45 protein-coding genes (1 of these 45 running past the window's edge) are annotated in these 57,671 nt (G+C 48.2%); 32 read left to right on the top strand and 13 right to left on the bottom strand.

Annotation, left to right across the window (positions count from 1 at the left end; genetic code table 11):
* Positions 1-1,827: the 3' portion of a putative porin gene (locus EV202_RS11980; RefSeq protein WP_131927219.1), read on the top strand. 303 nt of this gene lie to the left of the window's left edge; 1,827 of the gene's 2,130 nt are visible here — the last part of the coding sequence; its start codon lies beyond the left edge, outside the window; it ends in the stop codon at positions 1,825-1,827.
* 12 nt (positions 1,828-1,839) lie between these two features.
* Positions 1,840-2,688 (top strand): transporter substrate-binding domain-containing protein, encoded by an 849-nt coding sequence (locus EV202_RS11975; protein WP_131927218.1) that lies wholly within the window; start codon positions 1,840-1,842, stop codon positions 2,686-2,688.
* Here the strand turns inward: EV202_RS11975 and EV202_RS11970 are convergent.
* Complete coding sequence (locus EV202_RS11970; protein ID WP_131927217.1) at positions 2,624-4,537, bottom strand: NAD(+) synthase; 1,914 nt, start codon at positions 4,535-4,537, stop codon at positions 2,624-2,626. The two genes, EV202_RS11975 and EV202_RS11970, sit on opposite strands and share 65 nt — an antisense overlap.
* 616 nt (positions 4,538-5,153) lie before the next feature.
* Between EV202_RS11970 and EV202_RS11965 the strand changes: the two genes are divergently transcribed.
* The 6 genes from EV202_RS11965 (at position 5,154) to EV202_RS11940 (ending at position 8,653) form a co-directional block, all read left to right on the top strand.
* Entirely contained in the window at positions 5,154-5,588 is a 435-nt protein-coding gene (locus EV202_RS11965; RefSeq protein WP_106068850.1) for a Fur family transcriptional regulator, read from the top strand.
* Between the two features lie 25 nt (positions 5,589-5,613).
* Positions 5,614-6,171, top strand: a complete 558-nt coding sequence (locus EV202_RS11960) for an NADH peroxidase (protein ID WP_106042042.1) — start codon at positions 5,614-5,616, stop codon at positions 6,169-6,171.
* Positions 6,172-6,283: 112 nt separating this feature from the next.
* Positions 6,284-6,805, top strand: coding sequence for an RNA polymerase sigma factor (locus tag EV202_RS11955; RefSeq protein ID WP_106068851.1), 522 nt, complete (start codon positions 6,284-6,286; stop codon positions 6,803-6,805).
* The gene (locus EV202_RS11950; protein WP_131927216.1) at positions 6,802-7,239 is read left to right on the top strand and encodes a hypothetical protein; all 438 of its coding nucleotides are present in this window, start codon (positions 6,802-6,804) and stop codon (positions 7,237-7,239) included. Before EV202_RS11955 ends, EV202_RS11950 begins: the two co-directional genes overlap by 4 nt.
* Positions 7,240-7,254: 15 nt before the next feature.
* Positions 7,255-7,725, top strand: a complete 471-nt coding sequence (locus tag EV202_RS11945) for a hypothetical protein (RefSeq protein WP_131927215.1) — start codon at positions 7,255-7,257, stop codon at positions 7,723-7,725.
* Between the two features lie 22 nt (positions 7,726-7,747).
* On the top strand, positions 7,748-8,653 hold the full coding sequence (locus EV202_RS11940) for an outer membrane beta-barrel protein (RefSeq protein ID WP_131927214.1): 906 nt from the start codon (positions 7,748-7,750) through the stop codon (positions 8,651-8,653).
* A 127-nt stretch (positions 8,654-8,780) separates the two neighbouring features.
* Here the strand turns inward: EV202_RS11940 and EV202_RS11935 are convergent, their stop codons facing one another.
* The gene (locus EV202_RS11935; protein ID WP_131927213.1) at positions 8,781-10,436 is read right to left on the bottom strand and encodes an OmpP1/FadL family transporter; all 1,656 of its coding nucleotides are present in this window, start codon (positions 10,434-10,436) and stop codon (positions 8,781-8,783) included.
* A gap of 33 nt (positions 10,437-10,469) precedes the next feature.
* On the bottom strand, positions 10,470-11,804 hold the full coding sequence (locus tag EV202_RS11930; protein ID WP_131927212.1) for a hypothetical protein: 1,335 nt from the start codon (positions 11,802-11,804) through the stop codon (positions 10,470-10,472).
* A 280-nt stretch (positions 11,805-12,084) separates the two neighbouring features.
* Here EV202_RS11930 and prmA point away from each other — a divergent pair, with 280 nt between their 5' ends.
* Entirely contained in the window at positions 12,085-12,930 is an 846-nt protein-coding gene (gene prmA / locus EV202_RS11920) for a 50S ribosomal protein L11 methyltransferase (protein ID WP_131927211.1), read from the top strand.
* A gap of 154 nt (positions 12,931-13,084) precedes the next feature.
* Here prmA and EV202_RS11915 read toward each other — a convergent pair whose 3' ends face one another.
* Together EV202_RS11915 and EV202_RS11910 are read right to left on the bottom strand one after the other, a co-directional pair.
* Positions 13,085-13,945 (bottom strand): glycoside hydrolase family 25 protein, encoded by an 861-nt coding sequence (locus EV202_RS11915; protein ID WP_165899425.1) that lies wholly within the window; start codon positions 13,943-13,945, stop codon positions 13,085-13,087.
* A 192-nt stretch (positions 13,946-14,137) separates the two neighbouring features.
* Complete coding sequence (locus EV202_RS11910; protein ID WP_106068858.1) at positions 14,138-15,784, bottom strand: diphosphate--fructose-6-phosphate 1-phosphotransferase; 1,647 nt, start codon at positions 15,782-15,784, stop codon at positions 14,138-14,140.
* A gap of 502 nt (positions 15,785-16,286) precedes the next feature.
* Here EV202_RS11910 and EV202_RS11905 point away from each other — a divergent pair.
* The 10 genes from EV202_RS11905 to EV202_RS11860 all read left to right on the top strand — a co-directional run bounded on the left by EV202_RS11905 (position 16,287) and on the right by EV202_RS11860 (position 31,934).
* Positions 16,287-16,556, top strand: a complete 270-nt coding sequence (locus tag EV202_RS11905) for a hypothetical protein (protein ID WP_131927210.1) — start codon at positions 16,287-16,289, stop codon at positions 16,554-16,556.
* Between the two features lies 1 nt (position 16,557).
* Complete coding sequence (locus tag EV202_RS11900) at positions 16,558-17,112, top strand: 1-acyl-sn-glycerol-3-phosphate acyltransferase (RefSeq protein ID WP_131927209.1); 555 nt, start codon at positions 16,558-16,560, stop codon at positions 17,110-17,112.
* Positions 17,113-17,130: 18 nt separating this feature from the next.
* The gene (locus EV202_RS11895; RefSeq protein WP_131927208.1) at positions 17,131-17,919 is read left to right on the top strand and encodes an amidohydrolase; all 789 of its coding nucleotides are present in this window, start codon (positions 17,131-17,133) and stop codon (positions 17,917-17,919) included.
* A 12-nt stretch (positions 17,920-17,931) separates the two neighbouring features.
* Positions 17,932-23,553, top strand: a complete 5,622-nt coding sequence (locus EV202_RS11890; RefSeq protein ID WP_131927207.1) for an alpha-2-macroglobulin family protein — start codon at positions 17,932-17,934, stop codon at positions 23,551-23,553.
* Between the two features lie 9 nt (positions 23,554-23,562).
* Positions 23,563-25,914 (top strand): penicillin-binding protein 1C, encoded by a 2,352-nt coding sequence (gene pbpC / locus EV202_RS11885; RefSeq protein WP_131927206.1) that lies wholly within the window; start codon positions 23,563-23,565, stop codon positions 25,912-25,914.
* A 527-nt stretch (positions 25,915-26,441) separates the two neighbouring features.
* Positions 26,442-28,433: a glucosamine-6-phosphate deaminase gene (locus EV202_RS11880; RefSeq protein ID WP_131927205.1), complete on the top strand. Its 1,992-nt coding sequence runs from the start codon at positions 26,442-26,444 to the stop codon at positions 28,431-28,433.
* Between the two features lie 212 nt (positions 28,434-28,645).
* The gene (locus tag EV202_RS11875; protein WP_131927204.1) at positions 28,646-28,960 is read left to right on the top strand and encodes a hypothetical protein; all 315 of its coding nucleotides are present in this window, start codon (positions 28,646-28,648) and stop codon (positions 28,958-28,960) included.
* On the top strand, positions 28,961-29,182 hold the full coding sequence (locus EV202_RS11870; protein WP_131927203.1) for a sulfurtransferase TusA family protein: 222 nt from the start codon (positions 28,961-28,963) through the stop codon (positions 29,180-29,182).
* Positions 29,183-29,326: 144 nt separating this feature from the next.
* Positions 29,327-31,195: a YgiQ family radical SAM protein gene (locus tag EV202_RS11865; RefSeq protein WP_131927202.1), complete on the top strand. Its 1,869-nt coding sequence runs from the start codon at positions 29,327-29,329 to the stop codon at positions 31,193-31,195.
* A gap of 88 nt (positions 31,196-31,283) precedes the next feature.
* Positions 31,284-31,934: a hypothetical protein gene (locus EV202_RS11860; protein WP_131927201.1), complete on the top strand. Its 651-nt coding sequence runs from the start codon at positions 31,284-31,286 to the stop codon at positions 31,932-31,934.
* Here EV202_RS11860 and EV202_RS11855 read toward each other — a convergent pair.
* Positions 31,919-32,194, bottom strand: a complete 276-nt coding sequence (locus EV202_RS11855) for a hypothetical protein (protein WP_131927200.1) — start codon at positions 32,192-32,194, stop codon at positions 31,919-31,921. The genes EV202_RS11860 and EV202_RS11855 overlap by 16 nt on opposite strands.
* A gap of 56 nt (positions 32,195-32,250) precedes the next feature.
* Here EV202_RS11855 and EV202_RS11850 point away from each other — a divergent pair, with 56 nt between their 5' ends.
* Positions 32,251-32,877 carry an HU family DNA-binding protein gene (locus EV202_RS11850; protein WP_131927199.1) on the top strand — a complete coding sequence of 209 codons (627 nt, stop codon included), beginning with the start codon at positions 32,251-32,253 and terminating at the stop codon, positions 32,875-32,877.
* Positions 32,878-33,011: 134 nt separating this feature from the next.
* Here EV202_RS11850 and mfd read toward each other — a convergent pair whose 3' ends face one another.
* Entirely contained in the window at positions 33,012-36,407 is a 3,396-nt protein-coding gene (mfd, locus tag EV202_RS11845) for a transcription-repair coupling factor (protein ID WP_131927224.1), read from the bottom strand.
* 163 nt (positions 36,408-36,570) lie between these two features.
* Here mfd and EV202_RS11840 point away from each other — a divergent pair, with 163 nt between their 5' ends.
* From EV202_RS11840 to EV202_RS11810, 7 genes are all read left to right on the top strand, one after another.
* On the top strand, positions 36,571-37,344 hold the full coding sequence (locus tag EV202_RS11840) for a polyprenol monophosphomannose synthase (RefSeq protein WP_131927198.1): 774 nt from the start codon (positions 36,571-36,573) through the stop codon (positions 37,342-37,344).
* Complete coding sequence (locus tag EV202_RS11835) at positions 37,341-38,684, top strand: dihydroorotase (protein WP_131927197.1); 1,344 nt, start codon at positions 37,341-37,343, stop codon at positions 38,682-38,684. Before EV202_RS11840 ends, EV202_RS11835 begins: the two co-directional genes overlap by 4 nt.
* 15 nt (positions 38,685-38,699) lie before the next feature.
* Positions 38,700-39,620: a vitamin B12 dependent-methionine synthase activation domain-containing protein gene (locus EV202_RS11830; protein WP_131927196.1), complete on the top strand. Its 921-nt coding sequence runs from the start codon at positions 38,700-38,702 to the stop codon at positions 39,618-39,620.
* Between the two features lie 129 nt (positions 39,621-39,749).
* Positions 39,750-40,235 (top strand): RNA polymerase sigma factor, encoded by a 486-nt coding sequence (locus EV202_RS11825; RefSeq protein WP_106068873.1) that lies wholly within the window; start codon positions 39,750-39,752, stop codon positions 40,233-40,235.
* 3 nt (positions 40,236-40,238) lie between these two features.
* A complete protein-coding gene (locus EV202_RS11820) occupies positions 40,239-40,865 on the top strand; it encodes a hypothetical protein (RefSeq protein WP_131927195.1) in 627 nt (208 codons plus the stop codon).
* Entirely contained in the window at positions 40,853-42,025 is a 1,173-nt protein-coding gene (locus tag EV202_RS11815; protein WP_131927194.1) for a metallophosphoesterase, read from the top strand. The genes EV202_RS11820 and EV202_RS11815 overlap by 13 nt, the downstream gene beginning before the upstream one ends.
* A gap of 39 nt (positions 42,026-42,064) precedes the next feature.
* A complete protein-coding gene (locus tag EV202_RS11810; protein WP_106068876.1) occupies positions 42,065-42,820 on the top strand; it encodes a lysophospholipid acyltransferase family protein in 756 nt (251 codons plus the stop codon).
* A gap of 42 nt (positions 42,821-42,862) precedes the next feature.
* On the opposite strand, the gene EV202_RS11805 is transcribed toward EV202_RS11810, so the two are convergent.
* On the bottom strand, positions 42,863-43,615 hold the full coding sequence (locus tag EV202_RS11805) for a DUF4369 domain-containing protein (RefSeq protein ID WP_106068877.1): 753 nt from the start codon (positions 43,613-43,615) through the stop codon (positions 42,863-42,865).
* Between the two features lie 188 nt (positions 43,616-43,803).
* Between EV202_RS11805 and EV202_RS11795 the strand changes: the two genes are divergently transcribed.
* The 5 genes from EV202_RS11795 to EV202_RS11775 all read left to right on the top strand — a co-directional run bounded on the left by EV202_RS11795 (position 43,804) and on the right by EV202_RS11775 (position 50,456).
* A complete protein-coding gene (locus EV202_RS11795) occupies positions 43,804-45,036 on the top strand; it encodes an anaerobic sulfatase-maturation protein (protein ID WP_106068878.1) in 1,233 nt (410 codons plus the stop codon).
* Positions 45,037-45,072: 36 nt separating this feature from the next.
* Positions 45,073-47,238 (top strand): S46 family peptidase, encoded by a 2,166-nt coding sequence (locus EV202_RS11790; protein ID WP_131927193.1) that lies wholly within the window; start codon positions 45,073-45,075, stop codon positions 47,236-47,238.
* Between the two features lie 138 nt (positions 47,239-47,376).
* The gene (locus EV202_RS11785; RefSeq protein WP_131927192.1) at positions 47,377-49,536 is read left to right on the top strand and encodes a S46 family peptidase; all 2,160 of its coding nucleotides are present in this window, start codon (positions 47,377-47,379) and stop codon (positions 49,534-49,536) included.
* 133 nt (positions 49,537-49,669) lie between these two features.
* Positions 49,670-49,966 carry a thioredoxin gene (gene trxA / locus EV202_RS11780; RefSeq protein WP_106068881.1) on the top strand — a complete coding sequence of 99 codons (297 nt, stop codon included), beginning with the start codon at positions 49,670-49,672 and terminating at the stop codon, positions 49,964-49,966.
* Positions 49,967-49,976: 10 nt separating this feature from the next.
* Positions 49,977-50,456, top strand: a complete 480-nt coding sequence (locus tag EV202_RS11775; RefSeq protein ID WP_131927191.1) for a thioredoxin family protein — start codon at positions 49,977-49,979, stop codon at positions 50,454-50,456.
* A gap of 537 nt (positions 50,457-50,993) precedes the next feature.
* On the opposite strand, the gene hisB is transcribed toward EV202_RS11775, so the two are convergent.
* The 5 genes from hisB to EV202_RS11750 all read right to left on the bottom strand — a co-directional run bounded on the left by hisB (position 50,994) and on the right by EV202_RS11750 (position 57,574).
* Positions 50,994-52,139, bottom strand: a complete 1,146-nt coding sequence (gene hisB, locus EV202_RS11770) for a bifunctional histidinol-phosphatase/imidazoleglycerol-phosphate dehydratase HisB (protein WP_106070473.1) — start codon at positions 52,137-52,139, stop codon at positions 50,994-50,996.
* A gap of 9 nt (positions 52,140-52,148) precedes the next feature.
* Positions 52,149-53,201: a histidinol-phosphate transaminase gene (gene hisC, locus EV202_RS11765; protein WP_106068883.1), complete on the bottom strand. Its 1,053-nt coding sequence runs from the start codon at positions 53,199-53,201 to the stop codon at positions 52,149-52,151.
* A 22-nt stretch (positions 53,202-53,223) separates the two neighbouring features.
* Positions 53,224-54,516, bottom strand: coding sequence for a histidinol dehydrogenase (gene hisD / locus EV202_RS11760; RefSeq protein ID WP_131927190.1), 1,293 nt, complete (start codon positions 54,514-54,516; stop codon positions 53,224-53,226).
* Between the two features lie 68 nt (positions 54,517-54,584).
* Complete coding sequence (gene hisG / locus EV202_RS11755; protein ID WP_106068885.1) at positions 54,585-55,436, bottom strand: ATP phosphoribosyltransferase; 852 nt, start codon at positions 55,434-55,436, stop codon at positions 54,585-54,587.
* Between the two features lie 350 nt (positions 55,437-55,786).
* Positions 55,787-57,574, bottom strand: coding sequence for an alpha-1,3-galactosidase-related protein (locus EV202_RS11750; RefSeq protein ID WP_131927189.1), 1,788 nt, complete (start codon positions 57,572-57,574; stop codon positions 55,787-55,789).
* Between the last annotated feature and the right edge of the window lie 97 nt (positions 57,575-57,671).

The raw sequence follows: 57,671 nt of genomic DNA, 5'->3' as shown, positions 1-57,671 counted from the left end.
TTAGGGAATTTAGGCTCGCCGCGCCTATCGCGCATCTTCTTTGAACGGAACGCTCAGGAACCGACCATCTTCATAGAACCTTTCTCCAGCTTCTTTGTACGTCCGGATCAAGTGAGATTTACAAACAGCAATGTTCCCTATACCAACCTGACTTACTATAAAGCCGGAAATAAAGTGAACGGTGAAGAACGGTTCAAATCGTACTTCTCAGTGAATGTAAACAAGAGACTGGCTTTCGGCTTCAATATGGATTACCTGTACGGACGCGGCTACTATCAGAACCAGTCTACCTCGCACTTCAATGCCGGATTGTTTGGAAGCTACATCGGCGAAAAGTATCAGATACAAGGCGTATACAACAACTTCTTCCTGAAAATGAACGAAAACGGCGGCATCACGGACGACCAATACATCACGCGTCCGGAAAATATGTCCGGAGGGAAAAAGCAATACGAATCGACTACCATCCCCGTAAAATTGGAGCAAACTTCCAACCGCAACAGGAATTTCTACGTCTATCTCACCCAACGCTATCGGCTCGGCTTCACGCGAAAGACGCAGACCATAAAAGAGAAGCAACCGCAAGGAGCGAAAGTTGCCGCCGATCATGCGCATCATCATGCCGACAACGACAGCCTGCCCGTCATGGCAAGTGCTCCGCAAGATACAATCGTTACGGAAGAGTTCGTTCCTGTCACCAGCTTCATCCATACGGTAAAAGTGGAGCAGTCGCGACATCAGTTCTATTCGGGGAGCGAACCTACCGGCTTCTTCCCCGAAAAGTATAAACTTTATAAGAATTACAGCAACGACTCTACCACGGCTTTCAGCGTAAAGAATACATTCGGCATAGCCTTGCTGGAAGGATTCAACAAATATGCCAAAGCAGGACTTACGGCGTATATCTCTCATAAATTCAGCCGATATGATTTAATGAACACGGATACACTCACGGATATGAGCCGAATCCGCCATACGGAGCAGGAAGTATTCTTGGGGGGCAAGCTGGCCAAACGTGAAGGCAAACTGTTGCATTACAATGTAAACGGCGAAGTCGGCTTGCTCGAAAAAGCCATCGGGCAATTCCGCATCAACGCCAATCTGGACATGAACTTCAGGCTGTGGAAAGATACCGTGAATTTATATGCCCGAAGCTACATAAGCAATACCCTACCCTCTTTCTATATGCGTCATTATCACTCCAACCATTACAATTGGGACAACAATGATATGAACAAGGAGTTACGTACGCGCATAGAGGGAGAACTGAACATTGCCCGCCGGGGAACCAACCTACGCGCCGGTGTGGAGAACATCAAAAACTACGTTTACTTCAACCGGAACGCCATCCCCGAACAGAACGGAGACAACATACAAGTGCTATCGGCTACCCTGAAACAGAACTTCCGTCTGGGTATATTCCATCTGGATAACGAGGTGACTTGGCAAAAGACAAGCAACGAAACAGTGCTTCCGTTGCCGCAACTCTCATTATACCACAACCTATACTTATTGACCAAATTGGCAAAAAAGGTATTGACTGTTCAGTTGGGTGCCGACGTCAGATACTTCAGCAAGTATGATGCTCCCGCCTATGCCCCCGGCATACAGCAGTTTCATCTGCAATCGACAGATAACCGGGTGGAAATCGGCGATTATCCCATTGTGAATGTTTATGCCAACTTGCACCTGAAACGGACGCGAATCTTTGCCATGATGTATCATGTCAATGCCGGTATGGGAAAGGCCAACTATTTCTTGGTTCCTCATTACCCGATAAACCCGCGTTTGTTCAAAATCGGCATTTCGTGGAACTTCTATGATTAAAAGACCAACGGCATGACCAAAAGCAAACTTCTGAAATATGTGTTTTTAGGGGTTACGGCAGTTTTGATGGCCCACTACCTTGCCCGGCCTAAAGAAGAGCCGCAGAAACATCCGCGCGACTATGCCGAAATCACTGCCGAAGGCGTCATATATGCCGCTACGGAATACAACTCCATAGCTTTCCATGTAGATGGCGATACCCTGTCGGGGGTTCATTATGAACTGATAAAGGCTTTTGCCCGCGACCACGGATTACGGGTAGTCGTCTCTCCGGAGATGAGCTTCGACAAACGGTTGGAGGGTCTGGCAAACGGGAAGTATGACGTAATAGCCTATGGCATCCCCGCCACCAGCGAGCTGAAAGATTCCTTATTGCTCACTACCCCGATTGCACTAAGCAGACAGGTCTTGGTGCAACGGAATCTCCGGAACGCTCCCGACTCATCACGGTTTATCAAGAGCCAGCTCGACTTGGCGGAAAAGACATTGCACGTAGTAAAAGGCTCTCCCTCCATACTGCGCATCCGGAATTTAGGAAATGAAATCGGCGATACAATCTACGTCAAAGAGATAGAGAAGTATGGTTCCGAGCAACTGATTGCATTGGTGGCGCACGGCGACATCGACTATGCCGTATGTGACGAAAGCATTGCCCGTGCCCTTGCCGACAGCCTGCCTCAGATAGATATCAATACGGCCATCAGCTTCACGCAGTTCTATTCATGGGCGGTGAGCAAGCAATCGCCCGTGCTGTTGGACAGTTTGAATGCGTGGTTGAAAAGGAAACCTCTTCCCTCTACCCCTTCCACCACATCTCGCTCCCTGCATCGCTCGGCATCCGCCAATCGCCGCGCGGACTGAGGGAAATACTCCCCACCTTAGGGCCATCGGGCAGACAGGAGCGTTTGAATTGCTGACTGAAGAAACGACGATAGAAAGTCTGCAACCATTTACGGATGGTCTCCTCATCATATACTCCCTTGAAAGTACGTGCAGCCAAAAAGAAAATCTTGGAAGGAGGGAAACCGCAACGGATGAAATAATACAGGAAGAAGTCGTGAAGTTCATATGGCCCTACCAAATCTTCCGTAACCTGACTGATATTGCCGTTTTCGTCTGCCGGAATAAGTTCCGGACTGATGGGAGTATCTGCAATATCGAGCAGCGTACCGCGCGAAGCATCATCCATGCCATTCTCTGCCACCCACTTCACCAGATGCTTTACCAATGTTTTGGGAATACCGGTATTCACACCGTACATGGACATGTGGTCGCCGTTGTACGTGGCCCACCCCAGAGCCAGTTCCGAAAGGTCGCCCGTTCCAATCACCAGCCCCCGGGTTTGGTTGGCAATGTCCATCAGGATTTGAGTGCGCTCGCGTGCCTGCGCGTTTTCATATACCACATCGTGCACGTCGATGTCATGATTAATGTCCTTGAAATGCCGGATGCACGCTTCTTTGATGCTGACCTCACGTATTGTCACACCGAGGGCTTTCATCAGATTGACGGCATTGGTATAAGTACGGTCGGTTGTTCCGAAACCCGGCATGGTTACGCCGATAATGCCACAGCGAGACCACCCCAACTTATCGAAAGTCTTTACACAGACCAACAATGCCAATGTAGAATCCAATCCGCCGGATATTCCCACAACGGCACTTTGAGCTTTGGTATGCACCAAGCGTTGCGCCAGTCCGGACGTCTGGATGGAGAATATCTCTTCGCAACGCTCATCCAAAGCAGCACCCTGCGGGACAAAAGGATGCGGATTGTAAGTACGGGTCAGGTTCAAGTCCTTGCCATCGACATACTCGGTAGAGATGCGTACGGCAGGTTCCGAAGCGCAGTTTGCACGACAAGCGGCAAAGGTGGTATTGACCCTGCGTTCGGCACGCAAATAATCCACGTCTATCTCGCCGGCCACCATCTGCTCCTCGAAAGAAAAGCGTTTGCTTGCCGCCAACAAATTGCCGTTTTCATATATCAGCCCGTTGCCTGCAAACACCACATCCGTAGTAGACTCGCCGAAACCGCACGAACTGAATACGTAGCCCGATATGCAGCGTGCGGACTGCTGACCGATGAGCGAACGCAGATAGGCATGCTTACCGATGGCCTCGGTATCGGCCGAGAGATTGAACAACAGCTCCGCTCCCTGCAGAGCCAATACGGAACTGGGCGGGATGGGTGCCCATAAATCTTCGCAAATCTCAACCCCGAATGTGACGTCTGCCGCTTCAAACAGCAGGTTTCGACCCATCGGCACCACTTGTCCGCAAAGGCGTATGCTGCTCTCGCGTACTTCGCAAGCAGAAGTGAACCAACGCTTCTCGTAGAACTCTTTGTAATTGGGCAGATAGGTCTTGGGAATGACTCCCAACACCTTCCCCTTCTGAATGACAACCGCCACATTCAGCAATGCCCCATTGCATGCCACGGGCATGCCCAATATCGAAATGATATCCATCTGACGCGTGTCATTGAGAATCCGTATCAATCCTATCTCCGCTTCTTCGAGCAGAAGTTGCTGCGCGAAAAGGTCGCCGCATGTATATCCGGTGATGCACAGTTCGGGGAAAGCAATGATTTGCACGCCTTTCCCATCGGCAATGATTATCTCTTTTTCAATTTGTTCGGCATTGAACCGGCAGTCTGCCACTTTGACGCGGGGTACAGCCGCCGCAACTTTTACGTATCCGTAGTTCATAAGAAATGCTTTCTATGTATATCAATGTCGCAAAAGTACGCTAATTTCTCCATAAAGCCAAAACAATCAGGAGTTTCGCACCTCAAATCTTCTCAGCTCCCCTCTTCGACGGTATCTCCATGGAAAAAAGCAGTAAGAGAACGCACCCCATATCCCCATTTTATTTTACAAAAAAATCAGAAATCCGTTCGATTCCCGACACAGCCTGTTTCAGTCGCCGAACGAACCACATTCAGTCGCCGACTGAAATGGTTTCACTCAGGGACTGAAATGGTTTCAGTCGCCGACTGATTCACCCCCTCTCAGAAGTACTTCTGAGAGGGGTAAAAGAAGAAAAAGAAAGGATATGGCATGTCATCCCTTGATAGTAAAAAATGATTATCAATAATCCGTGTTTCATGGCGAATAATCTTGCAAGCAATTTGCATGGCTGCAAAAGGACACGATTCTTATGAGGACAGACAAAATCCTTAAAGAGGAAACCCTTACGGGAACTAAAACAAATTCAAAACAGCCTCTAAAAAAGCACAGAAATATTTTGGTGGCTGCAAAGAAGTTCCTATCTTTGCAAGAGAGCTAAAAATGTAACCATTACAAGTTAAAAAAACAAAACAATATGGATGCCATTAAACGACTGCAAGAACATAGTATAAAGCCTTCCCTGCAACGGATAGCAATCATGAACTATCTGATGGAGCATCGCACGCATCCCACCGTAGACGAGATATACACGGCATTGGCTCCGGGCATACCGACCTTGTCGAAAACAACCGTGTACAATACATTGAAACTGTTGAGCGAGCAAGGCGCCGCCCAAACGCTGACGATTGATGATAGGAACACCTGTTACGACGCCGATACCTCCCTGCATGCTCATTTTTTATGTAAACGTTGCGGAAGAGTGTACGACCTGCAAAGCAAAGCATTGTGCAAACAACCCGAAATAACAAATACGGAAGGACACGACATACAAGAAACACACTACTATTATAAAGGAATCTGCAAACACTGTATCGAACAAGAGCGTTCGGGTACAACAAACAATAACTAATTCAACTAATTAAAATCTGAGAAAAATGAAGAAATTTAGATGTACTGTCTGCGGTTACGTTCATGAAGGAGACGCAGCTCCCGAAAAATGTCCTTTGTGTAAAGCTCCTGCCAGCAAGTTCGTGGAAGTTGAGGAAGCTAAAGCCGACGGCCCGTTAGTATTTGCCGACGAACATGTTATCGGCGTAGCCAAAGGTTGCGACGACGAAATGATTAAAGACCTGAACAACCACTTCATGGGCGAATGCACGGAAGTCGGCATGTATCTGGCTATGAGCCGTCAGGCCGATCGTGAAGGTTATCCTGAAATAGCAGAAGCTTTCAAACGTTTCGCTTGGGAAGAAGCAGAACACGCTTCCAAATTTGCCGAGTTGCTGGGCGACTGCGTATGGGACACCAAAACCAACCTTGAAAAAAGAATGAATGCCGAATGCGGTGCATGCGAAGATAAGAAACGCATCGCTACCCGTGCCAAAGCACTGAATCTGGATGCCATCCACGATACCGTTCACGAAATGGCCAAGGACGAAGCACGCCACGGCAAAGGTTTCGAAGGATTGTACAACCGTTATTTCAAGAAATAATCTGCCGCAACTTAAAAACAATGCAATAAAAAGGGACCGACTGGAAACAGCAGTCCCTTTTTTTCATACTTCGATGTCACGTTCGCGTTTCTCATCCGTCATATCTGTGTAAATGGAACTCAAACAATTTCAAATAACCGTTCTTCCACTCCGCGCCAAGCTGCTGAACTATGCAAGGAAGCTGACCAACGAACCGGAAGATGCAGAAGATGCTGTTCAGGAAACCATGCTCAAGCTATGGAACAAAAGGCTTGAACTGGAACAATGCCGGAGCATCGAAGCATTTGCCATGACGTTGACGCACAACATCTGCATAGATATGTGGCGAAGCAGGCACAACGACAATCTGCCGCTCGATACCGTGCAGGCAGCCGCCTTGACAGGCACACCGGAACGATTATTGGAAATCAAAGATGAAATCCGGCTGATGCGCGAAATCATCGATTCGCTTCCCAACCTGCAACGCACCATCATGCGGATGAAAGACATCGAGGAGTACGAAACGGACGAGATAGCCGCAATTACGGGATGCGGAGCAGAAGCCATCCGCAGCAACCTGTCAAGGGCAAGAAAAAAAGTGAGAGACATCTACCTGCAAACCATACAAGAAAGAAAAAGGAGAAACGAACCATGAACATAGATGAACTGTTGGATAAATACTTCGAAGGAGCAACTTCGTGCGAAGAAGAACGTGAACTCCGCCGTTTCTTCAAAGGAGATGACGTGCCGGAACATCTGCAAATATATCGTCCGCTATTTGCCTGTCTGGCCGAAGAAGTTGAGAACCGGACAAACACAAAAACGAAAAGAGATTCCGAAACAGTGCCTGCCCGACAATATACTCGCCCGCATCGCACCTTCTATATGTTGAGCGGCATTGCCGCCGGATTGCTTCTACTCGTAGGAATAGCCCAAATAGTCTCACTCTCTCAGACACCCGAAAATTATGTCATCATCGACGGCCGGTGCTATACCGACGAGAAACTGGTAGAATCCAAAGCATTGGAAGCTCTGCAAAATGCCGGCTTCACCGACGACGATTTAAGTTACCTCTTGTTTCAACATTAATATACACACCGTGTCATGAAAACATCCATACAGATTTATTTACGAGGTATATGTCTTCTCTCAGTGCTGATAATACTGCCGGTCATTGTTCGGGCACAAGAAGATCTTCAAATAGCCGGCCTATTCGATAAGTACGGCGAACAGAAAGACGTCACCAGAGTAGAACTGAATGGCAGCATCCTGAAATCATACAGAATGACAACATACAAAAGCCTCGTATTCAAGAATGTACTCTCCTATCACAAGGAAATACAGCAAGCCATCGCCAGCGATAAGCAGAACAATGTAAAAAAAGCGCAGGAAGTAATGGAAAACGGAGTTCTGCGCAGCGCCTATTACCGGTTGGAGGAGGTGAAACGAAACGGAAAGATGCTGAACCGCTATATCATCTTCAAAATAGGCAAAGAATCAATGGGAACACTTATCTACATTGAGGGCCTGCTTGGCGAAAAAGAAATGCTGGATATGCTTTATAAACCGCACTAACAATCAAAAAACATATATACGTATGAAAACCAAGATTATGATTCTGACCTGCCTGCTTGCTGCACCGACAGTCCGCATGGCAGCACAACAACCCAACAACCTCGAACAGAAAGCTGTTGTAGAAACAAAAGGCGACTCCATCATCATCCGGAAAGGACAGGGAGACATGCGCATCAAAGTATATGAAGAACAATCAGAGGAGGGCGAAAAGAAAGAAGTACAGATTTTTGAAGGAGTGTATCTTGAAAAAGTAGATGCAGACAAGCGCACGTTTCTGGATGCCCTGCCTTTCATTCCCCGAAAAAAGAGGTACAATTCTTACGACCCGCATTGTTCCGGCGTGTTTATAGGCTACGGCTGGTTGTCCGACAGTTTTTTCTCTTTCGAGGCAAGCGATAAGATAACACTCGACCTGTCAAAGTCATGGGAATTAGGTTTCAATGTATTGTCCGCTTATCACAATTTCAAGAAAAACCCGCATTGGGGCATCAATGCAGGTATAAACTGGGGGTATCGTTCATTCGGCATCGACGGAAATCGTGCCCTGCTGAAAGGAGATGGAAAGAGTATGCTCACTACGGGCGACGAAACGACCGATTACAGTAAAAGCCGTTTCCGCCACTTCTTCTTCCGCATACCCATATTGCTGGAATGGCAACAAAGAATAGGCCGAAGCAAACTCTTCGTCAATGCCGGACCCGAAATAGAGATTCGCCATAGTGTAAAATCTTTCTCACGAATCAATGGAGGCAAGAAACAGACAATGGGTAAAGGTATGTATGTACGCCCCGTGGGTATAGGCTTGTTGGCGCAAGCCGGTTATGGCAATATAGGTTTCTATTTGCGCTACTCCACCCAAGGATTATTCCAAAAAGACAAAGGACCGGAAGTGTCTCCCTACTCGTTTGGCATAGCATGGTATTGGTAGCCTCTCACTATAACCCATAAATAGAAGCGAGGCTATAAAGTCGGCAAATCAGATAGATTACAATGACCTTATAGCCTCACCCTTTATGTTTTCCGCAGCGATTATGTCACGCCGGGAGGACAGCGTTTCAGAAGCGCATGCCCAGCGTAACCAATACCTTACTGCGTGTATCCGTCACCTTGATCACTTCGGGGGTGTAGTAAGCATCTCCATCCTTATAGGCAAAGGGATAGAATTCTCCTTTCTGCACCGAATATTTGTAGGCCAAATCGGCATAGAACGCCTTGCCTCTATAGCCGATGCCCAATGTGTAGTTGTTCATCGATTTCAGATTGGTAAAATCCGTATCGGTGTTGATAGACTCATTCGGGAGGGCTTTGATGGCACCGTTCTTGAAAGCCGAGGAGATGTAATTATATCCGGCGCGCAGGGCAAACTGAGGTATCACCTTATATTCGGCTCCCAAGCGGAGGGCATGTACTCCTTTTAGACAAAAGTTTTTAGCTTCATTGGTCTGGAAGTTCATATTCACACCGTCGGAATACTTGAACTTCATGGTGGAGTAGTCTTTGTATTCATATTCCGCACCCAAAGCCAGTCGGTTGCCTACCGTATAGCCCATGCTGACATTGTATGTCCATGGAGTGTGCATCTGATATTCGAACTTCAAGTCGGCATCCTTCAAGTAGTCATAGCTGTCCACCACCGTCTGGTGGGGTTTGTTGTCTCTTATCAAATCGGAAACCAATCGTGCGGACGTGGCCCATGTCATCTGATAAAACGTGGGCGTATGCAAAGCCAGCCCGATGCGGAAAGGAGAATCCTCGAACGGGCGCACAATGGCTCCGGCCTTGAAGTCGACCCCCACTCCGGTCAGTTTGTTGAAACTTTCCAAGATATATCCGGTATGATTGCTTGCGCCGGCCGCCGTGCGGAAATCTTCGTCATACAAGGTATACTTGTTATAATCCACATCACTGATGCCGAGCGTAAATCCCAGGAAGAAACGTTCGTTGAAGTTGAAAGCCACGTTGAAGTCATAGTTATGGACGCCCCCGGTTTTTCTCGATTTGAACTCGCGCATGTAGGACGTATCGTCATGACCAAGCACACTGACATAATTGCCATAGTCCAAGTAAAGCGGCTCACCCTTCTCGTTCGTCAACTGTACGCCATTCTCCTTATATGGAAAATCTGTCCGCTTAGTAGTTATGCTGGGATCTATCAATCCTCCTTCATAGCCCAGCGCCGACAGCCAGCCTATATCATTATGGTCGAACGGATTGTTCTTCCACAAGTCAGGGCCTATTCCATCGGACATGCCGGCCATCAGGAACGTTTGCGAATCTCTGCCCAGATCGGCCTCCGCACTCATGCTGCGGACAAACGATTTCACTTTCTGATAGTTGAAAGCAAAGTTCACATAGCGCAAGGAGGTGCGGTCTCCCACCTTAGTAGAATAGACAAAACCCATATTATCGAAATTCCACCGGGCTTTGCTCATGCTATACTTATTATTTCTGAAAGCACTCTCTGTTCTCGACAGCGAATAGTCCACAGACAGCATCAAGTCGTTGCTCCGATAGATGCCTATACCGGCGGGATTGGTGCCTATGGTAGAAATGTCGCCGCCCAAAGCGCCCAAAGCACCGCCCATACCAACAAAACGAGCCGTACCGCTCAGGTCTTTGGAAGCTACATCCACGCCATCATATACCGTTTGTGCCATTGCCGCTGCCGACAAACCGGCGGCAAATGCAACCAATATCATTCTTTTCTTCATGTTCAATCAATAAATTACATAAAACATCCGCGTTTATCTTCTCCGGCTGGAACCTCCACCTCCGCTGCCCGAACGTGTAGAGCCGCCTCCCGTGGAATAACCTCCGCCACCCGAACGTGTGCTGCCCGAAGAGTATGAAGAAGAGCGGGTAGTACTGCTGTTATTACTGTTGTATGAGCGACTGTTGTCTCCGTTGGAATAACTGCGCGTTCTTTCCGTGGAGCTTCCGCGGCTATAAGTCGAGTTATCACTACGGGTGGAGGAACTGCGTATGGCTGTGCCACGCACACCGCTCTCCGTTCCTGAGTACCTCGTGGAATATCCGCGGCTGGTGCTTGTACGCACGCTCTCGGCATTCGATGTTCCCACCGTGGTGCGTGTGCTGCTCGGACGCGTATAAGTAGAACGTCTTGAAGAAGAGGCATCCATCCGATTCGTCGAGATGCCCGAACGGTCATTGGACGAACGCGTTCCTATCACGCGACGTGAAGAACTTTCCTCATTGCGCCTGTTCTGCCAGCCATCGGTTCTCGTACCCCGGCTGCCATAGCTTCTGTGCACCGCACCGGTGCTTCGCGTGCCCGAATAACGGCGATTGGTATAAACGCTTCCACTTTCCCGGCCATAGCTGCCACCCCAATAGCCGCCTCCATGATACCAACCGTTATAATAGGGATGGTAGTGATAGCCCCACCAACCGCCACCGTACCAGCCACTCCAGCCGAAGCTCCAGCCCGGACTGTACCAGCTGTTCCATCCCCAACCATAGTAGGGATAACCGCCCCACCAACCATGGGAATTATATCGCCAATCCCACCATAAACGATTAGTAAAAGTCGGGAAAGCATAGGCATACAAGCCATCGGTATATACATTCCACTCCCATGAATTCAGTCCATACACCACATCCCAATACAGCGGGCTGCTGATACTGATGGCATAACGGGGATTGCGGAAGCGAATGATACGGGTGGCATATTCGTAATCATCTTCCGAACCTTCAAAACGATTGCCGACCCACTCTCCATCCAGTTCCGGGTGTTCTTTTTCTTCAATGTACAGCGTGTCATTCTCCATCACAAAATTATTATTGCGAGAGTCATAACGACGATTGTATTCGTCCACATCACGAACATTACCCTTGCGTTCTTTTACGACAACAGTTGTATTACCCCGTGATGAATATACAGTGGTCGGTGCATCCGACTTTATTACGATCTCTTCCACCGGTTCGGCCACTTTCTTCTCTTGCTTCACCTCCTTCTTTTTTTTAGAAGGAACATAGTAGAGGTCGTCATCTATACTTTGTGCCACCAGTGTCCAAGGGAGGCACAAGGCAAAAAGCGATAAAAAAACAATCTTTTTCATACTCATCTGGTTTATTAATTTAACGTCTATCTATTTCTCCACATTGCAAAGATAATACCGGAATTTCTCCCATACAGCAGATTTCCCCCAAAAAGACATAGGGAATTCCCTAAACACTTGTTCATCGCACTGAATGTGAAAATAATCTATATAAACATACATGCGATTCGCTTACAGAACCGGATTTTTGCCCTATCTTTGCATACAAGAAACAAAGATACACAGAAATAAGTTTGTTTCTTAACATCACATTCCACATTTAACAAACAGCCATATTCCTATGAAATATTTAGAATTTACTTTCCAAACCACCCCATGTACAGAAGTCGTAAACGATGTCCTTTCTGCAGTCTTGGCCGAAGCAGGTTTCGAAAGTTTTGTCGAACAAACCGATGGCATTAATGCCTATATTCAAAAAGCCCTTTACAATGAATCGGCTCTGAAGGAAGCTCTCGCAGAGTTTCCCCTACCCGATGTGAATATAGAATACAACTACACGGAAGCAGAAGACCGAAACTGGAATGAGGAGTGGGAAAAGAATTTCTTCCAACCTATTGTTATTGACAATCGCTGCGTTATTCACAGTACTTTTCACAAAGATGTGCCCCAAGCAGAATATGACATTGTCATTAATCCCCAGATGGCTTTCGGTACAGGACATCACGAAACGACCAGTCTCATCATCAGTGAGTTATTGGACAGTGACCTGCAAGAAAAGTCGTTGCTCGACATGGGATGCGGTACTTCTATCCTTGCCATACTGGCACGTATGCGTGGTGCAACTCCTTGCACTGCCATCGACATAGATGAGTGGTGCGTGCGCAACTCCCTCGAGAATATAGAATTGAATCGTGTGGACAACATTGACGTATTTCAAGGAGACGCATCTTCATTGAAAGACAAAGGGCCGTTCGACATCATCATTGCCAATATCAATCGTAACATTTTGTTGAATGACATGAAACATTATGTCAGCCGTATGAATCAAGGAGGAAGCCTCTTGATGAGTGGTTTCTACGCGAATGATATTCCTGCCATACAAGCCGAAGCCGAAAAAAACGGATTACACCTCATACACCATTGCGAGAAGAATCAATGGGCCGTAGTACTGTTCAGAAAAGAATAAAAGAAATACGACATACGCAAAGCACATCTTCACGGAACCAAGCTTGCAGGAAGAGTTTCACATATTTTCGTCGAAAGGAGTAGTTGTAGAGATTAGCATAACTTTTTTGTGCATAAAATCATAGAAAGAGAGTTCTGTTGCCACAATGCTCCGGCTACTCCTGCAGTGTAAGTGCCTGCAACTGCCCTAATGTTCCGTTAAATACATTTAAGTCCACTTCCTCCTCAATGCCGGGAACGGTGCCCACGTCTGTGTGTTGCCAGAACTGCCATTTGCCTTCATAGCGCACGAAATCCACATAATAATGGGCTATCCAATATGGATATGTATTAAAGATGGAGTCGCTGAGATAGCGCTCCTTGAATTTATAAGAAGTGTAAAGGATAGGCTTCACACCATAATGAGATTCGACCCTGTCCAGCCAGATTTTTACAGCCCCTTTAAGTTCCTGGGGAGATTTCTTACCGATAGTTTCCACATCGAGCACTGGTGGCAAATCACCCTTTGTCAATTGCACGGTACGGATAAAAAAATCGGCCTGCTTGCGAGCGTCTGTCTTAGGAATAAAATAATGATAAGCGCCACGGATAAAACCGTGTTTACGTGCTTGCCCGAAGTTTTGCGTAAAAGTATCGTCACCATGATCACCACCTTCGGTAGCCTTAAAAAAAATAAAATGAATAGGATATTCGGCCTCCTTGTTGCGCGATAACTTTTCCCAGTCTATCCTCCCTTGATAGTGAGAGATATCCAGACCATGTACCTCATAATCGCAAGGCATACATACGCCATATCCTTTCCGCCCATGGCATGGCTTCCAACGATAGGCATAAGGACGGATAAAAAAGTAATAGAATCCGGAAGCAAAAACAAGAATGATGCAGACAGCCCAAAGATTGCGCAACCATGCAGACATGGTATGAGACTGCATTTTCTTTTTTCCCTTCGAAGAAAGGCGACGACGAGAGCCAGCAGTCTCATGCCGGGATTTGGCAGATGTAGTCTTGGTTGCCATGCGTGAGTAAGTAAGAAGAATGGATATGTCAAAAAAGAGGTTATCGCTTTTGTTATAATAAAATTAGGCACGGATTCCACGAATTAGCACGTTATTGATGAACTAATCCACGTAATCTGCGCCTAAAATATAGTCAGAAAGACGTTTTTGACACGACCTTATGCTTTATTATAACTTAATTGAACCGACAAATCATTTCGATTGCTCCAATTGCAACGTCTTGGTCGGTTGGTCACAAACTTCTGTCGGTCCGAAATACTGGATAGGACCCGGATATACATAGTCTGTTTCAGTAGCCCAACGATCACGTTTGGCAGCAAAAGTCTTGAAAGGAGCATCATCCAGCTTTACCAAAGCTTTCTGGATAACCGGTTTCATTTCACCGTGACGACGTTCCATATTCATCATCATTGTAATGGGCACACCGCCTGCAATCCATCCGTCGGCAGGAGCAGTTGTATTGCGTACTGAAGACATGTAGCCAGTCTTTCCGTTGGCAATCAGTGCAGAAGCAGCATAACCCAATGAGTAACAGTAGTCAGCGTCAAAGTTAGACGGAGCAGCGCAACGTCCCTCATAGCCAAAGAAGTGGTGTTGAGCAGCAAACTTACCTACGAACTTACCTTCCTCTTTCCATTGGGCCAACTTTGTACCCACCATCTCTGACAGCAGTTTTTCCGTTTCAATCAAAGACACCTGTACGTTTCCGTGCGGGTCGCGGTCTAAAGATAACTGACGTGCCACACCTTCGGGAAGACTTGCATAAATAGCAGCATTTTCCGAAGACAGTTTGCGGATTATATAATCGCGTTGGTGAGATTTTTTAATCTGAGCAAACTCTTCAGCATTGGCAGCAAGGAAGTCGTTTAGTTCTGCAATAAGGCTCTTCATGGCCGGGATAAACTCAACCAAACCTTCGGGAATAAGAACCGTACCGAAGTTATTGCCTTGAGCGGCACGGCTGGCAACTACTTGGGCAATACCGGTCACGATGTCATCCAAAGACATATTCTTAGCCTCAACCTCTTCAGAGATAATGCAGACATTGGGCTGTACCTGCAAAGCACATTCCAAAGCGATATGAGAAGCAGAACGACCCATCAACTTAATGAAGTGCCAGTACTTACGAGCAGAGTTACAGTCGCGTTGAATATTACCAATAACTTCCGAATAAGTTTTGCAGGCAGTATCAAAACCGAAAGAAGTTTCAATCATGTCATTTTTCAAGTCGCCGTCAATGGTCTTCGGACAACCAATCACCTGCACTCCATACTTCTTGGCTGCATAATATTCAGCCAAAACACAAGCGTTCGTATTGGAGTCGTCACCACCAATGATAACCAGAGCTTTGATATCAAGCTTTTTCAGGATTTCATAGCCTTTTTCAAATTGCTCTTCTTTTTCCAGTTTAGTACGGCCTGAACCGATAATATCAAAACCGCCTGTATTACGATATTCATCAACAATATCAGCAGTCAGTTCCATGTAGTTGTGGTCTACCAAACCTCCGGGACCAAGAATGAATCCGTACAATTTGCTGTCTTTATTCAACTTCTTGATGCCATCGAATATACCGGAAATTACATTGTGACCACCGGGAGCCTGACCTCCGGAAAGGATAACACCCACATTCATGGCAGGAAAGTCAGTCGCTTCATCAGTAGCCTCAAACTTAATCAAAGGCATTCCATACGTATTAGGAAACAGTTTCTTGATTTCTTCCTGATCTGCTACCGACTGAGTAGCTGCTCCAGCGGCAGCCTTAACAGTTCCTTTCAGCGCTTTCGGAAGTTTAGGCTGGTAAGCAGCCCTTGCAATTTGCAATGCACTTTTAGTCATTTTGTTTATTGTATTTAAAGGTGTAAATAAAGTCCTGTTTTAAAAAACATTGCAAATTTCGTTCTTTTTCAGTAGATATGCAAACAGGAAACCAAAATTAATGCATAAAATGACATTAACAGCTTCTTATTCAAAAATAATAAGACAAAAAAGGTTTGTTAGTCGATTTATTGTAATACCTTTGTCGCAAAGTTTGAGTAATGAGTCATTATCGCACGGTTCTTCTTGTAATATGTATACCCCAGATGTGTAAGTTTATGCTTATACAAGTGTAAAACCGGAAAATCTTAAGGCTGCAATCATAAATACCAATAAGCCATTCAAACATCTTCCATGTATCCATCCATAAGGTTCTCTAGCGAGAGATGGATTCCCGGAATAATTATTTTTTATCTGCATTATTCAATGTTTTTTAATTTATAAATACTATATTTGCAAAACAGAAGCCAATGTAAAGCATGGTTATCTGTAACTATTATTATTCATTTAAAACTAAAAAATTATGGCAAGTAGAAGAAATTTAAAGAAAAACATCAATTATATCGCAGGCGAACTCTTTGCAGAATGTTTAGTAAACGGATTGTATGTGCCCGGCACAGATAAACAGAAGACGGATGATTTAATGGCTGAAATACTGAAAATGCAAGACGAATTCATCAGCCGCATCAGCCACGCCGAACCGGGAAACACTAAAGGTTTCTACAAAAAGCTGCATGCCGACTTCAACGCAAAAGTCGGCGAAATTATTGATGCAATGGGCAAACTTAAATAAGATGAAGAAAGCTTTCTATCGTTTTATTTATTACCGCCTTCTGGGTTGGAAAACCAACGTAACGGTGACAGACTATGACAAGTGCGTAATCTGTGCAGCACCTCATACATCCAATTGGGATTTATTTATCGGTAAATTATTTTATGGAGCCATTGGTCGTAAGACCAGTTTCATGATGAAGAAAGAATGGTTCTTTTTCCCTTTAGGACTGATATTCAAAGCTGTTGGAGGTATCCCTGTAAACCGTGGACATAAGTCTTCTTTGGTAGACCAAATGGCCGAGAAGTTTGCCACCAGCACGCACTTTCATTTGGCCATCACTCCCGAAGGAACACGTAAGGCCAACTCTAATTGGAAAAAAGGTTTCTATTATATAGCACTTAAAGCACAAGTGCCTATTTTACTAATCGGGATAGACTATCCTTCAAAAACCATTTCATGCACCAAGGCAATCATGCCTACCGGAGATATTGAGAAGGACATGCGCGAAATAAAGCTTTATTTTAAAACCTACAGAGGCAAACATCCCGAAAATTTTGATATAGGAGCAATTTAAATAACCAAAGTAAATACCATGCGAGTCAGTATTATACAAACAGATATCGTTTGGGAAAATAAACAAGAAAATCTCTGTCGTATCCGTGAAAAGCTGGAAACTCTTCGCGGAGCGACGGAGATTGTTGTTTTACCGGAAACGTTCTCCACAGGATTCAGCATGGATACCGCCCGTTTGGCCGAACCGATAACAGGTGAAACCATCACGACCCTACGCCAATGGGCCAAAGAATTCCGGTTTGCCATTACAGGTAGCTTCATTGCCACCGGCGAAACCTCATCCGGCAGAGCCACCTCTTATCATAACCGCGCTTTCTTCCTCACTCCTGAGGGGAACGACTATTATTACGACAAACGCCACCTCTTCCGGATGGGGAGCGAAACCAAGCACTTTGGTGCCGGAGACAAGCGTCTCATCATTTCTTATTGCGGCTGGAATATTCTGTTGCTCGTGTGTTACGACCTGCGATTCCCCGTGTGGAGCCGCAATGTGAAAAACGAATATGATTTGGTGATATACGTTGCCAATTGGCCGGCTTCCCGCCGGAAAGCTTGGGATACCCTGTTGCAAGCCCGTGCAATAGAAAACATGAGTTACGCATGTGGGGTAAACCGCATAGGCTCGGACAATCATGGATTGCCGCATAATGGAGGCAGTGCAGTCTTCTCGCCCAAAGGAGAGTTACTGACAAACATTCCCGACAACGAGGAAAGGATTGCTACCATAACACTCAACCTTTCTGATCTAAGAGAATTCAGATCAAAATTTCCTGCATGGAAAGATGCAGATTCATTTCAATTCATATAAAACCATATCACTATGAAAAAAACTAAATTCAAGCATTGCATAACCGGCAAATCATTGCTCTTCTTGTTTATCTTATTCATCGCCGGTATCATCTCTTCTTGTGGCACAGACAGGAAAGACATTATTCCTTCTGCCGAGTATGCTCCTTATATCAATGCGTACACGGGAGGAGTTATTTCACAAAATTCCAGCATACGCATTGAGCTTACGCAAGATCAGCCAATGGTAGATCTGAATAATGAGTTGAAGAAAAATCCTTTTAGTTTTTCTCCATCCTTAAAAGGCAAAGCATATTGGATAAACAACAATACCATTGAGTTTGTCCCTGAAGAGCGAAGCCTAAAGCCGGGAAAACTTTATGAAGGAACTTTCCAATTAGGAGAGTTTGTGAATGTAGATAGTCATCTCAAAGAGTTCAATTTCTCGTTCCGGGTGCAAGAACGCAATTTCGCGATACATACGGATCCGATTACCGTTACAGCCACACAACCTGACCTGGTGACTATAAAAGGGGAGTTGCGCTTTAGTGATATCATGACGAAAGAAGAAGCAGAGAAGATTCTATCCATCAGTGCAGACAAAGGACAAAGCTTTCCTGTAACCATTACTGCAACGGACAACCCCACCCTATACCTATTCGAGATTAACAATATCCCGAGAGGAACCGAAGACTATCAATTAAGCCTGAAAGCTGAAGGGAGTTCCGCCGGTATAGACCAACATGCGGAAAAAAAGATTCTGATTCCGGCAAAAGACAGTTTCTGTTTTCTTTCGGCCGAACGTATAGAACAACCTGAAAATGGTATTGAAATCGTATTCTCAGAACCAATCTCTACCAATCAAGACTTAAAAGGACTGATTGAAATACCCGAAGTTCCAAATTCTATTTTCCAAGTAAAAGACAACAGGGTATACCTCTATTTTGAATCCAACCAATTGGATAAAGTAACCTTAAAAATACACGAAGGAGTAAAAGACTACAATGAGAAGCCGCTCGGCACTCCCCAATCCATCTCTTTCAGTGAACTTAATTTGAAACCGCAAGTGGAAATGGCAACTTCTGCCGCCATATTACCGGACTCCAAAAGTCAAGTCATTCCATTCAGAGCCGTTAATCTCTACGCGGTAGATCTAAATGTGGTTCGCGTTTTCGAGAAAAACATACTGATGTTTATGCAAACAAACACCCTCTCATCTGCCAATGAACTACGCCGTTCCGGAAGATTGATATACCGCAAAACCCTTTGGCTGAGCAAAGACAATACAAAAGACATACATCACTGGGGAGATTATTCCATAGATCTGGCCGGATTGATAAGGCAGGAGCCGGGAGCCATCTACCGTGTCATTCTTTCATTCCGCCAGGAGTATTCGGCATACCCCTGTGGAGGAACAGAAAACAAAAACATGCAGTTTGCCGATAACTCCGCTTCAGAAAAGCTGACCAAAATCAGTGATAATACTATTTCAGAATCCGAAGAAGCAAATTGGGATGTTCCGCAAAGTTATTTCTACTATAATGGAGGCATAGAAATAGATTGGGCACAATATAACTGGCAAGAGCGTGACAATCCATGCCACCCATCTTATTACATGGATTCTGACAGAGCAGCATCCTGCAACGTATTGGCTTCCGATCTGGGAATGATTGTGAAGAAGAACTCTTTAAACAAACTATGGATTACAACAAACAACATTCTGGATACCAATCCGGTAAGCAAAGCCAAGCTAACAGTTTATAATTTCCAGTTACAACCCATCGGAACCGGTGAGACAAACAGCGAAGGATTTGCTGAAATCACTCCCAAAGGTGCCCCCTTTATCGTGGTAGCCGAGTCGGAAGAACAAAAAGCATATGTCCGCATAGCCGATGGTGAAGAGCAGTCGGTCAGCCGGTTCGACGTAGGCGGCAAAGAGATACAAAAGGGATTGAAAGGATATGTATATGGTGAAAGAGGTGTCTGGAGACCGGGAGATACCCTGCACATCGCTTTCATCCTGGAAGACCGGGAAAAAAGAATTCCCGACAAACACCCGGTGTCACTTGAATTATACAATCCAAGAGGACAATTCTATACAAAGTCCATCTCTACAGAAGGCACAAACGGGTTCTATACCTTCCATATACCTACACAAATGGCAGACCCGACCGGCCTTTGGAATGCATATGTCAAAGTAGGCGGCACAGCATTTCATAAAAGTATCCGAATAGAAACCGTAAAACCAAACCGTCTGAAAATTAATATGAGACTACCACAGGTTTTGCAAGCATCGGCCAAAGAAATACCGGTCACACTGTCTTCCACATGGCTGACCGGAGCCACTGCCTCACAATTGAAAACCACAGTAGAAATGTCTTTATCGAAAGTAAACACTCAATTCAAGAACTACGGACAATACATTTTCAATAACCCCGCAACGGAATTTACGACCATCAAGACCGAGACGCTCAATGGGACGCTGAACAATGAAGGAAGAACTTCGTTCATGCTGAAACTCCCGAATGCCGCCAATGCGCCGGGCATGCTGAACGCTACACTAACCACCCGTGTATTCGAGCCGGGAGGAGATGCCAGCATTTTCACTCAAAACGTACCATTCTCTCCATTCACTTCCTATGTCGGCATCAACCTGAATCAACCCAAAGGGAAGCATATTGAGACAGACAAGGAACATACCTTCGACATTGTGACTGTAGACTCCAAAGGGCAACCGATAAGCCGTTCCAACCTGGAGTATAAAATATATAAGGTAGACTGGAGCTGGTGGTGGGAAAACCAAGAAAAATCTTTCGGCACTTATATTAATAGCAGCTCCATCAAGCCGGTAGCCGGCGGAACTCTGCAAACCTACGGTGGAAAAACGAATTTCAAATTCCGGATCGATTATCCCGACTGGGGACGATATCTGGTATATGTAAAGGACAAAGAGAGCGGTCACGCTACCGGAGGTACCGTCTATATCGACTGGCCGGAATGGCGCGGGCGTTCCGGCAAAACCGATCCGAGCGGCATCAAAATGCTGACCTTCTCATTAGACAAGGATGCTTACGAGATAGGAGAAACAGCAACAGCAGTGATCCCTGCTGCGGCGGGAGGACGGGCATTGGTATCATTAGAAAACGGAAGCACGCTGCTAAAACGTGAATGGATTGAGATAGACAGCCGGAAAGACGCCAAATATTCATTCAAAATAACGCCTGAAATGGCTCCGAATGTTTATCTGCATATCAGTTTGCTACAACCTCATGCACAGACTGTAAATGATTTGCCGATACGTATGTATGGCATCGCTCCGGTATCGGTGACGAACAAGGAAACCATTTTACAGCCTCAAATCAACATGCCTGAAGTATTGCGCCCCGAAACGGATTTCCAAATCACCGTCAAGGAAAAGAACGGCAAGCCCATGACCTATACATTAGCCATTGTAGACGATGGCTTGCTCGACCTCACTAATTTCAAGACTCCCGATCCGTGGAATGAATTTTATGCCCGTGAAGCTTTAGGAATTCGTACGTGGGATATGTATGATGATGTATTGGGAGCTTCTGCCGGACGATACCCCTCTTTATTCAGTACCGGAGGCGATGAAATGCTTAAGCCTGCAGAAGCCAAAGCCAACCGGTTCAAACCGGTAGTGAAGTTTATCGGGCCATTCCATATAGGTAAAGGCAAGCAACAGACACACACGTTGAAACTGCCCATGTATGTAGGTTCTGTACGTACTATGGTAATAGCAGGGCAAGACGGAGCTTATGGTAAAGCTGAAAAGACCTCTTTTGTACGCACACCGTTGATGTTACTCTCCACACTCCCCCGTGTGTTGAGCACACAAGAGGAAATATACGTTCCGGTCAATGTCTTTGCCATGGAAAAAGGGATAAAGGATGTAACGGTATCCATTCAGGCTTCCGGCGGAGGAGTGCAAGTAACAGGTAGTCCGCAACAATCCGCCACTTTCCATCAGCCGGGCGACCAACTTGTGTTCTTCAAAGTGAAAACCGGTGACCGAACAGGAAAAACGACCATCGACCTGACTGCCCGTGGAGGAGGGCAACAAACAAAAGAAACCATAGAAATAGAAGTGCGCAACCCCAATCCGACCGTTACACTTCGCAACAGCCAATGGATAGAAGCAGGCCAAAGCGCAACCCTCCCCTATACGCTACAAGGAGCAACACCCGCAGACAGCCATCTGCAACTGGAAGTGTCGCGCATTCCTTCAGTAGACATAAGCCGGCGCTTCGATTTCCTTTATAACTATCAGCACAACTGCACGGAACAGTTGGCATCCAAAGCACTGCCGTTGTTATTTATCGGTCAGTTCAAGGCCATAGACGAAAAAGAAAACGAGAAAATAAAGACGAACGTTCAAGAAGCTATCAAGCAACTTTATGCACGCCAGCTGCTCAACGGAGGTATGGTCTATTGGCCCGGGAATGCCGTTGCCGACGAGTGGGTTACCTCCTATGCCGGAATGTTCCTTGTTCTGGCTCAGGAAAAAGGATATGCCGTCAACAAAAACGTGTTGAACAAATGGAAGCGTTTCCAGCGTTCGGCTGCCCAGAATTGGCGAATGCCGCAGCAAGACAATGATTGGCGGCAATGGCAAAGCGGATTGCAACAAGCATTCAGGCTTTATACGCTGGCTCTGGCCGGTGCGCCGGAATATGGTGCCATGAACCGGATGAAGGAGCAACCGGGATTATCCATGCAAGCCAAATGGAGGTTGGCAGCAGCTTATGCGCTGACCGGAAAGCCAAAGCCTGCCGGAGAGTTGGTATTCAATATAAATACAACGGTCTCTCCCTACTCTTCACAAAACTTCGTCTATGGTTCTTCAGACCGGGATGAGGCGATGATTCTGGAAACCTTGCTCTTGATGAATCGTGAGCAAGCCGCTCTGCAACAAGCCAAAGTCGTTTCACAGAACCTGGCACAAGAGAATCGGTTCAACACCCAATCCACCGCTTTTGCCTTAATGGCCATGGGACGTTTGGCCGAACAGCTGTCCGGTACGCTGGATTTCAATTGGAGTTGGAACGGCCGTCAACAACCGGAAGTAAAATCAGCCAAAGCCGTATTCGGAAAAGAGTTGTCTATTACTCCCCGTACGGGCAATGTCACGCTGAAGAATCAAGGAAAAGGCGGTATAAATGCAGATCTCATCACACGCATACGATTGCAGAATGATACCCTGCCTGCAATGAGCAACAACCTTCACCTTGAGGTGAAATACACTGATATGGCCGGTTCTCCCATCTCCACCGAGAACATCAGGCAGGGCACGGACTTCATGGCTGTCATTACAATAAGCAATATCGGGGTCGCATCCGATTACAGCAATTTGGCATTGACACACATATTGCCGTCGGGTTGGGAAATTTACAACAACCGGATGAATTCATCTCCTGAAATGAATGCGGCCCACAGCTATAGCTATCAAGACATTCGGGACGACCGTGTATTGACATACTTCGACCTGGCACGCGGCGAACAGAAAACCTTCACCGTAAGATTGCAGGCCACGTATGCAGGCGATTTCATTCTGCCGGCTATCCAATGCGAAGCGATGTACGATGTTTCAGCGCAAGCACGGACAAAAGCGGGCAGAACCACGGTCAGCCGATAAGCAGCGTTCATGAGGCCTAAAATCATAGGACATCTTAAACAGTTATCCGTCACCCGAAAGGCAATACTTATTGTTATTGTCTTTCTGGTGACAGGATATATATTCTGCTTACCGGGACAACTGTTTCAAGTGCCTTATTCCACCGTCGTTGCCGATCGTCGCGGAGCATTGCTGGGAGCACGCATCGCTTCCGACGGACAGTGGCGCTTCCCTCCTCGCACCACAATTCCGGACAAAATGAAGCAATGCCTCATTATGTTCGAGGATAAGCATTTCTATCGCCACTGGGGTGTCAACCCGTTATCCATCGGCAGAGCCATCCGGCAGAACTTGAAAAACAAGCACATTGTGAGCGGAGGCAGCACACTGACCATGCAAACCATCAGGTTGGCAAGAAACAAGCCCCGAACTTTCAAAGAAAAGTTCATCGAAATGATTTTAGCCACACGGCTTGAATTTCGCGCTTCGAAAGAGGAAATACTATCCATGTATATCTCCCATGCCCCTTTCGGTGGAAATGTAGTAGGGCTGGATGCTGCTACTTGGCGCTACTTCGGACATCCGGCAGAAGAACTTTCATGGGCCGAAGCTGCCATGCTGGCAGTACTTCCCAATACGCCCTCCATGATTCACTTGTCCAAAGGACGCGATGCTTTGCTCGACAAGCGTAACAGACTTCTGAAACAGCTTCGCGAAAAGGAAATTATCGACGAGTCCACCTATGAATTGGCCATCAGCGAACCTCTACCCGACAAGCCCCATCCTCTCCCGCAGATTGCTCCACATCTGGTGAGTAAGCTTTATCAGGAAAAGAATGGTGAGTACTCCGTTTCTACGCTCGACAAAGACCTGCAAATCCAAATAGAAGAGCTGGCTGAACGCTGGAGCAATGAATTCGGACGAAGTGACATACGCAATCTTGCCATCTTAGTGATTGACATACGGACCAACCAAGTGGCGGCCTACTGCGGCAATGTGCATTTCGGACGGAAACAGGCGGGCAATCAGGTGGATGTGATACAAGCTCCAAGAAGCACCGGCAGCATTCTGAAGCCTTTTCTTTATTATGCCATGCTTCAGGAAGGCAGCCTACTGCCACACATGCTGCTGCCGGACATCCCTATCAACATCAACGGATTTACCCCTCAAAATTTCAATATGCAGTTTGAGGGAGGTGTGCCTGCGTCCGAAGCCCTGGCACGCTCGCTCAATATACCTGCGGTGACAATGTTGCAACGGCATGGAGTAGCCAAATTCCACCATTTCCTGCGACAAATAGGTTTACGGACCATAAACCGTCCGGCATCTCATTACGGTTTATCCCTCATCTTAGGCGGTGCAGAAGCAACCCTATGGGATGTGACAAGTGCGTATGCCAATATGGGACGCAGCCTGCTGAAACTCCCTCAAGCCCCATGTATCACGTTGTTGGCGGATACGGCGTCTATCCATGCTTCAACGGGCAATGATATACAAAGAGCGGATCAATTTCAGGCAGGTGCGGTATGGCAGACGTTCGATGCCTTGATTGAAGTCAACCGTCCGGAAGAAATAGACTGGAAGTCCATTCCTTCCATGCATCCCGTTGCCTGGAAAACAGGTACAAGCTATGGCTTTCGTGATGCTTGGGCCGTAGGAGTCACTCCACGCTATGCCGTAGGAGTATGGGTGGGAAATGCAAGCGGCGAAGGAAAACCCGGTCTTGTAGGCGCACGAACGGCAGGGCCGGTTTTATTCGACTTGTTCAACCTGCTTCCCTCTTCCCCCCAATGGTTCGAACAACCTGTCGGCGTGTTCACGGAAGCAGAGATATGTCGCCGGTCCGGACACCTGAAAAGCAGATTCTGCGAAGAGACGGACACCATGCTCATCCTTCCTGCCGGACTGAGAACCGAAGCTTGCCCCTATCACCATCTCGTAGCCTTGTCGGCAGACGGCACACACCGCGTATACGAGAATAGCATTCACACGGGAGCCATCCGGCATCAATCGTGGTTCACCCTTCCGCCCGTATGGGAATGGTATTATAGACAGCATCACCCGGAGTACACTCCCCTTCCGCCTTTCGAACCCGGCTCCGGAGAAGACGCATTGCAATCCATGCAGTTTATTTATCCTCCCATGAATGCCCGTATCATCTTACCCAAACAATTGGATGGAAGCAAAGGATTCGTAACCGTTGAACTGGCTCACAACAACCCCAATACAACCATTTTCTGGCATCTTGACGAAAACTACCTGACGCAGACACAGGATTTTCATAAAATATCCCTGCAACCCACACCCGGTAAACACTCTCTCACAGCGGTGGATAGTGAAGGTAATACCATATCTACCACATTCTTCATAGCAACCCCTTAAACCGACGGACAACGCACCGGATATGTAAATAAAATTATACGCGCTTTTATTACAACGAGCAAAAACCGGCATCCCTCGCCAGAACATCTTCTGACAAGGGGGTATCTAAGTATACGACTGAGGTACCCTAAGTATACGACTTAGCCCCCTTAAGTATACGACTTAGGTATCCTAAGTATGAGACCGATCTTATTCTTCCTTTTTCCAGCTATTGCCATAAGCCAAAAGAAGTAATTATTTTTCGATATCAGGAGAAGCCTAAATCCAATCACACGCCCTTTTCTTGCACACATAATTTCTATTCCGAATTCAAGCAACCGTCTTCATTTTTAGAGTATTTAAAGAAAATACCTAAATAAAGGGAGTGCATGTTCAATAAAAAGTCCCTATTTTTGTAGTTCAAAACAAAACTGAAAATACAATATGGCCATTTAATGAATCCCCCGGACAGACGAACATTCTTGCCGTATATTTGTTAAATGAAGGAATTGCGAAACACTTTAATCATTTATTAATAACATTATAGTATGAAAACCAATCTAAGCTCTCAAATCACGCTCAACAGAGTTTCCCCCAGGTACTACAGGCCCGAGAATGCTTTTGAGCGGTCGGTATTGACCCGACTGGAAAAAATCCCCACAGACATTTACGAATCTGCCGAAGAAGGTGCCAACCAGATTGCCCTCGACATTGCACAACTCATCCGCGACAAGCAAAAAGCCGGACGTTTCTGTGTATTGGCATTGGCCGGCGGCAACTCTCCGCGCAATGTATATGCAGCCCTCATCCGCATGCACAAAGAAGAGGGGCTGAGCTTCCGCAACGTAATCGTGTTCAATCTTTACGAATACTATCCTCTGACGCAGGATGCCATCAACAGCAACCTGAATGCCTTGAAGGAAATGTTGCTGGACCATGTGGATATAGACAAACAAAACATCTTCAGCCCGGACGGCACAATAGCCAAAGATACCATCTTTGAATATTGCCGCCTTTACGAGCAACGCATCGAAAGCTTCGGAGGATTGGATGCCGCTATCATAGGTATCGGACGTGTGGGTAACATCGGCTTCAACGAACCGGGTTCGCGCCTGAACTCCAATACCCGGCTGATTTTGCTGGACAATGACTCCCGCAACGAAGCGTCCAAAACATTCGGAAGCATCGAAAACACGCCGGTAAGCTCCATCACGATGGGTGTTTCCACCATCCTCGCTGCCAAGAAGGTATACCTGATGGCATGGGGCGAAGAAAAAGCCAAAATGGTGAAAGAGTGTGTGGAAGGTCCGGTCACCGATACCATCCCCGCCTCCTATCTGCAAACGCACAACAATGCGCACATCGCCATCGACCTTTCCGCCGCTTCCAACCTCACCCGCATACACCGCCCTTGGCTGGTGACTTCGTGCGAGTGGAACGACAAGCTCATCCGCAGTGCCATTGTCTGGTTGTGCCAGCTCACGGGCAAACCTATCTTAAAGCTGACCAACAAAGACTATAACGAGAACGGCCTGAGCGAGCTGCTGGCGTTATTCGGCTCTGCCTATAACGTAAACATCAAGATATTCAACGACCTGCAGCACACCATCACCGGATGGCCGGGCGGCAAGCCGAACGCCGACGACACTTACCGCCCCGAGCGTGCCAAACCATACCCGAAGCGCGTCATCATCTTCTCTCCCCACCCCGATGACGATGTCATTTCCATGGGTGGCACTTTCCGCCGCTTAGTGGAGCAAAAACACGATGTACATGTAGCCTATCAGACTTCCGGAAACATTGCCGTGGGCGATGAAGAAGTAATCCGTTTCCTGCATTTCATCAACGGGTTCAACCAGATTTTCAACAACAGCGAAGACAAGGTCATCAGCGACAAATATGCCGAAATCCGCAAGTTCCTGAAAGAGAAAAAAGACGGTGACATCGATACTAAGGACATCCTCACCATCAAAGGTCTGATTCGTCGTGGCGAAGCGCGCACCGCCTGCACCTACAACAACATCCCGTTAGACCACTGCCACTTCCTCGACTTGCCGTTCTACGAAACCGGCAAGATTCAGAAGAACCCCATCAGCGAGGCCGATGTGGAGATTGTACGCAACCTGCTGCGCGAAGTAAAGCCTCACCAAATCTTTGTTGCCGGCGACTTGGCCGACCCGCACGGTACGCACCGTGTTTGTACGGATGCCGTATTCGCCGCCATCGACTTGGAAAAGGAAGAGGGTGCAAAATGGCTGAAAGAGTGTCGCATCTGGATGTATCGCGGCGCATGGGCCGAATGGGAAATCGAGAACATCGAGATGGCCGTCCCCATCAGCCCCGAAGAGCTGCGTGCCAAGCGTAACTCCATCCTCAAGCATCAGTCGCAAATGGAAAGCGCCCCATTCCTCGGCAATGACGAGCGTCTGTTCTGGCAACGCAGCGAAGAGCGCAACCGCGGAACGGCAGAGCTGTACGACCGCCTCGGTCTGGCATCGTACGAAGCAATGGAAGCGTTTGTGGAATACATTCCGCTGTAATAATCTCACGGAAATAATATAATGGATGAGCGGTGTATGATGGATTGCTACCATACACCGCTATCTTTTTATAATAAAGAACCGCCTGCGAATCAAAGCGATAAATAATCCGCCGAAAGACATCCGGTTTCTACAAAAAAGCATATCTTTGTCGTGACGAGAAACAGAGAGAGACAGAAAACATTATTATCCATTATTAATACTTTAGCCCTATGTACACCATACAAGCCAATCCGAGCGGAACCCGCAGTCTGGAAATTTCGGAAGAAAACCTTGCCACCATCGAGAAATACGGACTCTTCCGCCACCTCATAGACAGCAACGGAATCATTGACGAAACCGTACTCGACAAGTTGAAACTGAACATCCGCTCTCTCATTGCCGCGCAAGAGGAAGACAGCAAGGACCTGCTCGACCTTTGCATCGACGTCATTTATCACAACAACATGAAGGCTTTCGGGTTGCAACAGCTCGTCAAGCTCTATCTGCACCGACTCTCCGAACAAGAAAACATAGAGGAAAAATAAATGAAAACCATAGACACCCGCGGACAAAAGCATTACAGTCCCCTTATCCCGGCCATCACGGCCATGTGTAGTGTCGCAGAGGGCGAGAAACTGGAAATCATCATGGATGATGCCGCCGCCTTCAACGATTTAAAAGAATACCTTGCCGAGCGGCAAATAGGTTTCCGCGAAATATACGACGGTGAACAGATGACACTGCAATTTACGAAGCATAGTGATTAGCGGTGAGTGATGAGCGGTGAACGGTGAGTGATGAGCGGTGAACGGTGAGCGGTGAACGGTGAGTGATGAGCGGTGAGCGGTCGGTATGCAATAATTAACCACTAATCGCTCACCGCTTACCGCTATATTTCCTATCTTTGCGCCATGAAAGAGTATCGACTGACCGATTGGCTGCCTACCACCAGGAAAGAAACGGAACTTCGCGGATGGAATGAACTGGATGTAATTCTTTTCAGCGGCGATGCCTACGTAGACCATCCCTCGTTCGGAGCAGCCGTCATAGGGCGCATCCTCGAAGCAGAAGGACTGCGCGTGGCCATCATCCCCCAACCAAACTGGCGCGACGACCTGCGCGACTTCAAGAAGCTGGGACGCCCCCGCCTCTTCTTCGGCATCAGCCCCGGATGCATGGACAGCATGGTGAACAAATACACGGCCAACAAACGCTTGCGCAGCGACGACGCCTATACCCCCGACGCACGTCCGGACATGCGCCCCGAATATCCCTCCATCGTATATACCCAAATACTGAAGAGACTATACCCCGACGTTCCCGTCGTGCTTGGCGGCATAGAGGCAAGCATGCGCCGACTGACGCATTACGACTACTGGCAAGACCGTGTACGCCCCAGCATACTCGTGGACAGCGGCGCCGACGCCATCATCTACGGCATGGGAGAAAAGCCGATTGTGGAACTTGCCGGCCGGCTGAAGCGGCGGTTGCAGGCAAGCGGCACGGACAACGGAGAAACCGCCTCCCTGACAAAAGAGGGGTTCAAGCAACTGATTTCCGACATTCCGCAGATGGTTTATCTCAAGAAGGAGGTCGCCCCGCAAGAGGGAGACATCACCCTCTTCTCGCACGAGGAATGCCTGAAGGACAAGAGGAAAGAAGCCGCCAACTTCCGCCACATCGAGGAAGAGAGCAATAAGTATGCCGCCGCGCGCATCCTCCAGAAAACAGGACGGCAGACGGTGGTCGTGAACCCACCCTATCCTCCCTTGACAGAGGCCGAACTGGACCACTCGTTCGACCTGCCCTATACACGCCTCCCGCATCCCAAGTACAAGGGGAAGCGCATCCCGGCCTACGACATGATAAAGTTCTCCGTCAACCTGCACCGCGGATGCTTCGGCGGATGCGCCTTCTGCACCATCTCGGCCCATCAGGGCAAGTTCATCGTAAGCCGCAGCAAGGAAAGCATTCTGAAAGAGGTAAAGGCACTGACGGAGCTGCCCGACTTCAAGGGTTACTTGAGCGACCTGGGCGGCCCGTCGGCCAACATGTACCGGATGAAAGGACGGGACGAGGCCGTTTGCAGGAAATGCCGACGCCCCTCGTGTATCCACCCGCGGGTATGCCCCAACCTGAACACCGACCATCGGCCGCTGCTCGACATCTACCGGGCTGTCGACGCGCTGCCGGGCATCAAGAAGTCGTTCATCGGAAGCGGTGTGCGCTACGACCTGCTTCTGCACCAAAGCAAAGACGCCGAAGTGAACAGAAGCACCGAGGAATATACCCGCGAGCTCATCGTGCGCCACGTCAGCGGCCGCCTGAAAGTGGCGCCCGAGCATACTTCCGACCGCGTGCTCGACGTCATGCGCAAGCCGCCGTTCGCCCAATTCGGCGAATTCAAGAAGATATTCGACAAGATAAACCGTGAGGAGGGACTGCGCCAGCAGCTCATCCCCTACTTCATCAGCAGCCACCCCGGATGCAGGGAGGAAGACATGGCAGAACTGGCCGTCATCACCAAACGCATGGACTTCCACTTGGAGCAGGTGCAGGACTTCACCCCCACGCCGATGACCGTGGCCACCGAAGCATGGCATACGGGCTTCCACCCCTACACGCTGGAGCCGGTGTTCTGCGCCAAAACACCGCAGCAAAAGCTGGCGCAACGCCGCTTCTTCTTCTGGTACAAGCCGGAAGAGCGGAAAAACATCATCAACGAGCTGCGGCGCATGGGCAGGCACGACCTGATAGACAAGCTCTACGGAAAGCGGTGAAAGCCTCCGCAGGCAGGGAATAAAACAAGCAATCAGGAGTCATGCACATGCTTAATCCATTTAATCATCCGATAATACCAAGCCGAACATGAAACCACTCATCATCCTGTTATTCTGTCTGCTCGTGCCGAACGGAGCAAAGCTCTACGCACAGGCCACCGAATGCCTTCCGCAGAGATACAGCCTCAGCATCGGCAGCGGCCTGGCACTGCCTGCCGTGGACGGCAACCGCAACGACTTCTTCAGCAAGAACGGCAACCGGCCGGGCTACGGCCTGACGGCGGAAGGACGCTACCACTTCGGCCCCCACCTTGCCGCGGGAGTGCAATACGACTACCTGCGCGCGGCAGCCGGGCAAGACAAGATGCACGTGCACTTCGCCCGTCCCGAACTCGTGCTGCGCCACCTCTGGAGCCGGGGCAATCAGGCGGCCTTCTTCTCGCTGGGCATCGGCTATCTGGACTATCAGGAGCGCACCTATGCCGAAGGCCGGCGCCACGGCCACCTCTACCATAAGGGATATTGCGGCATATCGTTCGCCCTCGGCTGGGAGTTCCGCATCAGCCGGAAAGTGTCGGGCGTGCTGCGTGCCGACGTGCTGACGGCCGACTGGTTCGCCAACCCCGAAGCACGCCTCTTCAACCCCGACAAGGACCATGACGACGGCATAGACCATCGCTGGTTCAAGAGCCACATCACGTTCGTCAACCTCGGCTTCGGGCTTCAGTTCGGCAAGTGAGCGCCACAGGCCGGGGCACGCAAAAGACCAAAATCGACATCCGCAGGAAACCGAAACAGACATCCGCAGGACAAGCAGGCCGACATCCGCAGGACAAGCAGACCGACATCGGGAAGAAAAGTTTCCGACATCGGGAAGAAAAGCTTGCGAGTATGGGAATTTTTTTCTATCTTGCGGCCTGCGATATACAACGCAAGTGCTGCGATATGCATCGCAAGGCGTAAGATGAACTTCTTGTCGGTATGTCGATAACTTCTCATAAGGACGAGGACAAGTTTTCATAAGGCATCAGAATAACTTTTTATCTATAGGAATCATGGCAGAATATCAAATGCAAGAACTGACGCTTCCCAATGAGGACGGGAAGAAGGTGCTCTATCCACGGATGAGGATACAGGGGCAGACTGACCTGAAACGGCTGGCAGAGAGCATGAGCTTCGCCACTACGTTCGCCTCGGCCGAAATAATCGGCGTGATACGGCTGCTGACGAAGACCATGGCTTGGGAGATGGCGCAGGGGCACTCGGTGAAGATTGACGGACTGGGCATCTTCACGCCCTCGCTCGGACTGCGCGAGGGCGTGGAGCGCGAAAGCGGCGAGGCGGAGGGCACGAGGCGCAATGCGGCCAGCATCCGAGTGAAGGACATTAACTTCCGTGCCGACAAAGAACTTGTGGACGAAACGGCTTCGAACTGCACACTGGAGCGTTCGGCACGGAAGTTCCGCCGCTCGTCCGGCCGATACACCCCCGAACAGCGGCTGAAGCTGGCGCAAGACTTCCTGAACCTGCGCCCCACGATGACCGTAGGCGATTATTGCGCATTGACGGGACTGCTGCGCGATGCCGCCGCCCGCGAGTTGAAGCGTTGGGCCGACATGCCCGGCAGCGGCATCGGCTATACAGGTAGGGGGTCGCACAAGATGTACGTAAGGCGTGAATAAGGAGCCGGACTCCCCTTCTTGCCCGTGCCTCCACGAAGGCCGCTTTAGTCTTCGGGTGCGGATTGAGCGGATTACATTCGCCTTTAATCACTGAAGAGCCAATCCGTGTCATCCGTGCCCGAAGAGACACTCTCTCACTCCTCTTCGGCCGGCGTTGCCACAATCTCCTGAAGCACCGAGACTGCCTCTTCCACGCTGCTCACGTCCTTCACCGACATGCTGCGCTTGTTGTTCTGCTCGCGCAAGTCGCAGCGACGGGTATATTTCATCATATAGGCAATCATCTTGCCGAATGCCTGGCTTTGGAAGTACGGGCTATCCGGATTGGATACGAAGAACATCGACATCCTGCCCCCCTTCAGGAACACCTTCTCAACGCCAAGACGTACGGCAAGGCGGCGGAGCGAAACGATGCGCAAGAGTTCTTCCGTTTCGGGAGGAACAGGGCCGAAGCGGTCTTCGAGACGGCTGCGGAAGGCTTCCGCTTCCGTATCGAGCGTCAGCCCGTCCAGTTCGCGATAGAGCAGCATACGTTCGCTGCTGCCCGTAACGTAGTCGGCAGGCAACAACAGTTCGAGGTCGCTCTCCACCTGACACTCGTCCACAAAGCGGTCGCCACTGATGGCGGCGGCTCCGTCCGCTTCCGGCCCGTCGGCATAGAGGTCGGCAAACTCATCGGTCTTCAACTCGTGCACGGCCTCCGAAAGAATCTTCTGGTAAGTCTCATACCCCAAGTCGGCAATGAAACCGCTCTGCTCGGCCCCCAGCATGTTGCCCGCACCACGGATGTCGAGGTCCTGCATGGCGATGTGGATGCCGCTGCCCAGATCGGAGAAGTTCTCGATGGCCTGCAGTCGTCGCTTCGCCTCCGGCGTCAGGGACGACAGAGGAGGCGCCAGCAGGTAGCAGAAAGCCTTCTTGTTGCTTCGCCCCACCCGTCCGCGCATCTGGTGCAAATCGCTCAGGCCGAAGTTCTGCGCCTGATTGATGATGATGGTGTTGGCGTTGGGGATGTCGATGCCGCTCTCTATGATGGTGGTGGCCAGCAACACGTCGTAATCATAGTTGACAAAGTCGAATATAATCTTCTCCAGTTCGGCCGGCTCCATCTGCCCGTGCCCGATGCAGACGCGGCAGTCGGGAATGCGGCGTTCTATCATCGCTTTCAGCTCCGGCAGGTTGGAGATGCGGTTGTTGACAAAGAACACCTGCCCGTTGCGGCTCATCTCGAAGCCGACGGCATCGGCAATGACCTCTTCGTTGAAGGTGTGCACTTCCGTCTGAATGGGATAGCGGTTGGGGGGCGGCGTCTGTATGACGCTCAAGTCTCGTGCCCCCATCAGCGAGAACTGCAAGGTGCGGGGAATGGGTGTGGCGGTCATGGTCAGCGTGTCGACGTTGACCTTCAGTTGCCGCAGCTTCTCTTTGACCGATACGCCGAACTTCTGCTCTTCGTCGATAATCAGCAGTCCGAGGTCTTTGAACCTGACGTCCTTGCCCAAAATGCGGTGAGTGCCGATAAGAATGTTCACCTCTCCCTCGGCCAGCCCCTTGACGATGGTCTTGGTTTGAGCGGCCGTACGGGCACGGCTCAAATATTCCACCCGGCAAGGCAATCCTTTCAGCCGCTCCCTGAAGGTTTGGAAATGCTGATAGGCCAACACGGTGGTGGGAACCAGCACCGCCACCTGCTTGTTGTCGGCCACGGCCTTGAAAGCGGCGCGCACAGCCACCTCCGTCTTTCCGAACCCCACGTCGCCGCACACCAGGCGGTCCATCGGGCGGCCGCTCTCCATGTCGGCCTTCACATCGGCAGTGGCCTTGCTTTGGTCGGGCGTGTCTTCGTATATGAAAGATGCTTCCAGTTCCCTCTGCAGGAAGCTGTCCGGGCTGTAGCAGAAGCCTTTCTCCTCGCGGCGTTGCGAGTAGAGCTTAATCAGGTCGCGGGCAATGTCTTTGATTTTTGTCTTCGTGCGGTCCTTCAGTTTCTCCCAAGCTCCGGTTCCGAGCTTGTTCAGGCGGGGCGATTCCCCCTCCTTGCCCTTGTACTTGGAGACTTTATGCAGGGAATGAATGGAAACGAACACCACATCGTCGTTCTGATAAACCAGCTTTATCACCTCTTGCGTAGTGTCGCCGTTGGGGATGCGCACCAATCCGGCAAAACGCCCCACGCCGTGGTCGGTATGCACCACATAATCGCCCGGAGTAAACTGGTTCAGTTCTTTCAAGGAAAGGGCCACCTTGCCGCTCCGTGCTTTATCGCTCTTCAGGTTGTACTTATGAAAACGGTCGAACAACTGATGGTCGGTGAAAACGCAGAGGCGCAGCACGTTGTCGGCAAACCCCTCGTGCAGCGTGCGCTCCACAGCAGTAAAGGCGATATTGTCTCCCCGGTCATCGAAGATGGCACGGATGCGGTCGGTCTGCTTGCTGCTGTCGCTACATATATATAAGGTATAGCCGTTTTTCAGATACTCCTTGAACGAATCGGCCGCCAAGTCGAAGTTCTTATGAAAGATGGGCTGCGCGGAGGTATCGAAAGTCAGCACGGCATCAGGCGTACCGGTGGGCTTGCTTCCGAACTCCATCCGGCGGAAATCGAGCGCACGCAACGTAAATTCGCCTCCCTCTATCAAACAGCCTTCCGGCGCGACCGTCCCGTCTTCTTCCGCCTCGCGGGCAAAGATGGCTTGCGGAGTAAGCGCCTCGTCATATACGGCCTGTATGCGCTCGCGCAACCAAAGGAAATCGCGCATGGCCAACACGGTATCGGCCGGGAGAAAATCGAGAAACGACACCATGCCGTTGCTACTGCCATGCTCCAGACTACGGCTCAGGTCGGGCACTATCACAATGCTCTGTTTTCTTTCCTTAGAGAGCTGCGTTTCCACCTCGAAGGTGCGGATGCTTTCCACCTCGTCTCCGAAGAAGTCGATACGGAAAGGATATTCTGAAGAAAAAGAAAAGACATCGATGATGCTGCCTCGCACGGCATATTGTCCGGGTTCGTAGACATAGTCCGCATACTCGAAACCATAGCTGCGCAGCACCTCGGTGATGAAGCCCATGTCCACCCGCTCGCCGGCGTTCAGCTTCAAAGTTTTCTCATCCAGTTCCTTGCGCGAAACCACTTTCTCGGCCAAAGCATCCGGATAAGTGACCACGCAAAGCCCCTCTTCCTTCTTCTGCAACCGGCTCAGGACTTCCGTGCGCAGTATCTCGTTCGCCGCGTCTCTCTGTCCGTACTTGATGGCCCGGCGAAAAGACGATGGAAAGAACAAGACTCGCCCCGCACCCAGTATCTGCGTCAGGTCGTGATAGAAATAACCCGCTTCTTCCAAATCGCCCAGAATAAAGACAAACGGAGCCATCCTCCGCTCTACCAATACGGACGAGAAAAGCGAAGCCGCAGAAGCGCACAAGCCTCCGCAATACAGATGTCGGACAGAAGAGTTTTCAAGTAATCTGCTCATCCCCTCTACATTGGGATGGGCTGCATAAAGATGTTGCAGTTCGGTGATAGTCATTGCCATTGGCTTTTATTTTTCTACAAGCGGCACACCTCCGCAGAGCAAGTCCGCCGGGACAAATCCGCCGCAAAATTACATAAATAATCCTTAGAATTACCTGCAAATGACAAAAAAGCATTACATTTGTTCTCGGTTACAACCCCCACACACAGTTTTTAGTATGCAAACATCAGACAGCATTGTTATCATCCCCACCTACAACGAACGGGAGAACATAGAGAACATCATCCGCGCCGTTTTTGCACTGGAACATGGTTTTCACATCCTTGTCATCGAAGACGGTTCGCCTGACGGAACGGCCGCCATCGTCAGGTCGTTGCAGCAAGAATTCCCCGAACGCCTCTTCATGGTAGAACGCAAAGGGAAACTGGGATTGGGCACAGCCTATATAGCCGGCTTCAAATGGGCGTTGCAGCGCAACTATGAATATGTGTTCGAAATGGATGCCGACTTCAGCCACAATCCCCAAGATCTTCCTCGTCTCTATCGGGCTTGCTCCGAAGAAGAAGCCGATGTGGCCATCGGTTCGCGCTACGTCAGCGGAGTCAATGTGGTGAACTGGCCCATGGGACGTGTGCTGATGTCCTACTTCGCCTCCAAGTACGTGCGCCTCATCACGGCCCTGCCCATACACGACACTACCGCCGGCTTTGTGTGCTATCGCAGCCACGTACTCAAGACCATCGACTTAGACAGCATCCGCTTCAAGGGGTATGCCTTCCAGATAGAGATGAAGTTCACCGCCTACAAATGCGGTTTTAAGATAAAAGAAGTGCCCGTCATCTTCATTAACCGTGAGCTGGGTACATCCAAAATGAACAGCAGCATCTTCGGCGAAGCCATCTTCGGTGTCATCCGCCTGAAGTGGAACAGTTTCTTCCACAAGTATCCCACGGGAAAAACGGAAAGAGGAAAGGAGAAAGAGAGAATATGAAAAGAACACTGATACATAACGCCACCATCGTCAACGAAGGACAATCAGTCAGAGGTTCCGTGGTCATAGAGAACGGACGCATAGCAGAGGTACTGACCCACGGGAAACCGCTTTCCGCCCCTTGTGACGAAACGATAGATGCCACAGGATGCTTCCTGCTGCCCGGTATCATCGACGACCATGTACACTTCCGCGACCCGGGACTGACCCACAAAGCGGACATCCTGACCGAAAGCCGTGCGGCTGCTGCGGGAGGCGTCACCTCCATCATGGATATGCCCAATACCAATCCGCCGACCGTCACCCTCGACGCGCTGAATGCCAAGCTCGATCTGCTGAACGAGAAATGCATCGTAAACCATTCCTGCTATTTCGGTGCCACAAACAGCAACTATAAGGACTTCCACAAGCTGGACAAGCATCGCGTTTGCGGCATCAAACTCTTCATGGGTTCCAGCACCGGGAACATGCTGGTGGACAAAATAAACAGCCTGCAAAACATCTTCAACGGAACGGACATGCTGATTGCTGCACACTGCGAAGACCCGGCCATCATCAAAGAGAACACAGCCAAATACAAGGCCATGTATGCCAAAGAGAATGACGTACCCATCGGCAAACACCCCAACATCCGCTCCACAGCGGCATGCTACGCTTCTTCCGGTCTGGCTGTGAAACTGGCCGAACAAGCCGATGCACGGCTGCACATATTGCATGTTTCCACAGCCAAGGAACTCCGGCTATTCAAGAGCATCCCGTTGGCAGAAAAGCATATCACGGCCGAAGCGTGCATCGCCCATCTCTTTTATTCTCTCAGCGACTATCGCACGTTGGGCACCCGCATCAAGTGCAACCCCGCCATCAAGAGGAAAAACGACCGCGATGCACTGCGTGCGGCCGTCAACTCCGGCCTGATAGACGTCATTGCCACCGACCATGCCCCGCACCTGCTTGCAGATAAAGAAGGAGGCGCGCTGAAAGCAGCATCGGGCATGCCCATGATACAGTATTCTCTCGTCAGCATGCTCGAACTGGCAGACGAAGGCATATTCACACTCGAAACCATCGTAGAGAAAATGTGCCATGCCCCCGCCGAAATTTACCGCATCAACGAGCGCGGCTACATCCGCGAAGGCTATCGGGCCGACCTTGTGCTGGTACGCCCCGATGCGCCGTGGAAGGTAACAACCGACAAGATTCTGAGCAAATGCGGTTGGAGTCCGATGGAGGGCCATACCTTCAATTGGAAAGTGGAAAAGACCTTTGCCAACGGACACCTTATTTACAGTGACGGCACCGTGGACGAGTCCTACCGTGGCAAGGAGTTAAGATTCAACTAAAGACAAAGATTGCAAATGAACCAAACAGTACCCGCGCTGTCTCACGGCATACTCTCCTATCGTGTACACGAGACAGCCCCCTACATCAACTGGATTTACTTCTTTCACGCATGGGGGTTTCAGCCACGCTTTGCAGCCATTGCCGACATTCATGGTTGCGATTCCTGCCGCGCCATGTGGCTGGCCTCTTTTCCTGAAGAAGAACGTGCCAAAGCCGCCGAAGCCATGCAGTTGTTCAAGGAAGCAAACAGAGTGCTCGACCAATTAGACGAAAAGATAACCATCCGATGCATCTTCAGGCTCTGCCGTGCCAATGCCGACGGTGACGACCTGCTGATAGACGAAACACGCTTCCCCCTGCTTCGCCAGCAAACACCACACCCCGACGGCAGTCCGTTTCTCTGCCTGAGCGATTTTATTCGTCCCTTATCTTCCGGCATCCCCGACGTCATAGGACTTTTTGCCTCCTCCATCAGTTCGGATACCGAAAAATTCTACAAGGACGACCCCTACAAGCATCTCCTTATACAGACACTGTCGGACCGGCTTGCCGAAGCAGGCACGGAGAAGCTGCACGAATATGTGCGCAAAGAAGCATGGGGATATGCTCCCGATGAATCTTTTTCCATTCCCCAACTGCTGAAGGAGGAGTATCAAGGCATTCGTCCCGCCGTGGGCTATCCTTCACTGCCCGACCAGTCCGTCAACTTCCTGCTGGACGCACTGCTCGACATGAAGCAAATCGGCATCACCCTGACCGAGAACGGGGCCATGCACCCCCATGCCTCTGTTTGCGGCCTGATGATGGCGCATCCCGCTTCCCGCTATTTCGCCGTAGGAAAAATAGGAGAAGACCAACTGGAAGACTATGCCCGCCGACGCGGAATGCCGGTCGAAAAGATGCGGAAGTTCCTTGCGGCTAATCTTCCCAAGTAGAAAACGCATAAAGAGAAGCCAGTGAACGGCCAAAGATACAGTTTTGGGTCATTTTTATGACAGGAGCTGTGATTTATCGCCTTTCCTTACGACTGACAGTATATAAAAATCCGAAAGAAGCCTACAAAAATGGAAAATACAGAACAAGAGTTCGTATCCGTGGTTAAGGAGTATGAGCGTGTCATATATAAAGTGTGCTATTTGTACACCACACCCAATGCCACCCTCAACGACTTGTATCAGGAAGTGGTACTCAACTTGTGGAAGGCCTTTCCTAAATTCCGAAAGGAATGTAAAATCTCTACTTGGATTTATCGCATTGCACTGAATACGTGCATTAGCTTTATCCGAAAAGAAAAGAACATCCCCGAAATAGTCTCCCTCACCTACGAGGCTGACCGAGTGGAGGAAAGTGACGAAACACAAGAAATGCTAAGGCAGCTTTATCGGATGATCAACTGCCTGGGGCAATTGGAGAAATCCATTATTCTGCTTTATTTGGAAGATAAAAGTTATGAGGAAATTGCCGAAATCACCGGACTAACCGTGACAAACGTTGCCACGAAACTCAGTCGAATCAAAGATAAACTAAGAAAAATGAACAAGGAGAACTGATATATGGAATTGGATGAACTGAAAAAATCATGGAATGCACTGGACGAGCAACTACAGAAGAAAACTATTGCCGATAAAAAGCAAATAGAAGAGTTGATTGCCAGCTACAAAGCAAAAACCCAGAAAAGTATGGGACGTCTTGCCATTATACAACGTTTCTCCATAGGTATGGGGGCATTGGCATTGCTCATCATCCTATTAGTATGGCTGTCACTTCCGGCTTTCGGTATCAACGAAAATACTCAAAGCAAAATGACCGTTTTCCTTCTGTTTTTGACAGCCAGCATCCTAACAGGCATGTGGTGGGACTGGAAAACCTATTGTTGGAACAAAGCTACGCACGTCGATAACATGAGTGTTGCCGAGGTCAGCCGCCGCATGACTGTTTTCCGCCGATGGACCCAATATGAGGTGGTGGGTATTTCCGTATGGATTGTACTTTTCAACGCCTTGAATTATTGGATGATGGAGTATCACTTAGAACCTATCGGACGGCAAGTTCTGCTGATTAGTTTTTTTGCCGTAATCAATGTCGCAATAATCTACTTCCTCTATAAAAAGCTAATCTACAAGCATCTGGATGACATCAAAAAGAATATCGAAGAACTGAAAGACATATGCACCGAATAATTCTCATCTTGACCCTTTTCCTCTTCATTCCCGATATCTATATATACGGGATGTATATTGTGAGGAAAACCCGAAAGAGGCTTCTGCGCACTGCTTATTGGCTCCCTACCGCATTGTTGGTTGCAGGCTATGTCTACTTCATGATGTTGACGGGCGACAATGCAATGGCTAATCATACACAGGGCATAGGCAGACTGGCCATTATCACCCTGCTGATTATAGTTCCTAAAACGGTTTTCATGCTCTGCTCCTTGATAGGGGTCTTGGCGCATGCCGTTATCCGTCGCTGCCCCCGCAAGTTGTTTACCGCCATCGGACTGATACTGGCCGTTGTCAGCTTTTTCAATATCCTTTACGGAACACTTGTCGGAACCACACGCTTTGAAACACAAGAAACCGAATACCGCTCCGCCGCTTTGCCCCAAGGCTTCGACGGCTATCGCATCGTACAGATTTCAGATATCCACATCGGAAGCTGGCGAGACAATCCGGAAGCCATCGACCGGCTGACAGATAAAGTCAATGCCTTGAAGCCCGACCTCATCGTCTTCACAGGTGACCTCGTGAATCAACAAAGCCACGAAATAGACGGTTTTCAGGAGACACTATCGAAATTGCATGCATCGGACGGAGTTTTCTCCATCCTCGGAAACCATGATTACGGCGATTACTACCGATGGCCCTCACCCCAAGCTAAGGAACAAGACCTCGCTTACCTCAAAGAGCAGCAAAAGGCTATGGGGTGGAAACTCTTGAACAATGAACATGCCGTACTCCATCACAAAGGCGACAGCATCGCCCTTATCGGTGTGGAGAATGATGGAGAACCTCCCTTCTCTCAACATGCCAACCTATCGCAAGCCTTGAAAGGAACCGATGGAATGTTCCGGATATTGCTCAGCCATAACCCCAGTCACTGGAGGCGCGAAGTGCTGCCGAAGTCGGATATTCCATTGATGCTGGCCGGACATACACATGCCATGCAAAGTATCTTTCTCGGGCACTCGCTTGCCGAGCTGATTTATCCCGAATGGGGTGGCATGTACTACGAAGGCAGTCGCGCATTGTACGTAAATATAGGTATCGGATACGTAGGCCTACCCTTTCGTCTCGGAGCATGGCCCGAAATCACTGTGCTTACATTGCGCAAAAATAAATGATTAGTGTTATCTTTGTAACGATAAAAAAATCCCGCATTTATGAAGATACTCTACACGATTTATCAAGTCTGCTTTGCACTTCCCATCCTCTTGGTTTTGACTATCCTTACGGCGTTGGTCACCATCGTTGGGTCTCTCATTGGAGGGGCACATACGTGGGGCTACTATCCCGGTAAGATATGGTCGCAACTCGTTTGCTACATATTGCTCATTCCGGTAAAGGTACATGGAAGAGAGAAACTTCATAAACATACATCATACGTTTTTGTCCCCAACCATCAGGGAGCTTTCGACATATTCCTCGTCTACGGATTCCTCGGCCGGAACTTCAAATGGATGATGAAGAAAGGACTGCGAAAGATTCCATTTGTGGGAAAAGCCTGTGAAAGCGCAGGACACATCTTTGTAGACCGTTCCAGTCCGAAGAAAGTATTGGCTACCATGCGCCAAGCGGAATCTTCGTTAAAAAACGGAGTATCATTAGTTGTTTTTCCGGAAGGTGCGCGCACTTTCAGCGGACACATGGGCTACTTCAAAAGAGGAGCTTTCCAATTGGCAGATGAGTTACATTTGGAAGTGGTTCCCGTCACTATAGACGGTTCGTTCGAGATTCTTCCCCGCACAGGGAAATGGATACACCGACACCGTATGATACTGACCATCCATCCTCCCATTCCCCCTAAGGGACAAGGCATAGAAAACATTAAAACAACAATGACCGAAGCTTATGCAGCTGTGGAAAGCGCATTGCCAGAGAAGTATAAAGGAATGGTCAGAAATGAAGATCAGGACTGAACATCTAAACAATTCGCCTCAATCTCCCTCATTCTGCTTGTGCTATTTTTGCCCTTCGCCCAAGATTATATTCTGCCGCATGCGGCGTTGCTCTTCGAGCAACTGCATATTCTCTTTGGCTCTTGTCAGAAAATCCTTAATTTGCTTGTTTTCTTTAAAAGACAGGGGAGCGGTTTTCATTATTTCTTCTATTTGCGGAGTCATTACCGGATAAGGCATCGTACTGCACATCATCATAAAGACACTCGGCCCCAGTACATTCTCAAAGTTATCGGTAATAAACTGTTTGACGTAGTCGTTCATCTCCTTTATCAATGTTGCACTTTCTTTCGAAAGTTCTTGACGCACATTCTCCAAGTCGGCGCCATCCAACACCATACGTGCTTCTTTCCGTTCCAATTCTTCAATTTTCACTTCCAGCGCATTGCGTTTATCTATAAATTCGTATAGTTTGTCGTTCAAGGGAGTTCCTTTGGCAAGCAGTTGAGAATTGGAGATGGAAACCTCTATCTTTCCATCTTCCAGCACCAGAGGCATTATGCCTTCATTTCCCATATACAGTGTCACCATCATGACAGAATCGGCCGGCCCGTTCATCTTAAAAAGGCCATGAATAACCTCTGCCGAATCAACAGATACCCATTGTCCGTCCTGAAGCATTTTAAGGAATAACATTTTTCCGTCAAGGCCGATTACCGAAGAGTTACCCTCTATCTTATACTTGCGGCTGCAAGAGACAAAGAGAATGAGCAAGAGCAAAAAAGGCAAAATGCGATTCACACTTATTCTAATCATGCGCGAGACTATTTTTGAAATTACACCTGACAAAGGTATTAATATTCCTTATAAACCAAATAGAAAGAAAGGATTTTTCATTCGGTTTACGTATTTTTGCACAATTACAAAGCATAAGAGGCTTGTTGAATTTTGCACAGAGCAACAAGCTGAATTAAAACAAGAACCCTTAACAGAAAGAACTACACATGTCGACCTACGCTCCTTTTGCCAAACCGCTCTATGTTATGTTGAAACCCGTAGGTGCGGTATGCAATCTGGCATGCGAATATTGCTACTATCTGGAAAAGTCCAAACTATACAAAGAGAATCCCAAGCACGTGATGAGCGAAGAACTTCTGGAAAAGTTCATCGAGGAGTATATCCATTCGCAAACCATGCCTCAGGTTTTGTTTACTTGGCATGGCGGAGAAACATTGATGCGTCCGCTGTCGTTCTATAAAAGGGCGATGGAACTGCAAAAAAAATATGCCGACGGAAGAACGATAGACAATTGCATTCAGACCAACGGTACGCTGCTGACCGACGAATGGTGTGAATTCTTCAAAGAAAACAATTGGCTGGTGGGCATCTCTATCGACGGACCGCAGGAGTTTCATGATGAATACCGGAAGAACAAACAAGGCAAACCGTCGTTCGTAAAAGTGATGCAAGGCATCAACCTGCTGAAAAAGCACGGCGTGGAATGGAACGGAATGGCGGTGGTGAATGACTTCAACGCCGATTACCCATTGGAGTTTTACCGCTTCTTCAAAGAAATCGGATGCCGGTACATCCAGTTTGCGCCCATCGTAGAACGTATCGCTCCTCATCAAGACGGACGGCATCTTGCTTCCTTGAACGACAAAGAAAAAAGTACGGAATTGGCCGACTTCTCCGTCAGCCCGGAACAGTGGGGCCACTTTCTCTGCACACTGTTCGACGAATGGGTACGGCAGGATGTGGGCACTTATTACATCCAGCTGTTCGACTCCACTCTCGCCAATTGGATGGGCGAACAACCGGGTGTCTGCACCATGGCAAAGACTTGCGGCCATGCAGGAGTCATGGAATTCAACGGCGACGTATATGCTTGCGACCATTTCGTTTTCCCCGAATATAAGTTGGGCAATATCCATCAAAAGACTTTAGTGGAGATGATGTACGGCGAAAAGCAGCAAGCCTTCGGCCTGATGAAACAGCAATCGCTACCCTCCCAATGCCGCGAATGCGAATGGCTGTTCGCCTGCAACGGCGAATGTCCTAAAAACCGTTTCGCATATACATCCGACGGCGAGCCGGGACTCAATTATCTTTGCGCCGGTTATCATGAGTTCTTCGGTCATGCAGCTCCCTATATGGACTTCATGAAAAACGAGCTGATGAACCGACGCCCGCCTGCCAACGTCATGGAAGCAATAAAAGAAGGAAAGTTGAAATAAAGATAAAAGCATAAACCATTAAACAAAAAAAACAATATGAAAGTAACAGTAAAGAAATGTTTGCTTGCAGCCGTCGCTGCATGGACGGTCTGCTCGGCACGCGCAGACGAAGGAATGTGGTTGCTGCAACTGATAAAACAGCAGAACTCCATCGAAATGATGAAGAAACAAGGGTTGAAATTAGAGGCCGACGACTTGTACAATCCGAACGGCGTATCTCTGAAAGATGCCGTAGGCATTTTCGGCGGTGGCTGTACCGGTGAGATTATCTCGCCCGAAGGATTGATTCTGACCAACCATCACTGCGGCTACGGTGCCATTCAGCAGCACAGTTCTGTGGAGCACGATTACCTGACGGATGGCTTTTGGGCCAAAAACCGCAACGAAGAGTTGCCCACTCCGGGATTGAAGTTCCGTTTTGTGCATCGCATTGTCGATATCACCGACTTGGTGAACGAAAAAGTGAAAGCCGGAGAGGTGGACGAAGTAAATGCCATGACACGCCCTTTCCTCAACAAGCTGGCAAAGGAAGAGCTGGAAAAGAGCGACCTCAACGCCAAGCCGGGCATTGTGGCTCAAGCCTTGCCTTTCTATGCGGGGAATAAATACTATCTGATTTACTACAAAGTGTACAGCGACGTCCGCATGGTTGCCGCTCCTCCCTCGTCGGTAGGGAAGTTCGGCGGTGAAACGGACAACTGGATGTGGCCCCGCCATACGGGAGACTTCTCCATGTTCCGCATCTATGCCGATGTCAACGGCGAACCTGCCGAATACAGCGCAAGCAACGTACCTCTGAAAACGCCTAAATTCCTGCCCGTCTCCATCAAGGGACTGCAAGAAGGAGACTATGCCATGATTATGGGCTTTCCCGGCAGCACCAGACGCTACCTGACCCGGAGCGAGGTGAAACAGCGCATGGAAGCTGTCAACCAAGCCATGATAGATATGCGCGGCGTTCGTTTGGAGGTATTGCGCAAGTTCATGAATGCCAGCGACAAGACACGCATCCAGTATGCCAGCAAATTTGCGGGAAGCAGCAACTACTGGAAGAATTCCATCGGCATGAACAAAGCCATCATAGATAACGACGTGCTAAACACCAAAGCCGAAATAGAGAAGCGATATGCCGAATTTGCCAAAGGAAAGCCTGAATATGAGGGCGTGGTAGAGCAGATAGACGCCATCATAGAAAAGGGTACCCCCACCTTGCGACAGCTCTATTACACCAACGAAGCACTGCGCGGAGCTATTGAATTCGGAAGTACATACCTGATTATGGACAACATCAAGAAAGCGCTCGAAGAGAAAAACGACTCGCTGCTACAAGCATCCAAGAAACAGTTGGAAGAAGCTTATGACGGCATACACAACAAAGATTATGACCACGAAGTGGACCGTGCCGTAGCAAAAGCCATCCTGCCCGCCTTGGCCAAAGCTTTGAACGCAGATGAATTGCCCGATTTCTACAACACCATCCGCAACGAATTCAAGGACGATTACGATGCCTATGTGGACAATCTGTATGACAACTCCATCCTCTCAAACCGCAGCAACCTCGACAAGTTCTTGAAGAAGCCTACTGTGAAAGCGATAGAACGCGACCCGGCAACAGCCTACTCGCGCTCCAAGAACCTCAAAATACAGGAACTGGGCAAGGTACACGGCGAGCAGAGCAATGGACTTGACCTGCTGCACAAAGCTTACATCCGTGGTTTGGGAGAGATGAAGCAACCCGTGCCATCCTATCCGGACGCCAACTTCACCATCCGCCTGACCTATGGCAATGTGAAGGCCTACAGCCCGAAAGATGCCGTACGCTACAATTATTATACGACCACCGACGGCATTCTTGAAAAAGAAAATCCTGAAAACCGCGAGTTCACGGTTCCTGCCAAACTGAAAGAGCTGATTCAAAAGAAAGACTTCGGCCGCTATGCCATGAAAGGCGGTACGATGCCGGTTTGCTTCCTCACCACGAACGATATTACCGGCGGTAACTCCGGAAGTCCTGTCATCAATGCCGAAGGCCATCTCATCGGTACCGCCTTCGACGGCAACTGGGAGTCATTGAGCGGAGATATCAACTTCGACAACAACCTGCAACGTTGCATCAATCTGGACATCCGCTACGTACTCTTCATCCTTGAGAAGTTGGGCAACTGCGAACATTTGATAAAAGAAATGAACATAATCGAGTAATTTTTCTCTCTTGGGGAATGACTCGCCGACTGAACCACAATCAGTCAGGGACTGAAACCATTTCACTCGGCGACTGAAATGGTTTCAGTCACCGAGTGATTCCACCCCCTCTCAGAACACCTTCTAACGCAGATTATCATGAAGAAGACATTATTATCACTTTTCTTTACATCAGCACTGTTCATGGCACGAGCCGATGAAGGCATGTGGATGCTGACCGACCTCAAGAAACAAAACGAGGTTGCCATGACGGAATTAGGGTTATTGATACCGACAGACCAAATCTATAATCCCACAGGCATTGCCCTGAAAGACGCCGTAGTGCACTTCGGAGGCGGATGTACCGGCGAAGTCATTTCAGCCGAAGGGCTGGTACTGACCAACCACCATTGCGGATACGGAGCCATTCAGCAACACAGCAGTGTGGAGCACGACTACCTGACGAACGGTTTCTGGGCCATGTCGCGCAAAGAGGAGCTTCCATGCAAGGGGCTTACAATTACATACATCGACGAGATTCTGGACGTGACGGACTACGTGAACCAACAGTTGAAGACAGATGCAGACCCTAACGGAACCAACTATCTATCGCCCAAATACCTCAATATGGTGGCCGACCGCTTTGCCAAAGCCGAAGGCATTGTCCTGACTCCGGGACGAAAACTGGAACTGAAAGCGTTTTACGGTGGAAACAGATACTACCTGTTCGTGAAGACAACTTACAGCGACATACGCATGGTAGGCGCTCCTCCCTCCTCCATCGGCAAGTTCGGCGCAGATACCGATAACTGGATGTGGCCCCGCCACACCGGCGATTTCTCCATCTTCCGCATCTATGCCGACAAAGACGGGAAACCGGCGGCATACAGCAAGGACAATGTTCCGTTGAAAGTGAAGAAGCACCTCACCATCAGCCTCGACGGTTATCGTGAAGGAGAATTCACCTTCATCATGGGCTTCCCCGGCCGCAACTGGCGCTATATGATTTCCGACGAAGTGGAAGAACGCATGCAAACCACCAATTTCATGCGTCACCATGTGCGCGACGTCCGCCAGAAAGCCCTTATGGAACAAATGGTGCAGAACGATGCCATACGCATACACTACGCCAGCAAGTATGCCTCTTCGGCCAACTATTGGAAAAATGCCATCGGTATGAACGAAGGACTTGTCCGGCTGAAAGTTCTCGACACCAAACGAGCGCAACAGGAGCAACTACTTGCCTACGGACGTTCAAAAGGCGATGACTCTTACCGGAAAGCCTTTGAACAGATACGCGACATCGTGCAGCACCGCCGCACGGCCCTCTATCATCAGCAAGCCATTCAGGAAGCCTTGATAACGGGGCTGGACTTCATGCGCATCCCCGGCACCGCGGCGCTGGTTGCAGCTTTGAAGAGTAAGGACAAAGCACGAATCAAGGCGGCGGCAGACAGCCTGCAAACCGCAGCCGACAAATATTTTGCCTCCGTCCCCTTCCCCGAAGTGGAACGCGCGGTAGGCAAAAAGATGTTGCAGACGTACATGCAGTATATTCCGGCAGAGCAACGCATCGGCATCTTCAAGATAATAGATAAACGCTTCAAAGGAAACAGTGACGCATTCATCGACGCTTGCTTCGACCATTCCATTTTCGGGAGCAAAGAGAACTTCGCCAAGTTTATACGGAAACCCGGTCTGTACAAAATCAGTTACGACTGGATGATTCTGTTCAAGTACTCCATTACCGACGGCCTGTTGCAGACAGCCGTCGCCATGAAGGATGCCAACACGAACTACGATGCCGCCCATAAAGTCTGGGTAAAAGGAATGATGGACATGAAACTTGCCGACGGGAAGCCGATCTATCCGGACGCCAACTCCACCTTACGCCTGACCTACGGCCGGGTACTACCCTACTCGCCCGCCGACGGCGTGGAATATGGCTACTACACCACTTTGAAAGGCGTCATGGAGAAGGAAGACCCGAATAACCGTGAGTTCGTGGTTCCCGCCAAGCTGAAACAGTTGTATCAGGCCAAAGACTTCGGCCGCTATGCTCTTCCCGACGGAAAGATGCCCGTCTGCTTCATCGTCAATACGGACAACACCGGCGGTAACTCCGGAAGTCCCGTATTCAATGCCAAAGGAGAATTGATTGGTACGGGCTTCGACCGCAACTACGAAGGGCTGACGGGCGACATCGCCTTCCGTCCCTCGTCGCAGCGCGCGGCATGCGTGGACATCCGATACACGCTGTTCATCATCGATAAATTTGCAGGAGCTTCGCACCTCATCAAGGAACTAACCATAAAATAATAAGGCTGATGCTTGTACTTTTCTCCTTGCGACACAACAAAAGGAGGGTACAAGCATCAACTCTTTGAACAAAGCATTTGTTTCTTTTGTTATACGATGAAACAATAAACATTATAACAGAAAGGAATAATTTATGGAAAAGTTTAAAGAAGTGATACAATCAGAGAAGCCGGTTTTAGTTGATTTCTTCGCAACTTGGTGCGGACCCTGCAAAGCAATGCATCCGGTATTGGAAGAGCTTAAAAGCGAAATTGGTGAAGCCGCCCGCATTGTAAAAATAGATGTAGACCAGCAAGAAGAGCTTGCAGCCAACTACCGCATACAAGCCGTACCGACATTTATCTTATTCAAAAAAGGAGAAGCCGTATGGCGTCACTCAGGCGTAGTCAGCGGCAAGGAATTGAAAGCCGTCATTGAACAAAACTCATAATCAAGAAGCAATGAAGAAAACTATAACAATGGCCGCCCTGCTCTTTTCGAGCGTACTGACCTTTGCTTGTACAGACAGGGCCAAACAACCCGAGCAGACAAAGACGGGAATTACCGCTCAAAAGGAAGGAAGCGTAATCGTTATGACCAAAGAGATGTTCATCAAAGAAGTCTTCGATTATGAGAAATCCTCGGATTGGAAATACAAAGGAACCAAACCCGCTATCATCGACCTGTATGCCGACTGGTGTGGACCATGCCGCATGACGGCTCCCATCATGAAGGATTTGGCCAAGGAATATGCCGATAAGATAGTCATTTACAAGGTCAATGTGGACAAAGAGAAAGAACTGGCAGGCCTATTCAACGCCACAAGTATCCCTCTCTTTGTATTCATCCCCATGAACGGAACACCTCAATTCTTTCGCGGTGCAGCCGACAAGGCAACCTATAAAAAGGTAATCGACGATTTTCTGCTGAAGACGGAATAGTCGTACAAGAGACTATGTATTGAACACGGAAACACGGAGTCTTGTGACAATCCCCATGTGATGGCATTCTCTGTGTTTCTGTGTTTTTGTTATCCGAAGAAGCTTTAATGCCTGCCCTACCCGATAGTTTACAGTTTGGGAGAGACATTCAATCTGAAAGCAATCTCTTTATGGGTGATTTTTTGCTTCTATTGTAGATAGAGATATCTATTGAATTTTAAAGAGATACTGTCCTATTCGCACATGGAGCAGTATCTCTTTTATTGTATTACCCAATGTCCGGAAATAATGAGAATATTGAGCCTGTTGGGCCGTTTATATTCCCTCCCGGTTTACTTTCCCTTAAATGTGGGATGAGGTTTCCTGAAGTGTCAGGTTAACTCCCTTAAAGTGCGGGAATGTCTCTTCCAAAGTGTGGGCTTACAGCCAATAAAGTGTGGACTTATAGTTCATTAAGTGTGGGCTTACGGCCCATTAAGTGCGGGCTTATGTTTACGCAAGCAATGGCAGATTTTATTGAACGTTTAGACTATCTTTTTATAACACTCCTTTAGAACTGGGTAACTCAAAATGATAAATGTCCCTTTTCACTGCCATTTTCAGTGCACGAGCCAGCGCCTTGAAGATTCCTTCTATTTTATGATGCTCGTTTTGCCCTTCGGCTTTAATGTTAAGGTTCATTTTAGCTGCATCGCTTAGCGATTTAAAGAAATGCAGGAACATCTCTGTGGGCATCTCCCCTATCTTCTCGCGTTTGAATTCTGCATCCCACACAAGCCATGGACGTCCGCCGAAATCAAGGCAAACCTGACAAAGAGAGTCATCCATGGGAAGAGCATAACCGTAACGTTCGATTCCTCGTTTACTGCCTAAAGCCTGATAAATACACTCGCCTAAAGCAAGAGCCGTGTCTTCTATGGTATGATGTTCATCCACTTCCAAATCACCTTTCACGCGAATTGTCAAATCGATGCTGCCATGCTTGCCTATTTGTTCTAACATATGATCGAAAAATCCCAGTCCGGTAGCGATATCGCAATGTCCGTTTCCATCCAGATCTAAAGCCACGTGGATATCTGTTTCTTTGGTGGTGCGCCGCACTTCTGCTTTGCGTTCGCCGGCGAAAAGGAACTCCGTTACTTTATCCCAATCTTTGGTGATAAGGGCGCAATAAGCTTCGAGGCCTTCGCATGCAGTAGCACCTCTCTCGGGATTCAACAAAGTAGCGTCGTCTTGCAGGAAGATGGCACGACATCCCAGATTCTTTGCCAATTCCACGTCAGTAGGACGGTCGCCGATGACAAAACTGTGTGCTAAATCATATTCTCTGTCATCCAGATACTTAATGAGCATACCAGTACGTGGCTTGCGGGTCGGAGCATTGTCTTCGGGCATACTGCGGTCTATGCAAACATCATCAAACGTAATACCCTCTCCCCTCAGCGTCTTCATCATCAAATTATGTGCCGGCCAAAAGGTTTCTTCCGGAAAGGAAGAGGTTCCCAGCCCATCTTGATTGGTCACCATTACAAACTCAAAATCCAAGTTGTTGCGTATAAAACCCAAATTACGCATGACCTTCGGATAGAACTCCAACTTTTCCAAAGAATCCAACTGATAATCAACTGGAGGTTCAATCACCAAAGTGCCGTCACGGTCTATAAAAAGTACCTTTTTCATCATCATTCTCTTCTATATGTGTTTATCGATTGGGTATTTCTTCAATGCTTCAATCAGTTTCTCATTTTCTATGTGTGTCCCTACCGTTACGCGCAGACAATTTCCGCAGAGTGAGACAAAATGGCGATTGCGTACAATGATGCCCTCGCTGACCAAATAACTGTATATGTTCACGGCATCCGTCATGCGGGCCAAAAAGAAATTAGCATTGGAGGGAAAGAGGTGTACCGTACAAGGCAATTTAGCAAACTCTTTTTCCATATTTTCCCGCTCTTCTTTCAAAGTCTTAACCCAATGCTCTATTTCATAGTAACGGTGTAGTGTTTCTACGGCTTGCTTTTGTGTCAGCAAGTTCACATTATATGGATATTTTATTTTGCTGAGAATGCCGATAATATCCGGCGAAGCAAATGCCATACCCAAACGAATGGCAGCACATCCCCATGCTTTGGAGAAGGTCTGAAGAATAATAAGGTTGGGGTATTTATCCAATTCTTCAAGGAAAGAAGGTGCTTCGGAGAAATCGTTATAAGCTTCGTCCAGTATCACTAATCCGTCGAACTCCCGAAGCAGCTTTTCTATTTCACTGCGAAGCAAGTCGTTTCCGGTCGGATTGTTGGGAGAACAAAGAAAAATCAGCTTGGTATGTGCATCGGATGCTGCCAAAAGTTTGTCTGTCGAGAACTGGAATTCTTCATCAAGTAAAACTTTGCGATATTCCACGTCATTGACCTCGGCACAAACTTGGTACATCCCATAGGTGGGGTCTATGGCCACCACATTGTCTATGCGAGGCTCGCAAAAAGCACGGAACACCAAATCTATTGCTTCGTCGCTGCCGTTGCCGAGAAAGATGCGGTCGGGACTGATCTTTTTTATACGCGAAAGTTCTTTCTTCAGTTCCCACTGCATTGGGTCCGGATAACGGTTGTGAGGTGTGTTATAAGGATTTTCATTTGCATCAAGAAAGACGGATGCTGTTGCGCCTTTATATTCATCGCGTGCCGAAGAGTAAGGCTTCAGTTGCCAAATGTTCGGACGGCTTAACTCTTGTAATGGTTTCATGATTATATGGACGATTAAACGATTATTTTTTGCTATCCATGTTATTCAGTCTCACGGTGACGGCATTTTTATGTGCTGCCAGATTTTCATGGGTTGCCATCACTTCAATGGCAGGACCGATGGAACGAATGCCTTCGAGCTTCATCTCTTGGAAAGTAATCTTACGGATAAAGCTGTCGAGACTGACGCCGCTATATGCCTTGGCATAGCCATTTGTAGGTAGGGTGTGGTTAGTTCCCGAAGCATAATCTCCGGCACTTTCCGGGGTGAGTGAACCTAAGAATACGGAACCGGCATTTATTATACGGTCGGCCACGGACATATAATCTGAAGTCTCTATAATAAGATGTTCGGGCGCATAAGCATTGGTCAGTTCAATTGCCTTCTCCATGCTATCTACCAGAATCAGCTTGCTGTTGGCAAGAGATTTTTTTGCAATCTCTTTGCGAGGCAATAAGGCCAACTGACGTTCTACTTCGGTTTGTACTGCTTGTTGCAACTTTGCAGATGTAGTGACCAGCATGGCCTGGCTGTCTGCCCCATGTTCCGCCTGGCTTAATAAATCGGCAGCGACAAAGACCGGATTGGCTGTTTCGTCGGCCAAGACCTCCACTTCAGAGGGACCGGCAGGCATATCAATGGCCACGTCACTCAGGCTGACCAGTTGTTTGGCAGCCGTGACATATTGATTGCCTGGGCCGAAAATCTTATATACCTTAGGTACGCTTTCCGTGCCATAAGCCATTGCGGCGATGGCTTGTATACCACCGATTTTGAAAATACGATTCACGCCTGCCACTTTTGCAGCAAACAGTACGGCCGGGTGTACTTTTCCATCTTTTCCCGGAGGTGTGCATAGCACAATTTCCTTACATCCGGCAATCTTGGCAGGGACAGCCAGCATCAATACAGTAGAAAATAAAGGGGCTGTTCCTCCCGGAATATATAATCCAACTTTCTCAATGGCAACGGCCTTCTGCCAGCAAGTTACACCCGGTTGTGTCTGCACTTGCTTACCTTCAAACCGTTGTGCGGCATGAAAAGTCTCGATATTCTGTTTAGCCAGATAAATGGCAGCTTTTAAATCTTCGCCTATCAGTCCATCGGCTTCTTCTATTTCTTCTTCCAGTACGGGCAATGATGGTAATGACACTCCGTCAAACTTCTTTTCATATTCCAAGACAGCTTGATCACCTGCTGCTTTCACACGTTCGATGACACTTCTTACCGTATCAAACAGATTCTCGGTATTCATCATTGGACGTTTCAGAATTTCAGCCCATTGCGGTTTATCCGGATTTGATATTAATATCATAGTATATTATTTTAGTTATAAGTTGAAAAAAGAAAACTTACTTTCATCCATTTACCAAAACCTGCTTGCTAAACGATCATTTTTTCAATCGGCAAAACCAAGATACCTTCCGCTCCCAACGCTTTCAGTTTCCCAATGATTTCCCAAAAGCATCTTTCATCAAGTACCGTGTGTACAGAGCACCATCCTTCCTGTGCCAACGGCATTACAGTGGGACTCTTCATGCCCGGAAGCACGGCAACAATCTCTTCCAGTCTCGTTTTCGGAGCATTCATCAACACATACTTCTTGTCTTCGGCCGTTCTCACGGCATCCATACGAAACAGCAATTCCTTTAATATCTCCGATTTTTCCTCACTCATATTCTTGCAGCCAATCAGCAGGGCTTCCGACTTCATCACCACCTCTACTTCTTTCAACCGGTTACTCACCAAAGTTGAACCGGAACTTACAATATCAAAAATCGCGTCTGCCAAACCGATGCCCGGAGCAACCTCTACCGAACCCGTAATGACATGTATCTCGGCGCCAACCCCTTGCTCTTCCAAATATGTGGAGAGAATCCCAGGATAAGAAGTCGCTATTTTTTTCCCTTCAAACCATTCTATGCCCGGATATTCAATATCTTTCGGCATTGCCAGAGATAAACGGCATTTACTGAACCCCAAGCGCTTGATAATTTCGGCGCTCTCTTTCTTTTCAACAAATTCATTTTCGCCTACAATACCGATATCAGCTACTCCGGTGGCTACCGATTGCGGAATATCATCGTCTCTTAGAAATAAAACTTCAAGAGGAAAATTAGACGATTGCACCAACAGCGAGCGTTTCATGGCACTCAACTTAATGTCCGACTCTTCCAAGAAGGTCATTGTCTCGTCATAGAGGCGGCCTTTGGCCTGTACTGCGATTCTTAGCATGATTATTCTTTCTATTTTATGATTTATAATTCACTTATCGGGTCAATCCTAAAGAAACGGTTGTTCATATTCCTTTCCGATTACTCCTTTTAGACGTGTTAAAAGCAAAAACGAGACTTACCAAATAGTCGGTAAGCCTCGTTTTTTTGCTTTTTATTATACACAACACTCATACGCCCACCGAGTTATTCGCCAGGATGATGATGGTGATGATGTGCAAGAATAATATTCATTGTTTCATTATTTAATGCGACAAAAATAAACCTTCTATTTGAAAACACAAAATATTTGTCACATAAATTGCGGGAAATTCTTCCATACTATTAACAGCTGCGCAGCGCTTTCCAAACTTATTCGGAAATCGACACATTGGTCACTCGTTCCTGTTTAAAACAGTTCCGGTTAGGGTGAAAAGGTTTATAATCCGTATTTCGCTTTATCGTATTGTTGCGGAAGACCAATCCATTTACAGATTTGGCATAGAGAATTGGCATATCAAAACTGTCAAATTCATTGCTTTCAATAACAATGCTTTCCTTTTCTCCACCATGAAAATATTTCTGTTGCTTTTCCAAATCAGGTATCTCCGGATAAATGGAGATTACGGCTTCGGTAAATTGGTAAAGGCTGGTCAACGCATTGATGAAGCGGTTTTTACAAATAAGAACTTGACGGCAAGCACCGGTCTCGAACCAACCGTTGCAGTCGCCGCATAGCAAAATAGCGGTACCGGAGGTATGGTCAAACAAGTTGTTTTCAACGACAGTCTTTTTCGGAGTGCTGAACAAGGCTCCGCGTGCCCGATTGTTGCGTACAACATTTCTGGCAAACAGAACTTCCGGAGACCAAGTCAGATTTTCAATGCCGAATCCTTCTACCTCGCTGATGCAGGTATCCACAGGAGATTCGAAGGTTATAAGAAATTCGCGCGCACCATCCACAGTCTCTTTGTCATAAGATTGTATAGAGGCTATCCGGTTTTGCTTATTCGTCAGTTCCATCGTAATTGAGCGGACAAATTGCACTTCGTCACCCGGCCGTCCCCACTCCAATCCCCATGTCTGCCCATGCATGTAACGTCCTATCAATGTGTGGTCGTTCACACGTCTTACCACTTTTAGATAAGTGCCGTGCACATTGATGGCATCGTCCATCATGCCTTCGTATAAACCATTGCAAGAGATTATTTTTCCTTTACATCCGGAGAAGTGGGTGGCATCGGCCTGAGTAGTGAAATAACGAGGGTCATCGTCGCTCTTCAGACAAACACAGAACTTTTCAAGTGTAATGTTTTCACAAAGCTGTGCCAACAGCCCCATACCTTCGGCATAGTGTACTTTCACGTTTTCCAAGACAGTATTGACATTATGCGAGAGGAATATTCCCGGCGTAGGGCGTCCCCACCCGCGCATCACAAAGCGTGTTCCGGGTTGCAGGCAAGCATCTTTCCAGTTCGGAGCGCAGACTCTTCCGGGGGAAACTTCATATACTCCTTTAGGAGGACAACCGCGATCGCCTGAATTATAAACGAGATGTTTGGTTTTTTCCTCAAATGCTATTCCCCATGCCGGTCGTATGCTCCACGATGAGCCATAGACCTCGAACAGGCTGTCTTTAGTAATGCGATAGTTCACCCACGTCGCCGGTTCGAATGTGATGCCGTTTTCAGGATTATTCTCCACAATCGTGACTTGCGCAATGTGCGGATTATCAAAATCTATACTGAAGTTTTTGAGTGTGCAGTTGACAGAATAAAGCAAAGATATAGGAAGCATGCGTCCATGAAAGATGAATGCCGCCCCTGCCCCGTCCAATGTCAGTTTTTTCATATCCTCCAATGCTATACCCACCTTCTTGGGTTGCTCCTGATCATGATTGGAGATATAATACTCCCGTACGGCAGAACCCTTTTCATAAAAATCATAACGTCCCTTGCCAAACCGAATAACAATACTATCACCCTCCTTACATTCTGTTTTTATTTTCCGCAGCATCTTTTCTACCAAAGGAGATGCGTTCTTTTTACTGTCGGGAAGTAAACCGTACTTGGAGGCTTCGTATACTTTGATATCTTGGGGCTTGACTTGCGATGTCAAGCAAAACAGAAGCATACTGACAATTAAGATTGTTTTTTTCATAATGAAGTGATTTAAACTTTTCTTTTTCTCAAATATTTCCTTAGCAGAATTACCATAAATGCAATATAGTTCCATGATTCGCAATTCCTAACCGTTG

The sequence above is a fragment of the Prevotella heparinolytica genome (assembly GCF_004342845.1).
GTDB lineage: Bacteria > Bacteroidota > Bacteroidia > Bacteroidales > Bacteroidaceae > Bacteroides > Bacteroides heparinolyticus.
The sequence above is the reverse complement of the archived record's forward strand: the minus strand, read 5'-3'. Positions and strand labels throughout refer to the sequence as shown.

Excerpts from the sequence above, each read along its gene's own strand:
- EV202_RS11975 (WP_131927218.1), top strand. The coding sequence starts at position 1,840 with ATGACCAAAAGCAAACTTCTGAAATATGTGTTTTTAGGGGTTACGGCA.
- EV202_RS11970 (WP_131927217.1), bottom strand. The coding sequence starts at position 4,537 with ATGAACTACGGATACGTAAAAGTTGCGGCGGCTGTACCCCGCGTCAAA.
- EV202_RS11965 (WP_106068850.1), top strand. The coding sequence starts at position 5,154 with ATGGATGCCATTAAACGACTGCAAGAACATAGTATAAAGCCTTCCCTG.
- EV202_RS11960 (WP_106042042.1), top strand. The coding sequence starts at position 5,614 with ATGAAGAAATTTAGATGTACTGTCTGCGGTTACGTTCATGAAGGAGAC.
- EV202_RS11955 (WP_106068851.1), top strand. The coding sequence starts at position 6,284 with ATGGAACTCAAACAATTTCAAATAACCGTTCTTCCACTCCGCGCCAAG.
- EV202_RS11950 (WP_131927216.1), top strand. The coding sequence starts at position 6,802 with ATGAACATAGATGAACTGTTGGATAAATACTTCGAAGGAGCAACTTCG.
- EV202_RS11945 (WP_131927215.1), top strand. The coding sequence starts at position 7,255 with ATGAAAACATCCATACAGATTTATTTACGAGGTATATGTCTTCTCTCA.
- EV202_RS11940 (WP_131927214.1), top strand. The coding sequence starts at position 7,748 with ATGAAAACCAAGATTATGATTCTGACCTGCCTGCTTGCTGCACCGACA.
- EV202_RS11935 (WP_131927213.1), bottom strand. The coding sequence starts at position 10,436 with ATGAAGAAAAGAATGATATTGGTTGCATTTGCCGCCGGTTTGTCGGCA.
- EV202_RS11930 (WP_131927212.1), bottom strand. The coding sequence starts at position 11,804 with ATGAAAAAGATTGTTTTTTTATCGCTTTTTGCCTTGTGCCTCCCTTGG.
- prmA (WP_131927211.1), top strand. The coding sequence starts at position 12,085 with ATGAAATATTTAGAATTTACTTTCCAAACCACCCCATGTACAGAAGTC.
- EV202_RS11915 (WP_165899425.1), bottom strand. The coding sequence starts at position 13,945 with ATGGCAACCAAGACTACATCTGCCAAATCCCGGCATGAGACTGCTGGC.
- EV202_RS11910 (WP_106068858.1), bottom strand. The coding sequence starts at position 15,784 with ATGACTAAAAGTGCATTGCAAATTGCAAGGGCTGCTTACCAGCCTAAA.
- EV202_RS11905 (WP_131927210.1), top strand. The coding sequence starts at position 16,287 with ATGGCAAGTAGAAGAAATTTAAAGAAAAACATCAATTATATCGCAGGC.
- EV202_RS11900 (WP_131927209.1), top strand. The coding sequence starts at position 16,558 with ATGAAGAAAGCTTTCTATCGTTTTATTTATTACCGCCTTCTGGGTTGG.
- EV202_RS11895 (WP_131927208.1), top strand. The coding sequence starts at position 17,131 with ATGCGAGTCAGTATTATACAAACAGATATCGTTTGGGAAAATAAACAA.
- EV202_RS11890 (WP_131927207.1), top strand. The coding sequence starts at position 17,932 with ATGAAAAAAACTAAATTCAAGCATTGCATAACCGGCAAATCATTGCTC.
- pbpC (WP_131927206.1), top strand. The coding sequence starts at position 23,563 with ATGAGGCCTAAAATCATAGGACATCTTAAACAGTTATCCGTCACCCGA.
- EV202_RS11880 (WP_131927205.1), top strand. The coding sequence starts at position 26,442 with ATGAAAACCAATCTAAGCTCTCAAATCACGCTCAACAGAGTTTCCCCC.
- EV202_RS11875 (WP_131927204.1), top strand. The coding sequence starts at position 28,646 with ATGTACACCATACAAGCCAATCCGAGCGGAACCCGCAGTCTGGAAATT.
- EV202_RS11870 (WP_131927203.1), top strand. The coding sequence starts at position 28,961 with ATGAAAACCATAGACACCCGCGGACAAAAGCATTACAGTCCCCTTATC.
- EV202_RS11865 (WP_131927202.1), top strand. The coding sequence starts at position 29,327 with ATGAAAGAGTATCGACTGACCGATTGGCTGCCTACCACCAGGAAAGAA.
- EV202_RS11860 (WP_131927201.1), top strand. The coding sequence starts at position 31,284 with ATGAAACCACTCATCATCCTGTTATTCTGTCTGCTCGTGCCGAACGGA.
- EV202_RS11855 (WP_131927200.1), bottom strand. The coding sequence starts at position 32,194 with ATGAGAAGTTATCGACATACCGACAAGAAGTTCATCTTACGCCTTGCG.
- EV202_RS11850 (WP_131927199.1), top strand. The coding sequence starts at position 32,251 with ATGGCAGAATATCAAATGCAAGAACTGACGCTTCCCAATGAGGACGGG.
- mfd (WP_131927224.1), bottom strand. The coding sequence starts at position 36,407 with ATGACTATCACCGAACTGCAACATCTTTATGCAGCCCATCCCAATGTA.
- EV202_RS11840 (WP_131927198.1), top strand. The coding sequence starts at position 36,571 with ATGCAAACATCAGACAGCATTGTTATCATCCCCACCTACAACGAACGG.
- EV202_RS11835 (WP_131927197.1), top strand. The coding sequence starts at position 37,341 with ATGAAAAGAACACTGATACATAACGCCACCATCGTCAACGAAGGACAA.
- EV202_RS11830 (WP_131927196.1), top strand. The coding sequence starts at position 38,700 with ATGAACCAAACAGTACCCGCGCTGTCTCACGGCATACTCTCCTATCGT.
- EV202_RS11825 (WP_106068873.1), top strand. The coding sequence starts at position 39,750 with ATGGAAAATACAGAACAAGAGTTCGTATCCGTGGTTAAGGAGTATGAG.
- EV202_RS11820 (WP_131927195.1), top strand. The coding sequence starts at position 40,239 with ATGGAATTGGATGAACTGAAAAAATCATGGAATGCACTGGACGAGCAA.
- EV202_RS11815 (WP_131927194.1), top strand. The coding sequence starts at position 40,853 with ATGCACCGAATAATTCTCATCTTGACCCTTTTCCTCTTCATTCCCGAT.
- EV202_RS11810 (WP_106068876.1), top strand. The coding sequence starts at position 42,065 with ATGAAGATACTCTACACGATTTATCAAGTCTGCTTTGCACTTCCCATC.
- EV202_RS11805 (WP_106068877.1), bottom strand. The coding sequence starts at position 43,615 with ATGATTAGAATAAGTGTGAATCGCATTTTGCCTTTTTTGCTCTTGCTC.
- EV202_RS11795 (WP_106068878.1), top strand. The coding sequence starts at position 43,804 with ATGTCGACCTACGCTCCTTTTGCCAAACCGCTCTATGTTATGTTGAAA.
- EV202_RS11790 (WP_131927193.1), top strand. The coding sequence starts at position 45,073 with ATGAAAGTAACAGTAAAGAAATGTTTGCTTGCAGCCGTCGCTGCATGG.
- EV202_RS11785 (WP_131927192.1), top strand. The coding sequence starts at position 47,377 with ATGAAGAAGACATTATTATCACTTTTCTTTACATCAGCACTGTTCATG.
- trxA (WP_106068881.1), top strand. The coding sequence starts at position 49,670 with ATGGAAAAGTTTAAAGAAGTGATACAATCAGAGAAGCCGGTTTTAGTT.
- EV202_RS11775 (WP_131927191.1), top strand. The coding sequence starts at position 49,977 with ATGAAGAAAACTATAACAATGGCCGCCCTGCTCTTTTCGAGCGTACTG.
- hisB (WP_106070473.1), bottom strand. The coding sequence starts at position 52,139 with ATGATGAAAAAGGTACTTTTTATAGACCGTGACGGCACTTTGGTGATT.
- hisC (WP_106068883.1), bottom strand. The coding sequence starts at position 53,201 with ATGAAACCATTACAAGAGTTAAGCCGTCCGAACATTTGGCAACTGAAG.
- hisD (WP_131927190.1), bottom strand. The coding sequence starts at position 54,516 with ATGATATTAATATCAAATCCGGATAAACCGCAATGGGCTGAAATTCTG.
- hisG (WP_106068885.1), bottom strand. The coding sequence starts at position 55,436 with ATGCTAAGAATCGCAGTACAGGCCAAAGGCCGCCTCTATGACGAGACA.
- EV202_RS11750 (WP_131927189.1), bottom strand. The coding sequence starts at position 57,574 with ATGAAAAAAACAATCTTAATTGTCAGTATGCTTCTGTTTTGCTTGACA.